Origin of the sequence: Massilia sp. Root418 (genome assembly GCF_001425265.1) — a bacterium.
In the GTDB taxonomy this organism is placed as follows: domain Bacteria; phylum Pseudomonadota; class Gammaproteobacteria; order Burkholderiales; family Burkholderiaceae_D; genus Rugamonas.
In genome coordinates, this window is the sequence record NZ_LMEC01000025.1 from 1 (window position 1) to 57,671 (window position 57,671).

Genomic DNA, 57,671 nt, shown 5'->3' on the forward strand with positions numbered 1-57,671 from the left:
GGAGCAAGCTCCCTGTTACCGTTCGACTTGCATGTGTAAAGCATGCCGCCAGCGTTCAATCTGAGCCAGGATCAAACTCTTCAGTTCAATCTCTGTTTAAAGTCCATAAATGGACTTGTCTGTGTTTCATGCCATTGGCATAAAACACCTCACTCAAAATACTGACGATTCCTTCTTGCGAAGGTCACGTTTAATATATTGTGCGAGCGTTTAATAATTTGAGCTAAGAGGCTTGCGCCTCCGGCATCATCATCAAACGCCCACACTTATCGACTGTTAATTTTTAAAGAATTCTGCGTTACTNAATATATTGTGCGAGCGTTTAATAATTTGAGCTAAGAGGCTTGCGCCTCCGGCATCATCATCAAACGCCCACACTTATCGACTGTTAATTTTTAAAGAACCTGCCGTTTCCAACGAAGCGTTTTGTTCGTCAGCAGCAGAGAAACGAGAGTATGGGGCTTCGCCTTCCTCTCGTCAACATCTATTTTCAGAGTCCGTCGAACTTTGCGGGACGCTTTTCCAGGAAGGCGTGCATGCCTTCTCGCTGGGCCGGAGTGCCGAACGCTGCCTGGAACAAGCGGCGCTCGTAATTCACGCCTTCGGTCAGCGTGGTTTCAAAGGCACGGTTGACCGCGTCCTTGATCTGCATGGCTACCGAGGTGGACATGGAGGCGATGGTGGTGGCCGCCGCCAGCGTTTCTTCGATCAGCTTATCCGCCGGCACCACGCGCGATACCAAGCCGATGCGCTCTGCCTCGGCCGCGTCGATCATGCGCGCGGTCAGCAGCAGGTCCATGGCCTTGGCTTTGCCGATGGCGCGCGGCAGGCGCTGGGTGCCGCCGGCGCCAGGCGTGACGCCGACCTTGATTTCCGGCTGGCCGAACTTGGCGCTATCGGCCGCAATCAGGAAGTCGCACATCATGGCCAGTTCGCAGCCGCCGCCGAGCGCAAAGCCGGCTACGGCGCCGATCACCGGCTTGCGCACCTTCAGAATATGTTCCCAGTTACGGGTGATGTAGTTGTCGCGATAGGTGTCCTGGTAGGTGTAATCAGCCATGGCCGCGATATCGGCGCCGGCCGCGAACGCTTTCTCGCTGCCGGTCAGGATGATGCAGCCGATTTCCGGGTCCGCATCGTAAATGCGGAATGCCTCGCCCAGCTCATTCATCATGCGGTCGTTCAAGGCGTTGAGCGCCTTCGGACGGTTCAGGCGGATCAGGGCTACCTTGCCATGCGTTTCAACGATCAGGTCTTCATATTGCATCGGGGTCTCCTATATATAGCGGGATATCGGACGATTGTAGCGGTTCTTGCAAGTGCGCTGGTATTATTTGCGCCGATGCCATTCTTCCCGTCCCACGATCCTCTGCTGCGCAATCCGGATTTCCGCCGCTACTGGTTCAGCAGTGTGCTGAACAGCTTCGGCGCCCAAATCAGCGCACTCGCCATCCCCCTCTGTTCCGCCCTGTTGCTGCACGCCACGCCCGGCCAGATGGGCATGGTCGCCGCCTGCCAGGCCCTGCCGTATGCGCTGTTCGCGCTGCCAGCCGGCGTGTGGCTGGACCGGCGGCGCAAGCTGCCCATCCTGCTGGTGAGCCGGTTGCTGCAGGGCGCGCTGCTGGCCAGCATTCCGCTGGGCTGGTGGCTGGGCCTGCTGTCCATGCCCTGGCTGTATGCCGTCACTTTTCTGTTCGCCAGCTGCGGGGTGCTGAGTGGCGCGGCCGAACAGATTTTCCTGACGCTGCTGGTGGGCCGGCAGCAGCTGATCGAGGCGCAGTCCAAATTCGCCGCCACCGACTCCGTGTCGCGCCTGCTGGCGCCGGGCTTGGCCGGCCTGCTTGTGCAATGGCTGACCGCGCCGTTTGCCGTGCTGTTCGACGCGCTGAGCTTCCTGGTATCGGCATGGAATCTGCGCAGGACGCAGCTGGTGGAACCGGCACCGGCCGCCTCGGACCGGCATCCGCTGCGCGACATTGCCTCCGGCTTCGCCTTCATCTGGCGCGAGCCGCTGCTGCGCACCCTGGCCTGGGGCGCGGCGTTATGGCACTTCTTCCTGTTCGGCTACAACGCGCTGCTGGTGCTGCTGGCCACGCGCGAACTGGGCATGACGCCCGGCATGCTGGGCGCGGCGCATATGCTGGGTGGGCTGGGGGTACTGCTGAGTGCGGTGCTGGTCAAGCGCCTGAACCGCCGCTATGGCGCGGGCCGGACCTTCCTGGTCGGCGCCTGCGGCACCGTAGCCGGCTTCGCGCTGATGCCGGCGATCCCGTCGGGGCTGTTCGGCAGCCCGCTCTACAGCGCGCTCGCCTTCGGGCTGGTGGTGCTGATGTACGACTGCGCGGTAATGCTGTTCTTCATTCCCTTCATGGCCTTGCGCATGAAGGCAACGCCGGACGCCTATATCGGCCGCGTGATTTCCACCATGCGCTTCCTGACCGGCGTGACCGGCCCGGCCGGCGCACTCGCCGCAGGCTACCTGGGCGACCGCTACGGCATCCGCGCCGGCATGGCCTGCGTGGCCGCTGGCGGTATCATGCTGGCAGCGGCGCTGCTCATGTCGCGGCCGCTGCGCAGCGTGGCGCCCGATCAGCCGTAAGGCGTGTACTCGAAGCCGTTGCCGATCACCTTCAGGATCTCGGTAGCGTTTTCTCCGCTCTCGCTGAACCCCATCAGCACATCGGCACGCGCAACTCCTTGCTCCAGCTTGCCGACCCAATGCGCCACGCCAGCCGCTTCCCCCGCGCGGTGCAACACATTCGTGTACAGGCTGTTGACGAAGGCCTCATTGCTGAGTGTGCCGTAACGGACCTGGAATTCGGTGCTCTCCAGGAAGGCCTGGGCTACCGATGACAACGTCATGTCGTTATCCAGGTGCGACATCCAGAAGCCGAGGCCAGCCTTGTCGGGTGCGCGGTTGAACGCTGCCTGGTACAGCCGGTAAGCCTGGCCGCCATGGCCGTCCACATCGAGCGCGACATTTCGGTCTGAAAACTGAAGGCGCTCGACGCCGCTCAAGACATCGCCCGTGCCAACGCTGCCACCGGAGCGGTACCACACTTTCGTCTCGGTGGCGCCGACACTGATCGTATAGCTGCCCCAGCTGCTGCCGTACACCACAGTGTCGATGCCGTCGCCACCGGCCAAGCGCACATTGGTGCCGATACCGGTGAGCAGATCATTGCCGCTGCCGCCTTGGGCGACCGTGTTGAGCGTGGTGAAGTTATAGACTGAGTCGGCCAGGAATTTGTTGCCCGCGTAGTCCAACAGCGACCCTGCCGGTATCTCCAGCGTATACTTGGTGCTCGCCTGCAAATTGGCGGTCGGGTTGATGGTTACTACGTTGCCGTTGATCTGGAGTCTGGCGTCAGAGCCATAGGAGTAGAACGATTCGACCACATTGCCTATTGAATCGATCAGGCGGATATTGCCATCGCCGATGCGCACCATCTCGTTAAATGTCAGCGTGATGTTGCCGGTCAGGCTGGCGCCAGTACTGCCGTTACCCGGCGCAAAGGACACCAGGGCAGGCAAGGCGGTGTCGCCGCTCAGGTTGTACGCGTTAAGCGCATACGTGCCCGTGCCCGCCGTGGTGGAGTAAGTGCCGGGAGATACTGCCAGATAATAGTCTCCACTGGTCTCCGCGGTAAAGGTGTATCCCTTACCCGCGATGCCGCTCATACTGTTCAAGCCGTAATAGTACCCGGTCGGCCCGGCGGCCATGGACAGGCCGACGTTTGCCAGATCCAGCGTACCTTGGCCATTTGCCTGCCCTTCCAGCACGAACGCGTATTTATTGCCCGCCGCAAGCTTGACTTTGATCCAGTCGACGTCGCCAATATAGTCCAGTGCGCCGAACAGTTTGGTGCCAGTGGACAGCAAGCGTGTGGTGCCGGTGCTGGCCGCCGCGTCATCCACGGCTGGGGTGCTGACGTTCAGGGTGTAGCCGGAGGTGCCATAGCTGTTGCTGTTGGCCACAGTAAGGTAGAAGTCGCCAGTGGCGTTGGCGGTGAAAACACGATACTCGGCCGCGCCCGCTTTGCTGTAGGAAACCAGGCTGCCGTAAGAGCCGCTGGCCGTCTGGCCCGACAGGCTGAGGTCAGGACTATTGACACTATTGTCAGCCGTCAGTTCGACAACATAGGTGCTGCCGGCCGTGACCGCGACCTTGAACATATCGGCGTCGTTGGACAGCTCCAGCTTGCCGCGAACCGCGGTGCCAACCGCGACCGACGCGGCAGTAGCCATGGTATTGCCGTAATCATCACGCTGGCCTATGGAAGCACTGGCCACATAATTGCCTGTCGTACCGTAGCCGTCGCCCACTTCGAAGTAATAGGTGCCGGCCTTGGTTGGAATAAACTGCAACACGGCCTGGTTGTTGGAGCCGTTAATGGAAGCCATCACCTGGCCCGCGCTGTCGAGCACCTTAAGTTGAGCGTTGCCAGAACTGTAGCCGGTACCGGTGCTGGCTGGATCGGCCTTGGCGGTGAACCAATAGACGGAGTCGGCCTTCAGTGTCACCGCGTACCAGTCCCGGTCGCCGCCCACCTCCAGGCGGCCCTTCGTGCTGCCGCCCACGACCAGCGCGCCGGCGCCGGCCACCGCTGCCTTGTAGTCGTCCGCAGCCGCTGCCGCCAGCAAGTTGTATTTCGGCGCCTCGCCGCTGTTGCTGCCGCCTCGCGTCGAGATATAGTAGACACCGCTGGCAGCAGCGCTGAAAGTGTAGCCGTCGCTCGAACCGCTACTGAGCGAAACGCTCTGGCCGCTTGCGTTAGTCACGTTGAGGCTGGTGTAGCTGCCGCCGGCCGTGACCCAGCTTTGTTTGACCGAATAGCTCACGCCTTGTTCCAGCGTCAGCTTGTACACATCGATGTCGGACGGCCCCTCGAACACGCCGCTCTGCTGTACACCCAGCACCATCGCCGACGCGGTCTGCATGGTGTCGCCCACTGCATCGGCAACACCCGCGCTGCTTTTGACCGTATAAGCTTGCGAGGCGGTACCGGAATAATAGGACATGCCGGCGGAAATATAGTAGTCGCCTGCAGCAACGGATTTGAAAGTGCTCGTGATGCCCGAACTGGTATAGCTGGAAGCGGCCGATGAAAAATAGCTGCCTTGCGACGAGTACAGGTCCAATGACAAGTAGGCGGGACTGACGGCAAGCCCGGTAGCCTCCAGCTGGAAGGTGTAATAGGTGTTGGCCGCCAGTGTGACTCGGAACCAGTCCGCGTCCCTGCTTTGTTCAAATGTGGCTGAAGTCTGGCCGCCGGCTTGAATGTAGCCGCTGGTGGTCTTGTCGGAAGCGTAGTCGTCGGTGAGGGCCATGGTGTTCTCAAAGTTGGGTAACTTGGGATTGTATAGGCAACACTGCCAAGCAATTATCACGAATTGTCACCAGGAAACATTTTTGGCTGTCGTGCGCCGCGCGCGATATCATCGCGCCTACACTGGACTCATCGCCGACCACGACCAGGAGGATGCCATGTTCAGCCACATCTTATTTCCCACCGACGGTTCCGAGCTGTCGGACAAAGTCGCCCCGCGCGTGATGGAACTGGCCCGCGTGCACGGGGGACGCGTGACCGCCATCAGCGTGGTCCAGCCCTTTCCTTTCATGACCCTGAGCGGGGATAGCGGCATCGTGGCGCCGGACGCGGAAGTGTTCGAAGGCCAGATGGAGCGCGCCGCGCGCGACAATGTGAACAAGGTGGCGGCGGCGGCCAGCGCGGCCGGCGTGCCGTTCGAGGGCGTGGTGGCGCTGTCGCCCAGCCCTTACCAGGAGATCGTGGCGGCGGCCGAGAAGCATGGCTGCGACGCCATCGTGATGGCGTCGCACGGCAGGAAGGGGCTCAACAAACTGTTCCTGGGCAGCGAGACGCAGAAGGTGCTGGCACATACCGAGTTGCCGGTGCTGGTGCTGCGCTAGCCGGGCTGGCGGCGCGGCGGCGCCGGCGGACTACGCGGGCGGGGCCCGCTAATCCGCCCTACAGCCCTGGCTCAGGATTTGCGGGGCGGCTTGGCTGATGCGGCGGGCGGAATTTGTTTGGGCATCAGCACCCATACGCTGCCGCGCTGCTTCATGCGACCGGCGTTTTCAGCCGCTTCGGTGCCGAAACCGAAGAAATAGTCGACCCGGATCGCGCCGCGGATGGCGCCGCCCGTGTCCTGCGCCATCACCAGGCGCTGCAGCGGTATGTCGCTGTTGGCCTGTGTGGTGGACAAAAACACCGGCGCGCCCAGCGGCAGCTGCGAGGCGTCGATGGCCACCGAGCGCTGCGGCGTGAGCGGCACGCCCAGCGCGCCCTTCGGGCCCACTTTCGGGTCCGGCAGCTTTTCTTCCTTGAAGAACACGTAGGACGGGTTGGCGTTGAACAGCTCGGCCTGGCGCGTGGGATGGCCGGCGATCCAGGCCTTGATGCCTTGCGCGGAGGCTTGGTCCATGGTCAGTTCGCCCTTGTCCACCAGGTAGCGGCCGATCGACTTGTAGGGATGGCCATTCTGGTCGGCATAGGCCACACGCACGGTTTCCTGGGTGTCGGTCAGCTGCACGCGGCCGGAACCCTGCACTTGCAGGAAGAACGCTTCCACCGCATCGTCCACCCACAGCAGCTCCTTGCCGGTGAAGCTGGCGCGCTCGATGTCGGCGCGGGTGGCGTAAGGCACCACTTTCTTGCCCTGCAGGCGGCCGCGCAAACGCATGCCTTTCAATTCCGGGTAGACCCCGGCCAGCTCCACGGTGAGCAGGTCCTCCGGCACTTTATACAGCGGGGTCTGGTAAGGGCCGCCCTTCTTGCGCGCGCCGCGCAGCAGCGGCTCGTAGTAGCCGGTGACCAGGCCGGTGTCCGCGCCGTCGGGCGCAATCACCTGCTGTGGCTCGAAGAAACTCTCGAAATACAGGCGGATCGCTTTCTCGTCGTCCGCATTGACCTGGCGCGCCACGCCGCACGGTTCCTTCCACTCGGCGCGCTTGGCCAGCACCGAGCAGGAAGCCATAAAAGCGGGCCAGGCGGCACGCAGGTCGTCCCGCTCCCAGCCCGGCAGCGCGGCAAAGGTGGAGGGCACGAAGCGGATGGCGGCCGGCGCGGCGGGCGTCTGCTGCGCTGCGGGCGGCACCGGCTGGGCCGGCGTCTCGGGCGGGCGCGGCTGGGCCGGCGGAACCGGCTGCAATGGCGGCGCAGGCTGGGCCGGCGCGGGCGGCATCGGGGAAGTACAGGCGGACAGCGCCAGCGCCACGGCGCTCAGGGAAACGATTAAACTACTGCGTGCAAATAACATGGGGGACTGGATATGTGGGTGTTGATGTTGGAAGCGTTTGTGGCGCTGTTCCTGCTGGTGTTCATCGTCTGGTGGACGCTGCCTTCGAAGAAGAAGCCGCCCGCCAGGCCGCTGCCCGGTCCCGACGCAGGCGGCAAGGAGGATGGCCAGCCGTAGCAGGGCGCTGGAAACCTAGTGCAGGGTACGCGGCAGCGACAGCACGAACTCGGGGATCTTGGCCTCGAACTGGTGGCCGTCCTCGGCCACACAGAAGTACTCGCCGACCATGGAGCCCTGCGGCGTGGCCAGCGCGGTGCCGCTGGTGTACTCGAACTGCTCGCCAGGCTGCAGCAGCGGCTGGTGGCCCACCACGCCCAGCCCGCGCACCTCTTCGGTGTGGTTGTTGGCGTCCGTGATGATCCAATGGCGCGAGATCAGCTGCGCGGCCACCGTTCCCGTGTTCTTGATCGTGATCGAATACGTGAACACGAAATTGGTGCGTTCGGGATCGGACTGCTCGGGCAGATACTGGGTTCTGACCGACACAGTGAATTCATAATTGGCCATCTGCAATCCTTAATAATTCTTGGGTAACTCTTCTTGCAAGCGTAACGAATTGTTATCGTCTATCTGACATTGCACCGCAAATCCGGCGCGGGCGCAAGGGTCAGCGTAAAATAGCGCATCTTTTTATCGCAGGCCCATCCATGACTACCTTCCGCATCGCCCCGTCCATCCTGTCCGCCGACTTCGCCCGCCTGGGCGAGGAAGTGCGCAATGTCGTCAGCGCCGGCGCCGACATCATCCACTTCGACGTGATGGACAACCACTACGTGCCCAACCTGACCATCGGCCCGCTGGTGTGCCAGGCCATCCGTCCGCACGTGGATGTGCCGATCGACGTGCACCTGATGGTCAAGCCGGTGGACCGCATCATTCCCGACTTCGCCAAGGCCGGCGCCAACATCATCACCTTTCACCCGGAAGCGTCCGACCACATCGACCGCTCCCTGCAGCTGATCCGCGACCACGGCTGCAAGGCCGGCCTGGTGTTCAACCCGGCCACCCCGCTGAGCTACCTGGAGCACGTGATGGACAAGATCGACATGATCCTGATCATGTCGGTCAACCCCGGCTTCGGCGGCCAATCCTTCATTCCGCAGGCACTCAAGAAGATTGCCGAAGCGCGCCGCATGATCGACGAATCCGGCCGCGACATCCTGCTGGAAGTGGACGGCGGCATCAAGATCGACAATATCGCCGCAGCCGCCAAGGCCGGCGCCGACACCTTTGTTGCCGGTTCCGCCATTTTCGGCCAGCCAGACTATAAGGCAGTGATCGACGCCATGCGCGCACAACTGGCGGGCGTGTAATGACGATGGCGGCTGCTGCACCTGGCGTGAACCCGCTGCGCGGCGTCAAGGCCGCCATCATCGACCTCGACGGCACGATGCTGCACACCATGCCGGACTTCCAGGTGGCCATCAACCGCATGCTGGCCGAGACCGGGCTGCAGCCGCTGTCCGTCGCGCAGATCGAGCTGATGGTGGGCAAAGGCTCGGAGCACCTGATCCGCTCCGTGCTGGCGGTGTACGCCGGCGCGGCCGAGGTGGAGCAGCGCTTCCCTGCCGCCATGAAGGCCTACCAGCGCCACTACCTGGACATCAACGGCGAGCACAGCACGCTGTATCCCGACGTGGCCGCCGGGCTGGACGCGCTCCGGGCGCACGGCCTGCGCCTGGCCTGCGTGACCAACAAACCCGTCTCGTTCGCCAGGCCGCTGCTGGAGCAGAAAGGCCTGGCCGGCTATTTCGAGGTGCTCTACGGCGGCGATTCGCTGGCCCAGAAGAAGCCGCATCCGCTGCCGCTGCTGCAGGTGTGCCGCGATTTTGCGCTGGACCCGGCCCAGGTGGTGGCCATCGGCGATTCCTCCAACGATGCGCAGGCCGCGCGCGCGGCCGGCTGCCCGGTCCTGACGGTCCCGTACGGCTACAATCACGGCGAGTCTATACACGACACAGATTCCGATGGTATAGTTGACACGCTGCTACACGCGGCAGACTTGATACGCTTGCACAACCAGATAGCAAACTGATCCTAAACACAGCATGTTTCTCAACAAAAGACACAATGTCACGCACCAGGGCTCGATTGAGGCCTGGCTATGGCGACGCTGGCAATCCTGGGCTAACTGACCCCCGCTGATTGCTGTCGCCCGCATTTCCGTGGCCGACAGGTTTTTTGAACGACTCCCGCCCGAACTCCACCTATCGCTTTGGGCGGCATGGAGAGAACATGACCGAACTCGAATTCAAATCGCTGGCCACGCAAGGCTACAACCGTATCCCCCTGATCGCGGAAGCGTTCGCCGATCTGGAAACCCCGCTCACGCTGTACCTGAAGCTGGCGCAAACCCAGAACCACGGCAAGAACACCTTCCTGCTCGAATCGGTGGTGGGCGGCGAGCGCTTCGGGCGCTACTCCTTCATCGGCCTGCCGGCCACCACGCTGCTGCGCACGCACGGCAACGTCACCGAAATCGTGAAGAACGGCGCCGTGATCGAAACCCACGAGGGCAACCCGCTCGACTTCATCGAGCAGTACCAGTCGCGCTTCAAGGTGGCCCTGCGCCCCGGCATGCCGCGCTTCTGCGGCGGCCTGGCCGGCTACTTCGGCTACGACACCGTGCGCCACATCGAAAAGAAGCTGGCTGGCAGCGCGCCCAGGGATGACCTGAACCTGCCGGACATCCAGCTGATGGTGACCGAAGAGCTGGCGGTGATCGACAATATCTCCGGCAAGCTCTACCTGATCGTCTACGCCGACACCAGCCAGCCGGAATCGTATTCCAAGGCGCGCCAGCGCCTGAAAGACCTGCGCGCCCTGCTGCGCCGCGGCGTCGACGCGCCGGTGACGAGCGCCTCGGTGCGCACCGAAACCATCCGCGACTTCGACAAGGAAGACTACCTGAAGGCAGTGGCCCGCGCCCATGAATACGTGATGGCCGGAGACCTGATGCAGGTGCAGATCGGCCAGCGCCTGCGCAAGCCTTACGTGGATTCGCCGTTGACCCTGTACCGCGCGCTGCGTTCGCTGAACCCGTCGCCGTATATGTATTTCTACAATTTCGGCGACATGCAGATCGTGGGCGCCTCGCCCGAGATCCTGGTGCGCAACGAGACCGCGGCCGACGGCCAGAAGAAAGTCACGCTGCGCCCCATCGCCGGCACCCGCCCGCGCGGCGGTACGCCGGAGCGCGACGCCGAGCTGGCCAAGGAACTTCTGGCCGACCCGAAAGAGATCGCCGAGCACGTGATGCTGATCGACCTGGCGCGCAATGACCTGGGCCGCATCTCCGAGATCGGCACCGTGAAGGTCACCGACCGCATGGTGATCGAGAAATACTCGCATGTGCAGCACATCGTCTCCAACGTGGAAGGCACGCTGAAGGAAGGCATGTCCAACCTGGACGTGCTGCGCGCCACCTTCCCGGCCGGCACCCTGACCGGCGCGCCGAAAGTGCGCGCCATGGAAGTGATCGACGAGCTGGAAATCACCAAGCGCGGTATCTACGGCGGCGCCTGCGGCTACCTGTCCTTCGGCGGCGAAATGGACGTGGCGATCGCCATCCGCACCGGCGTGATCAAGGACGGCATGCTGTACGTGCAGGCCGCGGCCGGCATCGTGGCCGACTCGATACCGGAAATGGAATGGCAGGAAACTGAAAACAAGGCGCGCGCCGTGCTGCGCGCCGCCGAACAAGTGCAAGATGGCCTGGATGGGGAGTTCTGAGATGCTGCTGATGATCGACAACTACGACTCCTTCACCTACAACATCGTGCAGTATTTCGGCGAGCTGGGCGAGGATGTCCGCACTTTCCGCAACGACGAAATCACGATCGCTGAAATTGAAGCGATGAACCCGGACCGCATCTGCATTTCGCCCGGCCCGAAAGACCCCGCGCAAGCGGGCATTTCCATCGACGTGCTCAAGCACTTCGCCGGCAAAAAGCCCATCCTGGGCGTATGCCTGGGCCACCAGGCCATCGGCGAAGCGTTCGGCGGCAAGGTAATCCGCGCCAAGCAGGTCATGCATGGCAAAACTTCCCTTATCGCGCACACCGGCGTGGGCGTCTTCAAAGACCTGCCCAGCCCCTTCACCGTGATCCGCTACCACTCGCTGGCGATCGAACGCGCCTCGCTGCCATCCTGCCTGGAAGTGACGGCGTGGACCGACGACGGCGAGATCATGGGCGTGCGCCACAAGGAATACGACATCGAGGGCGTGCAGTTCCACCCCGAGTCCATCCTGTCGGAACACGGCCACGCGCTGCTGAAGAACTTCCTGGAACGCTGACCTGCGCGCCGCGTGCGCTGCGCTGCTTTACGCTTCCGCGCGCGCCACGCCCGCAGTCCGTCCCGAGCTCAATACGATTGAAGAGGAATTGCCATGCCTACGCCTAAAAACACGCACCAGATCACCCATCAGGAAGCGCTGCTGCGCTGCATCGAGCACCGCGAGATCTTCCACGACGAAATGCTGCACCTGTTCCGCCAGATCATGTCCGGCGAAATGTCGCCCGTGATGGTCGCGGCCCTGACCATGGGCCTGCGCGTGAAGAAGGAAACCATCGGCGAAATCGCCGCCGCCGCGCAGGTGATGCGCGAGTTCTCCACCAAGGTGCCGATGGCCGACACCACCAATCTGCTCGACATCGTCGGCACCGGCGGCGACGGCGCGCACACCTTCAACATCTCCTCCACCGCCATGTTCGTGGCGGCGGCGGCTGGCGCGCGCGTGGCCAAGCACGGCGGACGCAGCGTGTCGTCCTCGTCCGGCTCGGCCGACGTGATCGAATCGCTGGGCGCCAACATCAACCTCAAGCCCGAGCAGATCGCGCAGTCCATCGCGCAGACCGGCATCGGCTTCATGTTCGCGCCCAACCACCACGCCGCCATGAAACACGTGGCGCCGGTGCGCCGCGAACTGGGCGTGCGCTCCATCTTCAATATCCTGGGGCCGCTGACCAATCCGGCCGGCGCACCGAACATCCTGATGGGTGTGTTCCACCAGGATCTGGTGGGTATCCAGGTGCGCGTGCTGCAGCGCCTGGGCGCCCAGCACGCGGTGGTGGTATACGGCAAAGACAATATGGATGAAGTGTCGCTGGGCGCCTCCACCATGGTGGGCGAACTGGTGAACGGCGAAATCCGCGAATACGAAATCCACCCGGAAGACTTCGGCATGCAGATGATCGCCAGCCGCAACCTGAAAGTGGCCGACGCCACCGAATCGAAAGCCAAGATGCTCGAAGCGCTGCGCGGCGAAACCGGCGCGGCCTACGACATCGTGGCGCTGAACGCGGGCACGGCGCTGTATGCGGCGGGCGTGGCCACCTCCATCGAGGACGGGCTGGCCAAGGCGCGCGCCGCCATCACGTCCGGCGCGGCGCTGGCCAAGGTGGAGCAATTCGTGTCGGTGACGCAGCAGCTTGGCGCGGCCAACTAAGGAGAAGACCATGTTCGGCATCCACGACCTGACGCTGTTTATCGTTTCCGGCCTGCTGCTCAACATCATGCCCGGCCCGGATTCGCTGCTGATCATGGCGCGCAGCGCCACGCAGGGCTGGCGCGCGGGCTGCGCCGCGGCGCTGGGCATCGGCGCCGGCACCATGGTGCACGTCACCGCCGCCGCCGTCGGCCTGTCCGCGCTGCTGTCCACCTCCGCCATGGCATTCAGCGTGGTGAAATGGGTGGGCGCAGCCTACATCGTCTACGTGGGCATCGGCATGCTGCGCGCCAGGCTGAAAGCGGGCGACGGCGACGCGGGCGAACCCGCCGCCGCCGCGCCGGCAGCGGCCTCCTATGGCAGGATTTTCGCCCAGGGTTTCCTGACCAATGTGCTGAACCCCAAGGTGGCGCTGTTCTTCCTGGCCTTCGTGCCGCAGTTTATTTCGGCCGACTCGCCCAACAAGGCGTTGGCCTTCCTCATCCTGGGCTGCATCTTCAACTTCAACAGCATGCTGTGGTGTAACGGGCTGGCAGTGTTCACCGCCTTCGCCAGCGCGCGCCTGAAGGTCAAACCGCTGGTGGCGCTGTGGCTGAACCGCATTACGGGCGGCCTGTTCCTGGCACTCGGCGTGCGCCTGGCGCTGTCCGAACAACATTGAAAGCACGACCATGTCCGACATCCTGAACAAGATCCTGGCCACCAAGGCCGACGAAGTGGCGGCCGCCAAGAAGCACCGCAGCCTGGCCAGCCTGCGCGCCGAAGCGGAAGGCGACGCCACACTGCGCGCCGGCCTGCGCGGTTTCGAAGCCAGCCTGCGCACCAACATCGCGGCAGGCAACGCGGCCGTGATCGCCGAAGTGAAGAAGGCCTCGCCGTCCAAGGGCGTGCTGCGCGCCGACTTCCGCCCGGCCGAGATTGCCGAGAGCTACGCCAGCCACGGCGCCGCCTGCCTGTCCGTGCTGACCGACGTGCATTACTTCCAGGGCGCGGACGACTACCTGAAGCAGGCGCGCGCCGCCTGCGCCATCCCGGTGCTGCGCAAGGACTTCATGATCGATATGTACCAGATCTACGAAGCGCGGGCGATGGGCGCCGACTGCATCCTGCTGATCGTGTCCGCGCTGGATCACGGCCTGATGGCCGAGATGGAAGCCTGCGCCCACGAACTGGGCATGGGCGTGCTGATCGAGTCGCACGACGGCGACGAACTGAGCGCCGCGCTCAAGCTGAAAAGCAATCTGATCGGCATCAACAACCGCAACCTGCGCACCTTCGAAACCTCGCTGGACACCACGCTGGACCTGCTCGGCCGCATCCCAGCCGAGCGCCTGGTGATCACGGAATCGGGTATCCTGAACAGTGACGACGTGCAGCGCATGCGCGATGCAAACGTCCACAGTTTCCTGGTGGGCGAAGCCTTCATGCGCGCGCCGGATCCGGGCGCGGAGCTGCGCCGCCTGTTCAGCTAATTCTTTTGGGGAGGCCCGCCATGGGCAGATTACAGCACAGCGCCGCCATCGGCCTCGCGGCGCTGTTGGGTGCATCCCTGCTGGCCTCCTGCGGCAAAGAACCTCCGCGGCGCGACATCTCGAACAGGCCTGCGGACATTCCGCGCACGCCGCTGCCGTCCGAGCAAGTGCCGGTGCCGCCGCTGCCGCCGCCCATCCACAATCTGGACGACTACAAGCGCGCCCTCGCCGCCAAGATCCTGGCCGCCACGCCGGATGCCGCCTTCAGCGGCGCGCTGCCGCCGCTGCTGACCTCCATCGTGGTGCTGGAAGCGAAGATCGGGCGCGACGGCGACATCGTCAACCTGCGCGTGGCGCGCTCGCGCGACCAGAAGGCCAGCAACTTGGCGCTGGCGGCCATGCGCGCGGCGGCGCCCTTCCCCAAGCCGGGCAAGCTGATGGCCGGCCATCACAAGACCTTCGATATCTCCGAGACGTTCCTGTTCAACAAAGACTACCGCTTCCAGATCCGGACGCTGGCGCCGGTCCAGTAATGCCGGCGACAACGGAGGTAGCCCGTAGGGCGGGTTAGCGCGGCAGCGCGTGAGCCACTAATGCGCCGCCAATGCGCCGCCGAAGCGCCGCCGTCAGGCCGGTTCGCTGGTGGCGGCCAGCTCCACCCGGTCGCGCCCATTTTCCTTGGCGCGGTACAGGGCCGCATCGGTGCGGCCCAGCAGGCTGTCCAGCGACTCTTCACGCGAGAGATGGGTGCCGATGCCGATGCTCACCGTGCACGGCGGCAGCTGGTCGTCCCAGCCGGTGCGCAGCGCGTCGCGGATGCGTTCAGCCACCATCATCGCGCGCGGCACTTCCGCGTCCGGCAGCAGCACCACGAATTCCTCGCCACCGAAGCGCGCCACGTAATCGCTCTCGCGCAACGCCTGGCCGATAACGTCGGCAACCTGTATCAGCACCCGGTCTCCCACCACGTGGCCATAGCGGTCGTTGACGGCCTTGAAATGGTCCAGGTCTATGCTCATCAGCGACAGCGGCCTGCCGTCGCGCCCCAGCTGCACGCGCTGCTTGGCGTAGAAGATGTCAAAGCCGCGCCGGTTCAGCACCCCGGTCAGCGGGTCATGCGTGGAGCGCTCTTCCAGGATGCACTGCAGGCGCCGCATGGCCATCATCAGGAAAGCCACCGCCAGCATCAGCGACATGAAGCTGGCCAGCGCCATGAACACATCCACCATCGGGCCGTCGCGCAAGTCCTCCATGTCGGCCGCGTCCACCGCCAGCGCCGTGGCGGCGCGCGCCAGCGCGGCCAGTGCCTGCACCGTCATCAGCACGCCGAAGAAGCAGTAGGAAAAATTGCGCATGCCGTGCCGCCACGCCAGCCAGCATTGCACCGCGTAGAAAACGAAGGCGGCCAGCGAAAACACCGCGATACGTGCGCCCAGGTGCGGCTGCGCCAGCAGCAGCCAGCCGCTGAACAGCATGCCCAGCAGCCAGACGCCGTGGAACAGCCACCAGCTGGGCCGCCGCGCGAAGAATTCCTGCGTGCCTATCATGGACAGGCCCACGCCCCAGAACATCAGCGCGCTCGCCGCCAGCACGGCGGCCTGCTGCAGCAGCGCGCCGTGCAGCGAGACCCCGACGCTGGCGCCGGCCACGCACAGCAGGCCGAGCGACCAGCGGTCCAGGCCGCGCACTTCGCCGCGGAAGCTGCGGTGCATCGCAAACATCACCATGCTCATGACACTGCTCATCACAGTCGTCATGAGCAGCAGGGTCCGCAGATCCAGCTGCAGGGCCGGTGCGGACCAGAAGTTCATCAGCGGACCGCGCTGGGCCGCAGCGGGCCGGCTGGCTTCTTGCCGCCTGCCTCCGGCACCAGCGCCAGGGTGACCGCGGGCACGCGGTCGCCCTGCAGCGTGACCTGGAAGCTGCGCAGTTCGTCGCGGCGGAAGGCATGCACCTCGACGGTGGCGCCCACCTGGTAGCGCGCCAGCAGCCCATCCAGGTTGCCGGGCACCACGCGCAGGCCGTCGACAGCCACCAGCAGGTCGCCCGCCGACAGGCCGGCCGCATGCGCCGCGCCGCCTTCATGCACGGCCGACAGCTTGGCGTCCGCGCCTTCGCGGCCCAGGTTGGCGTCCAGGCTGGGCTTGGCCAGCTTGCGCTCGTCGCCATACTTCACGCCGAACGGCGCCAGCATTTTCGCCAGCGGCAGGTCTTCGGTGCCGCGCACGTATTTGTCGAAGAAGGCTTTCAGCCTGGTGCCCGCGACCTCGTCGCACAGCGCTTCCACCTCGGCCGGCGTGACGCCCGTGCCGCGCGCCGCGCCCTCGTAGAAGTCGCGCCCGTAGCGCTGCCACAGCGCCTGCATCACGTCGTCCAGCGACTTCCTCCCGGCGGTCTTGGCGCGGATGGTCAGGTCCAGCGCCAGGCACACCAGCGAACCCTTGGTGTAATAGCTGACGATGGCATTGGCCGCGTTTTCGTCCTGGCGGTAGTACTTGCCCCAGGCGTCGAAGCTGGAGTCGGCCACGCTCTGCTTCAGGCGCCCGGCGCCGCGCAGCACACCCCCCACGGTTTTGCCCAGCAGTTTGTAGTAGGCCGCCTCGCTGATGATGCCGGCGCGGACCAGCATCAGGTCGTCGTAGTAGCTGGTGCCGCCCTCGAATAGCCACAGCAGCGGCGTGTAGCCTTCCGTGTTCAGGTCGTACGGCGCGAAGGCGGCCGGCTTGATGCGCTTGACGTTCCAGGTGTGGAAGTACTCATGGCTGCACAGGCCGAGGAATTTCAGGTAGCCCTCGCTGATGTCCGCGCCTTTCGGCGTGGCGGCGGTGGGCAGGTCGGCGCGCGAGCAGAACAGCGCGGTGGAGGCGCGGTGTTCCAGGCCGCCGTAGCCGTCGCCCACGGCCATGGTCATGAAGACGTAGCGCTCCATGGGCGCGCGTTTGGTCTTCGGCTCGAAGAAGGCGATCTGGGTTTCGCAGATGGCTTTGAGGTCGGCGCACAGGCGCGCCATGTCCAGGCCCGGCACGCGGCCGGTGATGACCACGTCGTGCGGAATGCCGTGCGCCTTGAACGTGGCCAGCGCGAAGTCGCCCATTTCCACCGGATGGTCGATCAGTTCATCATAATTGGCGGCGGCATACGTGCCGAAGCCGTAGCGCTTGGCCTTCAGTTCCGGCAGCGCGGTGGCCACGCGCCAGTTCCTGGCGGCCGGATCGGCCGGGCGCTGGATATCGACCACGTGCTGCCCGTCTTCCTGCCCCGCCACGCGCAGGAACACGCTGGTGCCGTTGAAGAAGGCGTGGGTCTGGTCCATGTGCGCGGCGCGCACCGACAGGTCCCAGGCATAGACTTCGTAGACCACCGTCAGCCTGCCGGCCACCGGCGCGGCCTGCCAGGTGTGCTTGTCCACTTTCGCCAGCTTGACGGCCTGGCCGTCCGACTCCGCGCGGATGCGCACGATGTTGCGCGAGAATTCGCGGATCATGTAGCTGCCCGGGATCCAGGCCGGCAGGGCCAGCAGCTGGCCCTCCGGTGCCGGCTGCTCGACCGTCAGCGTCACTTCGAACACATGGCCGGCCAGGTCCCTGCCGACAATGGCGTAGCTCACGCCCGGCTTATTCTTCGCGATGTTTTTTTTCATGTCTTGTCCTTGGATGGCAGGTCGGCCGGGATGTCGATGTCTTGCAGGATGCCGCTGTCGTCCACCTCCAGCTCCGTCACTGCCGAATGCTTCAAAATGCCGCGCGCGCCATGGTCGCCTTCCAGCGCCAGCAGCTGCGGCAGGTAGTGGCGGCTGAACCCAACCGGATTGCCGCGCCGGCCCCGGTACATGGGCGCGGCAATGCCTGCGCCGTGTTCGAGGGCGGTTTTCAGTGATTGTATTGTAGTTGGCTGCACATGGGGCATATCGCCCAGGGCGACGATCCAACCGTGCGCACTTTCGGCCTGCGCTCCGGCGTGCTGCTCAGCGTGCAGCAAGGCGTGCACCAGTGAGGCGGCCATGCCGTTATCGGCTTGCGGACAGGTAGTGACTTCGCAGCCCAGCGCCAGCAACTGCGCGGCCACGGCGTCCGCGCCGGGGCGCACCACCGCCACCACGCGCGGCAGCACCGCCAGCAAGTGGCGCGCGCTTGCCACCACCACCGGGGACGGTTCGGCCGGCGCCGGCTGGGCTGGAGATATGGGCTGCAGCAGCTTGTTGCGCAGGCCGGAGGGGTCGAACCGCCGGCCCCTCCCGGCCGCTAGCAGGATGCCGCAAATGCTCACTAGGCCTTGGCCGTCTTGGCCAAGTCGAACGGCAGCTTGCGCAGGCGCTTGCCGGTGAGCTTGAAGATGGCGTTGGCGTACGCCGGAGCCAGCGGCGGGAAGCCCGGCTCGCCCATGCCGGTTGGCGGTTCGGTCGACGGCACGATGTGCACGTCCACCACCGGCATGTCCGGCATGCGCGCCACCACGTAGTCGCCGAAGTTCTGCTGTTCCACCACGCCGTCCTTCAGCGTGATGGCGGCGCCGGGCAAGGTGGTACCCACCGCCATCAGCACGGCGCCCTGCACTTGCGCTTCGATGGTCATGGGATTGACCGCCGTGTTGCAGTGCACGCCGGCGGTGACCGTGTGCAGATGCGGCACGCCGCTCTTGACCGACGCAGTGACCACGTAAGCGACCACGGTGCCGAACGATTCATGCAGCGCCACGCCCCAGGCCTGGCCCTTCGGCAGCGCCTTCTTGCCGTAGCCGGACTTGGCCACCGCCAGGTCCAGCGCGGCGTGATGGCGGGCGTGCTTGGCGTCGATCACCTGCTTGCGGTAGGCCACCGGATCCATCTTCGCGGCGTGCGCGGCTTCGTCGATCAGGGTTTCCATCACGAAGGCGGTGTGGGTCGAGCCCACGGAACGCCACCACAGCACCGGCACGTTGGCCTTGGCGTTGTGCACGGACAGGTTCATCGGCAAATCGTAGGGCTCGCCCATGCCTTCGATCATGGTGGCGTCCACGCCCTCCTTCACCATCATCGGCTCGAACGGCGAACCGGTGATGATGGACTGGCCCACGATGCTGTGGTTCCAGGCCAGCAGCTTGCCCTTGGCGTCGAAGCCCAGTTCCGCGCGGTGCACGTGCGACGGGCGGTAGTAGCCGCCACGGATATCGTCCTCGCGGCTCCAGATGATTTTCAGCGGGCCGGACTTGCCGGAAGCCTTGTAGGCCAGCGCCACATTGGCCGCTTCCACCAGGTAGTCCGAACTCGGCACCGCGCGGCGGCCGAAACCGCCGCCCGCCATCATGGTGTGCAGGGTGACCTGTTCCGGTTTCAGTCCGGCCGTGCGCGCGATGGCCGCCTGGTCCAGGGTCTGGAATTGCGAGCCGGCCCACACTTCGCAGCGGTCCGCCTTCAGGTCGATCACGCAGTTCAGCGGTTCCATCGGCGCGTGCGCCAGGTAAGGGAACTCGTAGACAGCAGTGACCTTTTTCGCCGCCTTGGCCAGCGGCGCCATGTCCGCCTTCCTGACGGGCAGGCCGGGCTTTTGCGCCAGCGCCTTGAACTCGGCCATCTGCTTCGCGGTGCTGACTTTCTCCACCGCGCTGGTGTCCCATTCCAGCACCAGGGCTTCGCGGCCCTGCTTGGCCGGCCAGTAGCCATTGGCGATCACGGCCACACCGCGTCCGCCACGGTCGGTGGCCACTTCCAGCACGTCGATCACGCCCGGGATGGCCTTGGCCTTGCTGGCGTCCAGCTTGGCCACTTTCGCACCGAACACCGGCGGGCGCGCCACCACGGCAACCTTGCTGCCTTCAGGCTTGAAGTCCATGCCGAACTGCTGCTTGCCGGTGGACTTGGCTTGCGCGTCCAGGCGCTTCACCGGCTGGCCGATGATGACGAAGTCTTTCGGCTCTTTCAGCTTCACGGCGGCGGGCACCGGCTGCTTCATGGCCGCCTCGGCAAAGGCGCCGTAGCTGGCTTGCTGGCCGGCCGGGCCGATCAGCATGCCTTTCGACGTGCGCACCTGGTCCGGGCTCACTTTCCATTCGGCCGCAGCCGCCGCCACCAGCATGGCGCGCGCCTTGGCGCCGATTTCGCGGTACTGGAGGTAGGAGTGGGCGATGGTGCCGGAGCCGCCGGTCATCTGGATGCCGAAGGCGGGATCTTTATACTGCTCGCCCGCGTCGGCCAGTTCGCCGCGCATCTGCGCCCAATCGGCGTCCAGTTCCTCGGCGATCAGCATCGGCAGCGAGGTCTGCACGCCCTGGCCGAATTCCAGGCGGTTCACCTGCACCGTGATGGTGTTGTCCGGCGCGATGCGCAGGAAGGCGTTCGGTTCATACACCTTGGCCGGCGCCGCCGCTTCGGCCGCGCGCGCCATCTTGTTGCCGCCGCTGACGAAGAAGCCCAGCACCAGGCCGCTGCCGGCCACCGCGCTTGCTTTCATGAAGGAGCGGCGCGACACGCCGCCTTGCGGCGCAGCTGCTACCGTGCCCGCTGCCGCGCCGATATCCGCCATAGCGGTCCCTTGGTTCAACCATTCTTTGCGCATGGTGTTCTCCTCAGGCGATGGTTTTGGCAGCGTCTTTGATGGCGGCGCGGATGCGCTGATAGGTGCCGCATCGGCAGATATTGCCCGCCATGGCGCTATCGATGTCCGCATCGCTCGGAGCCTTGTTGGTGCGCAGCAGCGCCGTGGCGCTCATCACCTGGCCGCTTTGACAGTAGCCGCATTGCGGCACGTCGTGCTTCACCCACGCGTCCTGCACCGCCTTGCCCACCGCGTCGCCCGCCATCGCCTCGATGGTGGTGATCTTCTGGCCCGCCACCGCCGAAATCGGCGTGATGCAGGCACGGGTCGGGTTGCCGTCGATATGGATGGTGCAGGCGCCGCACAGCGCCATACCGCAGCCGAACTTGGTGCCGGTCATGTTCAGGTTGTCCCGCAGGGCCCACAGCACCGGGGTGGATGGGTCGGCGTCTACCTGCACGTCCTTGCCGTTGACATTCAAAGTGATCATCTGCCGCGCTCCTTTACTGTTTAATAGAGGACAACTTGGATTCCAGGGTCTTGATGTCGATGGCGCCCGGAACGCGGCTGCCATCGGCGAAGAAGATGTTCGGCGTGCCGTTGATGCGCAGCTTCTGGCCCAGCGCCAGCACCTGCTCGTTCGGCGTGGTGCACCCGGCCGGCGCGGCCGGCGCAGCTTTGCCGGATACCATCCAGTCGTCCCAGGCCTTGTTGCGGTCGGCCGAGCACCAGATGTTCTTGGACTTGACGAACGAATCCTCGGACAGGATGTTGTACATGAAGGTGTAGATGGTGACGTTGTCCACGTCCTTCAGCGCCTGCTGGCGGAAGCGCTTGCAGTAGCCGCAGTTCGGATCTTCGAACACGGCCATCACGCGCTTGCCGTTGCCCTTCACCGTTTTCAGCGCCATTTCCAGCGGCAGCTCGGAGAACTTGATCTTGTTGATGTCGTCGATACGGGCCTGGGTCAGGTCTTCGGACGTCTTCAGGTTGAACACGTGGCCGACGATCAGGTAGCTGCCGGTCTTGTCGGTGTAGCGGATTTCGTCGCCGATGCGGACTTCGTACAAGCCCGCGTAAGGCGTCTCTTTGACGGAATCGACTTTCACGTTGGTGCCGAGGCGCGGCTCGATGGCCTTCTTGATGTTCGCTTCGGTCGAATTCTCTGCGCCGACGCAGGATGCCATGAAGGCGGAGGCGAACAGTACTGCGGTCTTGCTGAATTTCATAAAGGCTCCGGTGATCACTTACCAAGTGCGTGGGAAATCAGCCGGCGCTTCAAGCCCGGCAATTTGTCCAGCAAGTTTAATCCGAAATTGCGCACCACGCGCAAAGGCTCAAGATCGGTCCCGAACAGACGGTCCAGGCCATCGGTGGCCAGCTGCATCAGCAGCACGTCTTCCTTGCGCGCGCGGCCATAGCGGGCCAGCACCCGCTCGTCGCCCAGGCCGCGGTGCGGCTCGCGCTCGTTCACCGTGCGCACCAGCTGCTCCACGTCGGCAAAGCCCAGGTTCATGCCGTGGCCGGCCAGCGGATGCACCACGTGGGCCGCGTCGCCCACCAGCGCCACACGCTGCGCCACCATGGCGTGCGGACGCATGAGCCGCAGCGGAAAGCCGCGCACCATTTCCGGCTGCACCGGCGTGAGCTTGCCCAGCTTTTCCTGCGCAAACACCGCCAGGCGCTCCGCCAGCTGTTGCGCGCCCTGCGCGCGCAGCGCATCGGCCAGCGGTTCCGGCGCCGACCACACCAGCGACACCAGGTCGCCCGGCAAAGGCAGCAGCGCCACCACGCCCTCGGCGCCGGTAAACCACTGCTGCGCCGCGCCGTGGTGCGGCTTCTCGCAATGGAAGTTGGCCACGATGGCGTGCTGCCCGTAGGAGCGGTAGTCCATGCCGATGTCGCACTGGCCGCGCACCCAGGAGTCGGCGCCGTCCGCGCCCACCACCAGTTCGGCGCGGATGGCCGAGCCGTCCTCCAGCCGCACGGTGACATCGTCCGCCGTGCGCAGCAGGCCGATGGCGCGCCCGCTGACGGTGGTGACGTTGCTGGCGAAGCGCAGCGCCGCGTCCAGCGCCTGGTTCAGGTTGCGGTCCTCGACGATCCACGCCAGCGTGCCGGTGTGGGCGCCGTATGCGTCGAACGCCAGGCCGCCGGGCTGGCCGCCGTCGCCGTTGACCAGCATGGCGTCCACCGGCGCAACCCGCGCGGCGTCAAGCGCGCCCCAGACCTTCAGGGACGACAGCAGGTTGTGCGCCGTGTGATTGAGCGCGTAGACGCGCACGTCCCAGCTGGCCTGCACGGGGGGCGAGGCTGGCGTGGCCGAAGCGGAGGGCGATGGAGGGCAGAGCAAGGTGACGCTCTGCCCGGCCTGGGCAAATCCGAGCGCCGCCGTTTTGGCGATGGCGCCGTTGCCAACGATGCAAATGTCGCTTTGAACGACGCGCTGCACGGAGGGGGAAGTTGGGCTGTTCATCCGGCCATTATAGCGGCGGCGGCCCTTGCGCGGGCGCCGGCGCCGGAGCGGATGCCGCGCTCAGTCCCACTGGGGCGCGACGCCGTCCGGGTTGGCGATGCGCTCGTTGCGATCCAGTGCGGCGAGCGCCGCCATCTCCGCGGCATCCAGCACCAGCCCGCGCGCAGCCAGGTTGCCGGCCAGGTTGGCACGGCTGGTGGACGACGGGATCACAGCAAAGCCCTGCTGCAGCGACCAGGCCAGCGCCACCTGCGCCGGCGTGGCATTGCGGCGGCGCGCGATATCCACGATCACCGGCTCCTGCATCACCTTGCCGTAGGCCAGCGGCATGTAGGCGGTCAGGTGGATGCCCTGGCTGCGGGCGTACTCCACCACCCTGCGGTTCTGCAGGAAGGGATGGATCTCGATCTGCTGCGTGGCGATCTGCCGCGCGCCCACCGCTGCCACCGCCTCCCGCAGGTGGGCGATGGTGAAGTTGGACACGCCGATCTGCCTGGTCAGGCCCTGCTCCCTGGCTTCCGCCAGCGCCGCCATGTATTCGGCAACCGGCACTGTACCGCCAGGCGACGGCCAGTGGATCAGCGCCAGGTCCAGCTGCTCCAGTCGCAGCTTGCGCAGGCTTTCCTTCAAGCTGGGAATCAGTTTGTCGCCCGCCAGGCTGTCGATCCAGACCTTGGTGGTGACGAACAGTTCGGCGCGCGGCACGCCGCTGCCGGCCATGGCCTGGCCCACCTCCGCCTCGTTACCATAGATTTGCGCCGTATCGATATGGCGGTAGCCCGCCGCCAGGCCGTTGCGCACGGAATCGATAGCGACCTGTCCTTGCAGGCGGAAGGTGCCCAGGCCGATGGCTGGGATGGTGCTGGTGTGTGTCATGGGGTTTTCCTGTCAGATGTTGGCCCACACTATGCCTCCAGCCCTGGTTGAGAAAAACCCCGCACACCTCAAATTACATTTGCGCCAGGATCAAGAACGGCTGTGAGGCTTGGTCCCCGGCTGCGATAACCATTTCGCCGCCTGCGATGAGAAATGGTGCAGCGTGGGAAAAAGCGCTTTCACGGCAAAAACAAAGCTGTTATCGTTATCATCCGTCCATTCAAGAGCCGATCATGCGCCACCTCCAACCGCTATCGATAGTCCTGGCCGCCGCGCTGTGCGCAACGGCAGCCCTGGCCGCGCAGCCTGAATGGCCCGACGATGCCTGGATCAGGCCGTCCGCCACTGCCGGCGGCGACGGCGTGCGCCTGGCCGCCAGCGCCGACGGCAAAACCTGGCGTGACCTCGGGCGGATATTCATCCAGCCTGCTGCCGGCAGCGGCCGGATGCGCAATCCCCGCCTGCAGCGCGGCGCGGACGGCATCTTCCGCCTGGTCTGGGACACCGGCCGCAAGGACAAGGCCATCGGCTACGCGTCCTCGACCGACCTCGTGAACTGGTCCGGACAGACCTTCGTCCACCGCCAGGACGACGTACCGGGCGCCGCAAGAGACGCTGCAAACGGCGCCGGCGCGGCCCTGTGGGTAGCGCCCTGGCTGGTGAAGGAAGCGGAAGCGGCGCAGCCAGGCGCAGCCGCCCAGCCCATCCCCGTCCCGCCGCCCGCGCTGGAAGGCTACACCGCCGACCCATCGATCCGCGTGTTCGGCGACACCTACTACCTCTACCCCACTTCCGACAAGCCGCACTGGCAGACCACCGACTTCTCGGTCTGGTCATCCAAAAACCTGGTGGACTGGAAAAAGGAGCGCATGGTGCTGGACGTCACGCGCGACATCAAGTGGGCCAACATCGAAGCCTGGGCGCCGGATGCCATCGAGCGCTACGGCACCTACTACTTTTACTTCTGCGCCAAGGGCGAAATCGGCGTCGCCACCGCCAGCAGCCCGCTGGGCCCCTTCACCGACGCGCTGGGCGCGCCGCTGCTGCGCAAAGGCAGCGGCATCCAGACCAACACCATCGACCCCTATCCTTTCATCGACAGCGACGGCCAGGCCTACCTCTACTACGGCAACGGCAAGCTGGCCAATGTGTACAAGCTCAAGCCCGACATGGTCACCCTGGACGGTCCCCCGGCCAGCATCGACCTGAAGGACTTCCGCGAAGGCATCGTGGTCTTCAAGCGCGGCGCCAAGTACTACTTCATGTGGTCCATCGACGACGCGCGCAGCCCCAACTACCGGGTCGGCTGGGGCGTGGCGGACTCGCCGCTCGGCCCCGTCACCTCCACAGCAGACCGGTTCATCGTGCTGCAACGTTCGGGCGCCGCCGTCGGCACCGCGCACCACAGCGTGGTCAATGTGCCCGGCACGGACCGCTGGTACGTGGCCTACCACCGCCACGCCCTGCCGCAAGGCGGCGGCTACCAGCGCCAGACCGTGCTGGCGCGCATGGAGTTCGACAGCGCCGGCAATATCCTTCCCATGGATCCGCTCAAGGCCGCCTTCCAGCCCGGCGCTACCGGCGAACCCCTCGTCAACGGCAAAGGCCATGTTCCGCAATAAGAGGCGTCCGCGACTTTACTGTTGCGGGGCACAGTGTTGGCGGCAGGCTAAAAAAATGCCCCGAAGGCCCTTGCATCTGCGAAATGATCTGCTATAATTCTGCTCCTTGGCCTGGTAGCTCAGTTGGTAGAGCAGAGGATTGAAAATCCTTGTGTCGGTGGTTCGATTCCGCCCCGGGCCACCAAGAATGCAAAAAAACGCCACCTTCGGGTGGCGTTTTTGTTTCCGGGACAGGAAGTCTTCGTGTCCGGCCTAGTCTTTGTGTCCAGCCCATCTCCGGCTCGCCGTTCTCCCGCTTTCGCATTCTCAGGCGCATACCGCTCGTGTTCTGCTGTAGCGCCGCTCACGGAGCGGCACGATCTCTTGCCTGCCTACGCTGCCCCGCAATAAAGAAGTCCTTGCCACAATCATTGGTTCCCGAGGGGCACCAGGGTATGTACTCTTGCGTGCCTACCGTCCCGTAGCAGTCCACGATAAGGTGCTTCGCATGCGTTATGCATGGCTCGGCGACATGGACGCTCTTGTTACCAGGATCGCCGGTATTGAGGTTTTATCTGACAAGGGGAGTTAAACATGTGCTTATGCCACGGATCACTTTACCCAGATCACGATCTGATCCCGTCTCGCTACTTGACGCGGGTTGGCGATATCGAGGTCATGGTTATTAGCGATGGGGCGGTAGGAGTACCAGCCGAGGGCTTGGGAATCAACGTCGATCCAGCCGAACGGGATGCCACACTGCGCAGCAAATTCTTGCCGGAGGTGGTCGATTGGGGGATGAACGTCATCGTCATCCGCAGCGGCGGCCGTACCATACTCGTCGACGCCGGAACCGGATCGGAAATGCCGCAATCGACGCGGACCGGGCGCCTGGCCCTGCGGCTGAAGGCAGCCGGCATCGAGCCAGGGTCAGTGACCGATGTTATCGCGACCCACCTGCACATGGACCATATCGGCGGCTTGCTGGACGAGCGGCTGAGGAGCCACATGCGTCCGGACCTGCGGATCCACGCGTCGGCGATCGATCTGGAATTCTTCAAGTCGCCCGATTTCTCACACAACACATTCGGCGGGCTTCAGGACATCATCCGGTCGAGCTCCCAGAAGTTCCTGGACGCGTACCAGAGCGAGTTGCGGCCGTTCACCAAGGAGTTCCAGGTAGCCCCCGGCGTGGTCGTCACGCACACCGGCGGGCACACTCCCGGACACAGCGTGGTGCGCGTCTCGTCCCGCGGCGAGCGGCTGACGTTTGCAGGCGACGCCCTGGTCCCGCTCGGGATCGAGTGCCCCGAATGGCAAAACGGCTTCGATCACGAACCCGAGGAAGCCACGCGCGTCCGGGTCGGTCTGTTGCGCGAGGCGGCGGAGAGCGGCGAGCTGTTCATGGCCAGCCATTTATCGTTCCCGGCACTCGGCCGCGTTGCGGTCGACGGGAATGCCTACCGGTATGTGCCGGCGACCTGGGCATACTGACGCTGCAAATCCGGATACAGAAACGCCAGCCCTTGTTTCGGCTGGCGTTTTTTGTTCCCTGAGCGGATCACATGGTTGTGGCGGATGGGCGGCGGCAACTCCGCCGGGCGCAAAAGTTAGCGTACAATCAAGCGCACCCAACCCACGCCGGAGCCTGTTATGCGCATGCCTTTCCCTCGCGGTCTGCTGTCTGCCCTTTCCCTCTCGCTCGCGGCGCTGCTCTTGCCGTGCCAGGCCCAGGCGGGCAAACCTTACGATTATGCGGTGGTCGGCAATCCGGCCAACGTGGTGCTGCCGGCGCCGGCCCAGCCCTCGCTGGTGCTGATGGGCGGCGGGCCGGACGTGGACGACGCCTTCAAGTGGATGATCGCCAAGTCCGGCGGTGGCAACTTCGTCATCCTGCGCTCGCGCGGCACCGACGCCTACAACCCCTACGTGTACGACATGGGCGGCGTGGCGTCGGTGGAAACCATCATCATCCCCAGCCGCGAGGCGGCCAGCGATCCCTTCGTGATCGCCCGCATCCAGGGCGCCGAGGCGCTGTTCATTGCCGGCGGCGACCAGAGCGACTATGTGAAATTCTGGAAAGGTACACCGGTGCAAACGGCCATCGAAGCGCTGGCCGCGAAGAACATTCCCATCGGCGGCACCAGCGCCGGTCTGGCCGTCATGAGCAAGTTCTCGTTTACGGCGCTGAACGGCACCATCACTTCTGCCGCCGCGCTGGCCAACCCCTACGACAAGTCGCTGACCCTGGGGCGCGATTTCCTGACCCTGCCCGACATGGGCGGCCTGATCGCCGATCCGCACCTGGACGCGCGGGACCGCATGGGCCGCCTGATCACCTTCATGGCGCGCATCGTCGCCGACGGCTGGAGCAGCAGCGTGCACGGCGTCGGCGTGGACGTGGAAACCGCGCTGCTGGTCGAAGGCGGCAAGGCTACGCGCGTGGGACTCGGGTCGGCCTACTTCCTGCGTACCGTGGGCCTGCCCGAAGTGTGCAAACCCAAAACGCCGCTCACCTACCGCAACGTGGCCACCCAACGCCTCTCGGGCAACGGCAGCTTTGACATGCGCAACTGGGCAAGCTATGACGGCGGCACCGTCAACTACAGCATCTCCGCCGTCAACGGCGTGCTCAGTTCTACGCAGGCGGGCGGCGCCATCTACTAGGCCGCAGCCGGTGGTAACATGGCTGGATGACAACATTTAATTTTGCACTCGCAGCGCTGCTGCTGCCTGGCCTGGCGCTCGCCAACGACGGTATCGGCGGCGTCAGCGCCGGCGGCATCGTGTTCCGCAAGACCGGCGCCATCGCCATGAAAAAAGAGGTCCTTACCGTCAGCCATGCGCTGATCAGCGTGGACTACGAATTCGTGAACGAGTCCCCGGCGGACGTGGAAGAAACCATCATCTTCCCCCTGCCCGCCTACCCAGCCTCCGAGCAGCCCAGCGACACCTACTTCGGCCGCCCCGGCGGCTTTTCCATCAAGGTGGACGGCAGGAACGTCAGCTACAGCACCGTGGTGCAAGCATCGCTGGACGGCGTGGACGTGACCGCGCAGCTCAGGAAGCTGGGCTTGACCGACGCGCAGATAGCCTTCCACCCCAGCTTCGCCCCTGCTGCCAACGTGGCGCCGTTCACCGCGCAGCAGCGCCAGCAGCTGACCAGGCTGAAGCTGATCGGCGAAGGGGCAATCGGCTCCGTCGGCCCGATGTGGGACATCCAGGTGAACTACGTGTGGAAGCAAAAGTTCCCGACCAATAAGGTCGTGCGCGTGCACCATGAATACCGGCCCTTCGTGTCGGCCGGGCCGGGCGAGTCCGGCATGGACGACGACACCGCGCGCCAATACTGCGCCGACGCGGCTTTCCTGAAATCGTGGAGAAAGCTGGCGGCGCACAATGGCGGTCCGGAAGCCGCTTATTTGAACGCGGCCAAAGTGTCCTACATCCTCAAGACAGGCAACACCTGGAAAAACGGCATCGAGGATTTCACGCTCAACGTCGTCAAGAGCGATCCGTCCGAACTGGTGAGCCTGTGCTTCCCCGGCACCTTCAAGAAAACGGATCCGAAAACCTACCAGGTCCGCCTGCGCAACTTTAAACCGGAGCGTGACCTGGAGGTCTATTTCGGCAATATCGAGGCCGGCGCCGGCGGCAATGACGGCGACATGCCTGTCCCATCCAGGTGAAGCCGCTCACGCAGGCTGCGTCCTGGCCTGGCGCGCCATGCGCCAGATGGTGAGCGTATTGACGGCGGCGATCACCACTTCCAGCGCCGTGCCGCCGATGGATCCGGCAATGACATTGTTCGCGATCCACAGCCCGGTCCCGCACAGCATCACCAGCCGCATGGGCACGCCCTGCAGCTGGAACAGCGCATAGGTGCCCAGGCAGGAGGCGGCCAGCGGCAGCCAGTCGCTGGGCTGCTTCGCCAGCAACAGCCCCAGTGCCAGGTTGGCGGCGATCACGCCCACCATCACCCACCTGGAGCGGGTGCGCAGCGCCAGCAGGGAGCGCAGCAGCGACATGGTGGAACTGGCCACCGCAGTCGGGTTGCCCAGCAAGGCGAAGTGCAGCACGTAGGCCAGGCACTCGCCAGCCATGAACAGCTTGAAGCGCCTGTCGTCCGTCTGCAGGAAGGACCCGACACCCAGCACGAAAGCGGCGTAGCCCACGCACTGCGCAGGCGAGAACCAGTCTATCGCCATCATGATGCCGCCTTGTTCTCCGCGATCCACTGGTCGACGATCCCGGTCAGCACGTCCATCGGCACCGAGCCGGCGCGCAGTACGACGTCGTGGAAGGCCGGCAGCGTGAAGCGGGGGCCCAGCGCGCCGCGCGCCTTTTCGCGCAACTCCAGGATGCGCAGCATGCCGAGCAGATAGGCGCAGGCCTGGCCGGGGTTGGCAACGTAGCGGTCCACTTCCGATGCCGGCATGCCGTAGTCGATGGCTTGCTGGCGGGTCCAGCCCTTGGTGTGCAGGCCGGTATCGACCACCAGCCTGCGCGCGCGGAACAGCTGTTCGGAAAGCCCGCCCAGCATGCCCACCGTGTCGCCGTCGTACCAGCCCTGCTCCATGGCCAGCTGCTCCACGTACAGGGCCCAGCCTTCGCTGTTGGCGCTGCCGCCGCTGAAGATGCGGCGCGCGCGGTATTTCGGCAGGTCCGTCATTTCCTGCTGCAGCGCGATCTGGAAGTGGTGGCCCGGCACGCCTTCGTGGTAGGCCAGCGTGCGCATCACCACCATTTCGTACTCGGGGCCGGGCAACGGCATCCAGAACACGCCGGGACGGCTGCCGTCCGGCGCCGGCGGGCTGTAGCGCGCGGAGCCGGTGGCTTCGGTCAGCGCCGGCTCGCGCCGCACTTCGATCGGCGCGCGCGGCTTCAGGTTGAACAGGGTCGTGCTGCGCTGCCCGGCATCGCGCACCAGGTCCGCGTAGCGCGCCAGGATGGCCGGGCGCGGGTCCGGATCGGCCGGCGGCTGCAGTGCCTTGTCCAGTTTCACCATGCGCTGCTGGATGGTGCCTTCGGCGTAGCCAAGCTGGCGCAGGTACTTGTCCATTTCCGCTTCGATGCGCGCCACCTCGCGCAGGCCGATGGCGTGCACCGCGTCCGCCTTCAGGCTGGTGCCGGCGTTACGCGCCAGCAGATAGTCGTAAGCCGCTGCCCCGCCGGGCAGGCGCGAGATGCCCGCTTCGCTGCCGGTGCGCGGGTGCAGCTCCGCCAGCACTGCCTGCACCCGCGCGTAGGCAGGGCGTATGCGTTCGCCGACAATGCGGGTGGCGCGCGCGATGGCGGCGCTGCGCGCTTGCGGCGCCAGGTCCGCCAGGCCGGCGCTGCGTTCGGCCAGCGACGTCACCAGCACGTTCTGTTCGGGCGCGGGCTTTAGGAAAGCGTCCACCTGGCCTTGCGCCTTCTCCAGGATGAAGCGCGGCGGCAGCAGCGAGCGGGCGGCTGCGGCGCGCGCCATGGCCACCGCTTCGTCCATCCGGGCCGGAATTTGCTCCAGGCGCGCCAGGTAGCTGTCCACGTCGGCTGCGCGGCGCACAGGATGCAGCTGCGTCATCAGGCGCGGCAGGCCCACCTGCGGGCCGCCCAGCTGAGAGAAGACGAACAGGTGGTCCTGGAAGGGACGGCCGGCCAGCTCGTTGGACAGGGTCCAGCGCATGGTCTCGGCTGAGGCGCGCTGGGTGGCGCCGAGCGGGCCGGCCAGGAAGGCGTCCAGCCTGGCGACGCCTTTGCGGGCCAGCGCCGCCTGCTTGTCGCGGTTGGCCTGCGTGATGGGCGAGAGCCGCGCATCCAGCGCGTCCTGCTCCGCGCCGGTGAAGTACTGGCTGCCGGTGGCCTGCTCGGGATTCAGGCGCATGTAGTCCGCAGCGAACGCTTTCGACCATTGATCGAACGCGGCGCTCGCCGGTGCCGTGCGTGCCGGCGCAGCCTCGGCGGCGGCCAAAGCGGGGACCTCGGCTGTGAAGAGGGCAAGCGGCAGCAGCGCGAGGGCGAAACGGGGAAACATGGTGGCCTTTCAAGTGAACTCAGCCCGCTATTTTGCCTTGCCTTTGCGCCGCGCGCACCTAAACTCTATAGGTCCAACCCGAAAAAGAGGAGGCAGCATGCTCTGCTCTCGCACCCTCACGGCCACCGCCCTGCTGTCCCTGTGCCCGGTGGCGCTCACGCAGGCGGAACGCCCCAGCACGGGATTCGATCCGCTATTCGACCAAACCATGTGCAGCGCCGGCCAGGCAGGACGGCCGCCCCTGCTGCTGGCCATGCTGGCAGCGCAGACCGAAACGGCGCCCTTCCGCGCCACCCAGCAGGACCGCAAGCCCGCCGCCGACAGCGACCCGCCCCTGTACACCAACCTGGGCACGCTGCACCTGCAGGTCAGCACCGGCAACTCCAAGGCCCAGGCCTATTTCGACCAGGGCCTGCGCCTGGTCTTCGCCTTCAACCACGCCGAAGCGGCGCGCGCCTTCCGCGCGGCGCAGCGCCACGATCCGGACTGCGCCATGTGCTATTGGGGCGAAGCCCTGGTGCTGGGGCCCAACATCAATGCGCCCATGTTCCCGGAAGCGGTGGCGCCTGCCGCTGCGGCGGCCGCCAACGCACAAAGCCGCGCGGCGCGCGCCACGCCGCCCGAGCAGGCGCTGATACGGGCGGTCGTGCAGCGCTACCAGGCCGCGCCGCCGGCCGACCGGGCGCCGCTGGACCAGGCCTACGCCGCCGCCATGACGGAAGCCGCGCGCGCCTTCCCCAACCACGACACCATCCAGGTGCTGTTCGCCGAGTCGCTAATGGACCTGTCGCCGTGGGACTACTGGGAGGCGGCCGGCACGCGCGGCAAGGGCCGCACGCCGGAACTGGTGGATGCGCTGGAGCGGGTGCTGGAGCGCAATCCCACCCACCCCGGCGCGGTGCACTACTACATCCATGCGGTGGAAGCGTCCAGCCATCCGGACAAGGCCCTGCCCTACGCGCGCACGCTGGCGCGCCAGATCCCGGGCGCCGGCCACATTGTCCACATGCCGTCGCACATCTACTACCGCACCGGCTTGTACAAGGAAGCGCTGCAGTCCAACCTGGACGCCATCGCCATCGACGAGAAGTATTTCAGCCAGGCCGGCAGCGACGCCGTCTACAAGGGCGCCTATTATCCGCACAACATCCACTTCGCCATGGTGTCCGCGCTGATGGGCGGGGACGGTCCGAGCGCGCTGGCCGCTGCCGCCAAACTGGACAAGTCCATCCCGGCGGAAGCGCTGCCCAGCTTCGGCATGCTGCAGCCCGTGAAGGCGGCGCCCTACTTCTCGCACGTGCAGTTCAGCAGTCCCGACGAACTGATCGCCCTGCCCGCGCCCGGCCCGCAGCATGTGCTGGTGCGCGCCATGTGGCACTACGCGCGCGCGGTGGGCTATGCCCGCAAGGGCCGGCACGCCGAGAGCCAGAAGGAGATCGATGCGCTGGCGGGCATCGAACGGGGCGCCGACTTCCGCTCCATCACCAGTTGGGGCGTGCCGGCGCCGGACATCGTGCACACCGCGCGTGCCGTGGCAACCGGCCGCCTGGCCGAGGCACGCGGCGACCTGCCGGCCGCCATCAAGGCGTACGAAGAAGGCGTGTCGGTGCAGGACGGCATGCCCTATACCGAACCGCCTTACTGGTACTACCCGGTGCGCCAGTCGCTGGGCGCGGTGCTGCTGCGCGTGGGGCGGCTGGACGAGGCCGAAGCGGCGTTCCGCAACTCCTTCGCGCGCACGCCCAGCAACGGCTGGGCGTTGCGCGGCCTGATGGAGGTCTACCGCCAGCGCGGCGACCAGGCAGCCCTGGCTGCCGCGCAGAAGCGCTTCGACGCCACCTGGCTGGGGCGCCGCAGCGGGCCTGAGCTGTCGCGCCTGTGAGGCAGGCAATTATTCTTGACTGATCAATCCAAAACAAACTACACTCGGGGCAATTCTTGACAATCCAGTCCAGAATGACCCCGGAGGTAGTCATGCAACAAGCAAAAGCAGCATTGGTCACGGGCTGTTCGCGCGGCATAGGCGCGGCCATTGTGGAACGGCTGGCGCGCGACGGCGCGGCCGTGGCGTTCACCTATGCAGCGTCCGAGGCGGCGGCGCAGGCGCTGGCGGCCAAGGTGGAAGCCAGCGGCGGCCGCGTGCTGGCCATCCGCGCGGACAGCGCCGACGAAGCACAGTTGCGCGCGGCAGTGAACCGCACCGTGGAAGCCTTCGGATCGCTCGATATCCTGGTCAACAGCGCCGGCGTGCTGGAAATGGGGCCGGTGGAAAGCTTCCCGGTCGCGCAGCTGGACCGCAGCTTTAACATCAATGTGCGCGGCGCCTTCATCGCCATCCAGGAAGCGCTGCGCCACATGCAGCCGGGCGGCCGCATCGTCACCATCGGCAGCATGGCGGCCGTGCGCGCCGGCTTCGCCAACAGCAGCGTGTATGCGATGACCAAGGGCGCGCTGGCCTCGATGGTGCGCGGCATCGCCATCGACATCGGGCGGCGCGGCATCACCATCAACAACGTGCAGCCCGGCCCCACCCAGACCGACATCGTGCCCGCCGGGTACATCGACACCCTGGTGAACATGCTGCCGGTGGGCCGCATGGGCAAGCCGGAGGAAATCGCCGGCATGGTGGCTTACTTGGCATCGGAGGAAGCGGCTTATGTAACCGGCTCCAGCTTCACCATCGACGGCGGCCTGATCGCCTGAACGTATGCCGGACCGCTGCGCCTGGCCGCTATAATGACGGCCTCCCCAGGCACCGACTGCATCCCATGGCCCGACCCAAGGCATTTGACCGAGACACCGCGCTGCTGCGCGCCATCGCCCTGTTCCGCGACAAGGGTTACGCGGGCGCGTCCACGGACGACCTGCTCGGCGCCATGGCCATCGGCCGCCAGAGCATGTACGACACCTTTGGCGGAAAACGCGGCCTGTATCTGGCGGCACTGGAACGCTACAACACCGACAGCGTGGCGCAATTCGTGCATGACATGGAAACGGGCGGCACGCCGCTGCGCGGGCTGGAAGCGGCGCTGCAAGGCTTCGCCCGGCGCGCGGGAGCGGGCGGCGAAGGCTGCATGGGCATAGGCGCCGTGCTGGAATTCGGGCGCTCCGACGCGGAAGTGGCTGCGCTGGGGGACGCCAGCGCGCGCGCGCAGCTTGCGGTGCTGGAGCAGCAGCTGCGCAGTGCGGCGGCTGCCGGCGAAGTGCCGGAGGAGCTGGACGTGCGCGCTGCCGCCGCCTTCATCGCCGCCACCCTCGCCGGCTTGCGGGTGGCCGCGCGCGCCGGCGCTGGCGTCGCGGCGCTGGAACAGATCGCCAGGTTTACGGCGCTGGCTTGCCGGCAGGCTTGAGCACCGCGTCCACGCGTGCCTTGTCCTGCGCCGTGAGCTGCGGCGCCACCGCTTTGAGCGCCGCGCCGGCGTCGGCGTAGCCGGCCGACTTGGCCAGGCTGAACCAGATGTAGGCCAGCGCCAGGTCCTTGTTGCCGCCCTGGCCTTCCATCGTCATCACGGCCAGGTTGAACATGGCGTCCGCCTGGCCCTGCTTGGCCGCCTCGTTGAACAGCTTGCGCGCGGTGGGATAGTCCTGCGGCACCAGCTTGCCTTCGTAGAAATAGGTGCCCAGCGCGCCCTCGGCGGCCGGATGGCCTTTGACGGCAGCCTGCTTGTACAGCGCGATGGCGCGCTGCTGGTCCGGCGCCACGCCCTGGCCCAGGTCGTACATGCGCGCGGCGGCGTAGATCGACTCCACGTGGCCGGCCTTGGCCGCGCTGCTGAAATAGGCGCCCGCCATCTTGTAATCCTGCGGCAGGCCGTCGTCGCCGTTGTAGTACAGGCGGCCCAGCTCATACAGCGCCGGCACATAGCCTTCTTCGCCTGCTTCCAGCAAGCGGGTGCGCGCCTGCGCCACGTCCTTGCGGCCGCCGAAACCGGTCAGGTGGGCCACGCCCAGCATGCTGGCAGCGGGCGCGTAGCCCACCTCGGCCGCCTTGGCGTACCACTTGCGCACCTCGGCCGCGTCCTTCGGCACGCCGATGCCGAGCAGGTTCATTTTCGCCAGCAGCATGATGGCTTCCACCCGCTCGTTGATCAGTTCAGGGTTGGCGGGGTCGAACTTCAGCCGGTCGAAAGTGGGATGGTAGCGCGTGTCCACCACCTGCTGCAGCCAGTAGACCGCCTGCTTGGCGTCGCGCGGGGTGCCCATGCCGTACAGGTGCATCTTCCCCAGCATCAGCGCGGCGGCATCGTAGCCGATCTTGTCGTAGGCAGCCTTGAACTGCGCCATGGCGGTGGCGTAGTCCTGCCGGTCCATTGCGGCGAAGGCGTTGGTCAAGGTTTTGTCCTTGCGCAGGATGCGGTTGCGCGCCGCGGCGAAGCGCCGGTCCGCCTGGCCGCAGGAACTGCTGTTGCCGTAGGCGTCGGGCGGCGCGGCGAAATCGGCCGACGGGCCGCTGTCGGCGCCTTTTGAGACATCGCCGTCGGGACTGTTCTCGTGGAAGTACTCGGCCGGGTCGCCCAGGGTGGCCGTTTGATTGAAGTCGCTCATGTAGCGCAGCATGGTTTCATCGTCGCTGCTGCTGTAGCCGCTCATGAAGGCGCAGGACGAGCTGCGGTCGCGCGACAGCACCTTGCTCTTCGCCGCGACCACGTCGCGCGGATCGCCGGCGGCGCCGCGCTGGCCTTTGACGACCACGCTGGAACCGGCGGCTTGTTGGGCATGTCCGGACAGTGGCAGCACCAACAACATTGCCAAAGTCAGACAGGGCTTGCGGAAAGGGATCATCGTCAACCTTCATATCCAGGTACGGCCACGGGGCCTTTGATGTTACCCTGCTATTGCCGGGGCGGGTAATCAACCCGCTGAGCGATCCTGGCTGCTTTCCGCATTTAAGCCTAGAATAGGTCGCTATGAATCCGCTAGTCAGCGCCCCCGTCGCCAGCTTCGCCGATCTCCTGCTCGACGCCATTTGCATGGTCGACACCAGCGGGCGCTTTGTCTTTGTGAGCGCGGCCTGCGAGCGTATCTTCGGCTACCGGCCCGATGAGATGGTGGGCCTGGCCATGATAGACCTGGTCTATCCGGCCGACCGCGAACGCACCCTGGCGGCGGCGCGCGCCATCATGGACGGCCAGCCCAACATGCGCTTCGAGAACCGCTACGTGCGCAAGGACGGCAGCATCGTCCACATCATGTGGTCGGCGCGCTGGTCCGAAGCGGACCAGCTGCGGATCGCGGTGGCGCGCGACATCACCGCCAGCAAGCAGGCGGAGGCGATGCAGGCCGCCCTGTACGCCATTTCCGAGTCCGCCCACGCCGCCGAAGACCTGCCCGCGCTATACCAGCGCATGCACGACATCATCGCCAGCCTGCTGCCGGTGCAGTCCTTTGCCGTTGTGCTGCGCGACGCGCCGGGCGAACCCCTGTATTTTGCCTATCATGCCGATGCCAGCGGCCCGGAGTCGGATGCGCAACTGGCGGTGCTGTTGTGCGAGGAAGCACTGCGGCGCAATCTGCCGCTGCGGGTGGCGCCGGATACGCTGTCCGCGCTGCCGCCTGCGCTGATGGCGGCGGCGCGTCCGCACGAAGAATGCTGGATGGGCGTGCCGCTCAACACGCCGCAGGGCACCATCGGCGCGCTCGTGCTGCGCGATGCATCGTCCGCCGGCTGCGGCGCAGGCTATACGGACCAGCACCAGGACCTGCTGTCCTACGTTTCAACCCAGGTGGCCACCGCCATCCAGCGCAAGCAGCTGCAATCGCGCCTGCACTTCCTGGCCGAGCACGACGAGCTGACCCACCTGCCGAACCGGCGCCTGTTCCACGACCGGCTCCATACCGCCATCGCGCGCGCGCAGCGCCACCAGGATTCGCTCTCGCTGCTGTTCATCGACCTGAACAAGTTCAAGCAGGTCAACGACCTGCATGGGCACACGGCCGGCGACCAGCTGCTGCAGGTCGTGGCGCGCCGCATCAAGGACTGCGTGCGCGAGGCGGACACGGTGGCGCGCCTGGGCGGCGACGAGTTCGTGGTAGTGCTGGAGGAGGCGGCGCGGCACGAAGCGGCCACGCTGGTGAGGGAAAAGATCCACCAGGCGCTGGCGGTCCCGGTCCATATGGGCGACGGCCGCACCCTGCAGACCAGCGCCAGCATCGGTATTGCCCGCTTCCCGGAAGACGGCGCCGACATGCAGCAGTTGCTGCGCCATGCGGACCAGGCCATGTATGCGGCCAAGCAGCAGCCAGGGGAAGCGGTAGCCTGAGCCGCGCTTTACGGCTGCGGATCCCAGCCGCTGCCGCCGCCGAAACCGGCAAAGACCGACGCGCGGCTGCCGAACTGCGCCGCCGCTTCCGCTGCGCTCAGCAGGCGCACGTGGCGGCGCGCGCTCAGGTCCAGCGGCTTGCCGTTCAGGTCCATGGTGCCGTATTCGCGCCAGCCCGCAGCGGCTGTGGCCTGGGCCGGATTCGGCGCCGGCTGCCGGCCCACGCCCTTGCCGGCCCAGCCGGCCGGTGCGATGTGCGCGTCCATCCTGCAGCGGATGAAGGCCACATGGTCCCAACTGGTTTCATAGCCTGCACTGCGCGCCAGCCAGGTGGCGCCGTCCGGCACCTGGTTGCCTGTGGGGCCGCGTCCGCGCGTCAGGCGGCTGTTCAGGAACACAAAGCCCTTGTCCTGCGCCCCAACCGTGCGCGCCTGCAGCACGTAGCCGCCGCCATTCGGATTGCCGCTGTCGCCCACCGTGCGCAACTCGCTGTCCTCGAACAGCGCCGCGTGGTTGTTGCCCCACACGTAGTCCACATTGCCGGCGATGAGCGAACGGTAGAACCAGGCGTAGCCCTTGACCTGCACCGTATCCTGCTCGCTGTACAGGCTGGCGTTCTTTACCGTCAGCCGGCCTTCGCTGCTGAAGAACAGCGCCTCGGCCTGGCCGCCGGTGGGCGAAGCGCGCAGCGCGCTGTTGCGCAGCGTGAGCGTATCCAGCGCCAGCAGGTCTGCGTCCTCCACCAGGAACAGGGCGCGGCCGCCATTGATGGCGGGCGAATCGGCGGCCTGCGCCGCGCCGGAGCCTGGATTGACGCCGTCGCTGTTTACCGCGTCGATCACCACGCCGTCGCGGCTCTGGCCGCGCAGCGTGACCGCATTCCTGCCGCGCAGGTACAGCAGCTCCCGGTAGCGGCCGTCGCGGATGGCGATGGTGACCGGCCGCGCGCTTTGCGGCTGCCGCATCACGTGGTTCAGCGCGCCCTGCACGGTGCGGAAGTCCGCCGCGCCGTCGTCGTCCACGGTGATGGCCGTCCGCATCGGCACGGCGGGACGGGTGCGGAAGGTCCAGCCCTGCTCCCTGGCGATGCCCCGGAAAGCGCGGCCGTTCAGCGTGCCCGTGAACACGCCGTCGTCGATGGTGACAATATATTCCTCGCCCGGCTCCAGGCGCGCGCTGTGCAGCTGGATGACGGCGTTGCGGCCTTCAATGGCGATCGGCCGGCGGCGCACGGCGCGCCGGTACTCCTGCCCTTCATAGCCCAGCAGGTCGTACTCGTCGGCCACGCGGATGGTATCGGCCAGCGCGTTGTCGCGCTTGCGCAGTACGCGAATGGCGCCGGCCGTTCCCAGCACCGGCGGCTGGTCGAAACGCAGCCGCAAAGGCGTATCGTAGGGGACGCGGCGCGCACCCGGCTCGGGCGACGCGGCACCGCCCAGCGCCGCAGCCCTGCCTGTGCCTGCGCCTGCGCCGGGCCCGGGCGGCGCCATCGCCGCCTGCGGTGGCGGCTCGATCAGCACCTGCACCACATTGAAGACATTCGGGTCCTCTTCGCTAGCCAGCGTGAGCGTGGTGGCGCCCGGCGCCAGCGGGGACAGCACCACGTCTCCGTCCCGCGATTCCACCCGCAGCAGCGCAGCGTCGCCGGCGCGCGCGGCGAACGGCAGCGGCGCGGCGGCGCCGGGGCGCAGCGCGCTCACACGCAGCCGCTGCGGCGCCTCGCCTGCCTGCATGCGCAAGCGCTGCGGCGCGCGTGCCAGCGCGATACGCGCCGGCTTGTCGGCAGCGCTGCCCGTCACCGGCGCGCTTGCCTCGAACGCCGCGCCACTGGCGACCACGCCGCTGGCCCCAGCCTCGGGCAACGCCGGATCCGACACGCTGGTGATCTTCTCGCCGTTCAGGTAGACGGACAACAGGGTGCCCGCTATCTCCAGCCGCACCGCATACAGACGCCCGTCGCCCGCCGCTTCGCGGCCGAACTGCTTCAGCCGCGTCAGGACGCCGTCCTGCATACGCACGATTTCCACCTGCATGCGCTTGCCACCTGGCGCAAAGGACAGGCCTGCGCCATACCAGTTGCCCTCGTCGCGGTAGCGTCCCACGACGTAGAACTGGCCAGCCGCCGGCTCCACTGGGCGGAAGCGGCTTTCGACGTAACTGTCTGCGGCCGGCGCGGCGGTGGGCGCGGCGGCGTGCGCCAGGAGCACCTTGCCGCCGGCCTGCACCGGCACCAGGCCCTGTAGCGTCTCCTGGGCGGCAGCCTGACCGATGGAGAACATGAATAAAAGTGGCAAAAGACGGCTTGGCATCTCGGAATCCTGGTGATTGGCGACCTGAATACTTTAACTGGCCTGACCAATCGACGCCAGCAACATTCATAGCGCAAACATGGTTTTGTACGCGCAATGTAGTGATTTTTCGACAAATTTACAAAATATTGTTTGCGCAATCATGGCTTCTCACGCATGCTCTGAAAAATCTGGTCAGGCCAATAAAACTGCGGCCTGACCAGCAATAACTATATAGGAGACCATATGATCCGCAGCAAGCACACGCAGTGCCGCCTGGCGCTGTCCGCCATCGCCATGGCAGTCCTCACCCTGGCCAACAGCGCCGCCGCGCAGAGCGCCGCCGACAGCATGGCCCGGGTTGAAATCACCGGTTCCTCGATCCGCAAGGTGGCCGCCGAAAACGCCCTGCCGCTCACCACCATCAACGCCGAAGAACTGGTTGCGCGTGGGCTGACCACCATGTCCGAAGTGGCCACCTCGCTCACCGTGGGCGCCACCAACGAGCCGGTGGGTGGCGGCGGCGGCGGCACGCAGATCAACCTGCGCGGGCTGAACACCAACCGCTCGCTGGTGCTGCTCAATGGCCGCCGCCTGCCCAACGAAGCCATCGGCGACAGCTCGATCAACGTGGACGTGATGCCGATGAGTGCCGTCGAGCGGGTGGAAGTGCTGCGCGACGGCGCCTCCTCCATCTACGGCACCGACGCCATCGCGGGTGTGGTCAACTTCATCACCAAGCGCAGCTTCAAGAACACCACCATCAGCGGCGGCCTGGTACAGCCGGAGCGCCACGGCGGCGGCGACCAGCGCCGCGTGAGCATCATCGCCGGCTGGGGCGATTTGCAGGAACAGGGCTGGAATGTGTACGCCGCGCTGGACGTGCAGAAGCGCGACTCGCTGCTGCAGAAGGACCGCCCCAACATCAGCGATCCCGCGCTGATCGCGCAGCTGGGCGGCAATCCCTTCAGCACCAACACGTCCGGTTCCTCGTCCGCGCCGGCCAACTTCACCGTGTACCAGAACGGCAAAGCCACCACCACCACTGGCAACCCCTACTTCGCGGCCGGCTGCAAGGGCCCATACGATGCGCAATATTCGCTGGCCTCCACCAAGGCATCCGGGGCAGGCAGCAAGACCTGCATCCTGGACCCGGACCTGTACCCCCAGCTGCTGGCCGACGCCATGCAGGCCACGCTGTTTACCAAGGCCTCGCTGCGCCACGGCGGCGACAAGCTGCTGACCATGGAGCTGCTGGCCACAGAGTCCTACATCGACGCGCTCAATCCGCCGCAGCCTTTCGGCGCGCAGACCGACTACGACAAGTACAACCCAGGCCTGCGCAAGCCGCTGTTCATCACCAAGTCCAGCAAGTGGTATCCGGGCGGCAGCGGCGGCGTGCCCGCCGTGGCGGGCGTGACCGGCCAGGACCTGGCGCTGACCTGGAGCCTGGACGAAGCCGGCCCCGCCATCACCGACGACCGCCAGCACACCACCCGCATCATCGTGGCGGACGAGGGTGAAGTGATGGGCTGGGACTACCGCGTGGGCATGAACGCCTCGCGCAGCCGGCGCGACGTGAGCTGGAAGAGCGGTTTCTTCAGCACCGCAGGCATCTACAAGGGCGTGGCGGACGGCGTGCTCAATCCCTTCGGCAAGCAGGACGCGGCCGGCCAGTCCTACCTGGACAGCATCCGCGCCGACGGTACTACCTACCGCCGCGCCACCGTGGAATACTTCGGGCCCGACTTCAACCTCACGCGCAACCTGATGCCGCTCGCCGGCGGTTCGCTCGCGCTGGCGGTGGGGGGCGACTGGCACAAGGAAATCTACAACGACGGCACCGATCCGATCGCCAACGAAGTGGTGTACAAAGTGTCCGGCACGCCCAACACCTACCCCAGCGCTTCGCGCACGGTGGCCGGGCTGTACATGGAAATGGACGCGCCGCTGACCAAGACGCTGGACATCACGGCCGCCGTGCGCGCCGACCATTTCAGCGACTTCGGCAACACCGTCAACCCCAAGCTGAGCGTACGCTGGCAGCCGGCCGCCGAAGTGATGCTGCGCGGGACCGCCAGCACCGGCTTCCGCGCGCCGACGCTGCCGGAACTGTACGGCACGCCGCGCACCCGCACCAGCTCCACCGGCAAATGGGACGACCCGCTGCTGTGCCCAAGCGCCACGCCGTCCATCCCCGGCACCGGCTCGGTGACCAAGGACCCGAAATACGCGGGCCTGAACCTGGACCCGACTAAAGTCTGCAACACCACGCTGGTCACCCTGACCGGCGCCAACCCGGACCTGGACCCGGAAAAGGCGCGCACCGTCACCGCCGGCATCGTGCTGGCGCCGGTGAAGAACATGATGGTGTCGTTCGACCTGTGGTCGATCAAGATGAAGGGCACCATCGCGCAGATCGGCGAAGACACCATCTTCAACAACGTCACCGGCTACAACAACCTGTTCGTACGCAATGCGGACGGCACGCTGGACTACATCGTCAAAACGCGCCTGAACATGGGCGGCCTGCGCACGCGCGGCATCGACACCAGCATGAGCTACAGCTGGCCGAAAACCGACTGGGGCAAGTTCGGCCTGAGCCTGGATGGCACCTATGTGGACCGCTACGAAGGCCAGAACGAAGCGGGCGGCGCCTGGATCGACAGCGTCGGCAAGCCGGGTTCGCTGTCCACCGGCGCCACCTCGGCCAACACCTATGTCTACCGCTGGCGCCACAACCTTCGCGCCTCCTGGGCCTACCAGGGCTTCGGCCTGCAGCTGACCCAGGCCTACACCTCGCACTACGAGGACACCAACGCCCTGCCGACGCAGAAGGAAGGCCAGCCCTACTTCAACGTGATCGAGCCCTATATCCTGTACAACCTGACCAGCAGCTACACCATCAAGGAAAAGCTGAAGATCACCTTCGGCATCAACAACCTGCTGGACAAGGATCCGCCGCTGTCCAACCAGCGCCTGGGCTCGCGCGTGGTGTTTGCGCAAAACGTTTCGAAACCGATCGGCCGCGCCTACAACGTGCGCGTGAACTACACTTTCTGACATGATGAAACCTATCCTGACCTGTGCGCTGCTCGCAGCGCTGAACGCCGCCGGCACGCCCGCCTGCGCAGCCGAGCCCTGGGTGCCCGACCTGGGCAACGGCAGCTACCAGAACCCGGTGCTGAACGCCGACTATTCGGACCCGGACGCGGTGCGCGTCGGCGACACCTATTACATGACCTCCTCCAGCTTCAACAGCGCGCCCGGCCTGCCGCTGCTGCAGTCGAAAGACCTGGTGAACTGGGAGCTGGTGGGCCACGCGCTGCCGAAGCAGGTGCCGGCCGACCACTTCGCCGTGCCGCGTTTCGGCGCCGGCGTGTGGGCGCCATGCCTGCGCTACCACGACGGCAAATTCTGGATCTTCTACCCGGACCCGGACTTCGGCATCTACGTCATGACCGCCAAAAGCTTCAGCGGCCCGTGGAGCGAACCGCACCTGCTGATGCCGGGACGCGGCCTGATCGACCCCACGCCGCTGTGGGACGAGGACGGCAAGGCATGGCTGCTGCATGGCTGGGCCAAGAGCCGGGCCGGCTTCAACAACGTGCTCACGCTGCACGCCATGTCGCCGGACGGCAGGCGCGTGCTGGACCCGCAGGGCAAGGTCGTCATCGACGGCAACAAGCTGCCGGGCTACCGCACCCTGGAAGGCCCCAAGTTCTACAAGCAGGACGGCTGGTACTACGTGTTCGCGCCGGCCGGCGGGGTGGAGGAAGGCTGGCAGGCCGTGTTCCGTTCGCGCAGCATCGAGGGGCCGTACGAGGACCGCGTGGTGATGGACCAGGGAGGCTCGCCGGTCAACGGCCCGCACCAGGGCGCCTGGGTGCGCGCGCAGGACGGCAAGGACTGGTTCCTGCACTTCCAGGACCGCAAGGCCTACGGCCGCGTGGTGCACCTGCAGCCGATGGCGTGGAGCGACGGCTGGCCGCTGATCGGCCAGCCGGGGGCCAGGCCGGGCGTCGGCAATCCGGTGGCAACCTACCGCAAGCCGGTGGCCGGACAGGCAGTGAAAGTGCCGGCCACGAGCGATGAATTCGGCGGCAAGGCGCTGGGCCTGCAGTGGCAGTGGAATGCCAATCCGCAGGAAGGCTGGTATTCGCTGGCGGCGCGTCCGGGCCATCTGCGCCTGCCGGTGCTGGCCGCGCCGCAGGCGGACGGCTATGTGCGGGCGGCGCCCAACATCCTGGGCCAGAAGCTGCCGGCCAGCGCGTTCACGGTGGACACGCGCATCGAGCTGCACGGCGCCGCCGACGGCGACCGCGCAGGGCTGATCCTGAACGGCATGAGCTACGCGTGGCTGGGACTGCGCAGGCAAGGCGCAGACACGCAGCTGGTCTACACCACCTGCACGCCGTTCGCGCCGCGCTGCAAGGAGCAAAGCACGGTGCTGCTGGCGCAGGCGCCGTCCGCGCTGTCGCTGCGCATGGTGATGGCCGACGGTGCGCAGGCGCAGTTCCACTACAGCGTGGACGGCAAGGAGTACAGCGCCGCCGGCGCGCCGTTCGCCGCCACCAAGGGGCACTGGGTGGGCGCGCAGGTGGGCCTGTTCAGCGTGGGGCCGGGAGCCTCGGCGGAGCCGGGCTACCTCGACGTCGACTATTTCCGCTTCAACCGTTAAAGACAGGGAGACAGCGAGCATGAACAAGACTGTCATCAACCAGCGGCGCCGCGCGCTCCTGAAGGGCGCGTCCGCCGCCGCCGCGCTGGCGGCCAGCGCACCGGCCATGCCGGCAGGTCTGGCCGGCCCCGCGTCCGCCGGCCAGCCCGGGACCGGCGCCAGCGTTGCCGGCAGCGGGGGCAGCCCCGCAGCGCGCAGCGCGGCCGAATCAGCGGGGGCAATGGATGCCATAGCCGATCCGTGGGCGCGCGCCGACCGCATCATCGCAGCCTTCGCCAAACCGCTGTCCTTCCCGGCGCGGGACTTCGTCATCACGGCCTACGGCGCCAGGCCCTGCGCCATGGCCGACGCAGTGCCGGTGGCCGGTGCGCACGGCACGCCGCCGGCCACGCAGGCCGCGCCGGCGCCGGGCTCGCCGGACAGCCACCCCGCCATCCGCGCGGCCATTGCCGCAGCCAGCAAGGCCGGCGGCGGACGGGTGCTGATCCCGGCCGGCGACTGGTACTGCAAAGGCCCCATCGTGCTGCTGTCCAATGTGAACGTGCACCTGGCGGCAGGCGCGCGCGTGCACTTCAGCGCCAACCCGGCCGACTATGCGCGCGACGGCGACTTCGACTGCGGCGCGAACGGCAAGCTGGTGCTGTCGCGCTGGCAGGGCAACGACTGCCTGAACTACTCGCCCATGGTGTATGCCCGCAACCAGGCCAACATCGCCATCACCGGCGAAGACTGGACCAGCATCCTGAACGGCCAGGGCAACGTGCCCTTCGAAGACACCGGCATGGGCAGCGGCGGCTGGTGGGGCTGGGCCGCGCGCAAGCCGGCCGGCGTGACCGCGCGCCAGAACGTCAACAACGACGCCAACCCCGCCTCGCTGTCCGCGCTCGCACCGCAGCTGAGCCCCGCCGGGCTTGCGCTCATCAAGGGTGCCCACGCGGATTGGCGCAGCGACGAAAAATACCTGCCTGCGCTGTCGGAAGCGCGCGTGCCGCCCGAACGCCGCGTGTTCGGCATCGGCCACTACCTGCGGCCCTGCATGGTGGAATTCATCGGCTGCACCGATGTGCTGATGCAGGGCTACCAGGTGGTCAACACGCCGTTCTGGCAGCACCACCCGGTCAACTGCCGCAATGTGCACATCAGGAAGGTGCGCATGGAAAGCATGGGACCGAACTCGGACGGCTTCGACCCGGAATCCTGCGACACCATCCTGGTGGACGGCTGCCTGTTCAACACCGGCGACGACTGCATCGCCATCAAGGCCGGCAAGAACACCGACGTGCAGTACGGCCCCACGCGCAACATGGTGGTCCAGAACAGCGTCATGAATACCGGCCATGGCGCCATCACGCTGGGCAGCGAAATGGCGGCCGGCATAGAGCACATCTATGCGCAGAACCTAGACGTGCGCAATATGCACTGGGCCACCGATCCGCTCGGCACCGCCATCCGCATGAAAACCAATATGAACCGGGGCGGCTTCCTGCGCCACTTCTACGTGCGCCAGCTGACCCTGGCCAACGGCGTGCGCACCAAGGCGGGCTTCTACACGCCCATCCCGGGCGGCGCGGTCGCACCGAAGACCGTGGCCACCGGCGGCGGCGCCGTCATCACCATCGACTGCGACTACACGCCGGCATTCGACAGCGTGCGCACCCGGCCGCCGGAAGTATCGGACATCCATATTTCGGACGTGCGCGTGTCCAACGTGCAGACGGAAGACGGCGCCTACTCCTGCTACCAGGCCTTCGTGCTGCTGGGCCCCGTGGCGCACAGCTACAACGGCCCGGCCGGGGTGCCGCTGCTGCCGCTGTCCAACGTCAGCATCAGCCGTTGCAATTTCGGCACGCCGCGCGCCGCTGAGCCCTGGTTTGTGCACAACGCGCGCAACGTGGTATTGCGCGACGTGACCATCGCCGGCAAGCGCTACGACACGCGGCTGTAGTCTCGGCGGGTTACGCGCAAGCGCTAACCCGCCCTACGGTCCGGCCGCGGTACGTAGGGCGGGTTAGCGCCGCAGGCGCGTAACCCGCCGGGCAGCCGTTGACCTGCGCAATGTTTAGGCCGATACTTGCAGCGTTTTTGCCTATCCATTACCCAAGGAGGTTCACAGTGAAAAACGCCATGCTAGCCACCCTGCTGCTATCCGCAGCTGCGGCGCAGGCCAACGAAACGCCCAAATTCGATCCGCAGCGCCTGTCGCAGGACGTCAAGGTTTTATCATCGGACGAATTCGAAGGCCGTGGGCCGAACACCGCTGGCGAAACCAAAACCGTGGACTACCTGATCGAGCAGTTCAAGGCCGCCGGCATGCAGCCGGGCGGCGACCTGGTCAAGAGCAAGCGCAGCTGGACCCAGGAAGTGCCCCTGGGCCGCTTTGAAATCCAGGGCCCGGTCACCCTGACGCTGAACGACGCCAAGGGCAGCCAGCCCTTCCTGCAGGGCGACCAGATGGCCGTGCGCGCCGCCATGAACGGCGCCAAGCGCGTGGACTTCGACAAGGCGCCGCTGGTGTTCGTGGGCTACGGCGTGAACGCGCCCGAACGCAAGTGGGATGACTTCAAGGGCCTGGACCTGAAGGGCAAGCTGGCCGTGGTGCTGATCAACGACCCGGACTTCGAAACCGGTGAAGGCGATTTCGGCGGCAAGGCCATGACCTACTACGGCCGCTGGACCTACAAGTATGAAGAGATGGCGCGCCGCGGCGCGCTGGGCACCATCATCGTGCACGAAACCGCGCCTGCCTCCTACGGCTGGCCGACGGTGAAGAACTCCAACACCAACACCATGTACGACATCGTGCGCAAGCAGCCGGGCAAGGCGCACGCGCCGATGGAAGCCTGGATCCAGCGCGACGTGGCGGTGGACCTGTTCAAGCGCGCCGGCCTGGATTTCGAGGCGGCCAAGAAGCAGGCGCAAACGCGCGCCTTCAAGCCGCTGCCGCTCACCGGCCTGACCCTGTCCGCGCACTACGCGGTGGACACGCAGGTGATCAAGTCCAAGAACGTGGCCGCCCTGCTGCCTGGCAGCGAGCGTCCCAACCAGACCGTGATCTACAGTGGCCACTGGGACCACCTGGGCGTCGGCCTGCCGGACGCCAAGGGCGACAAGATCTACAACGGCGCAGTGGACAACGCCACCGGCATCGCCGCCCTGCTGGAACTGGCGCGCGTGTACGGCAAGCAGCCGGCGCCCAAGCGCAGCGTGGTGTTCCTGGCCGTGACGGCCGAGGAAAAAGGCCTGCTGGGTTCCGAATACTACGGCGCCTATCCCCTGTATCCGCTGGACCAGACCGCAGGCGTGATCAATATGGACGCCCTGAGCCCCATGGGCCCTGCGCGCAACTTCACCATTTCCGGCAGCGCCAAGCTGGAACTGATCGACCAGACCATCGAAAAAGCCAAGCAGTGGAACATGGCCTACACGCCTGATCCGAAGCCGGAAGCGGGCCACTTCTTCCGCTCCGACCACTTCTCCATGGCCAAGCGCGGCGTGCCGGCGTTCTCCATCGGTTCCGGCGAAGACTGGATCGACGGCGGCCTGGCGGCAGGCAAGGCGGCCGAGGAAGCCTACAACACCAACAACTACCACCAGCCGTCCGACGAATGGAGCGCACAGTGGCCGTTCACCGGCATGGCGCGCGACCTGGAATTGCTGTACACGGTGGGCCGCGACCTGGCCGACTCCAAGGCCTGGCCGAACTGGGGCAAGGACTCCGAGTTCCGCGCCATCCGCGACCAGAGCGCCGCCAAGCGCAAATAAGCACAGCCCTCAAGCTGAAAGCCCGCTCAATGATGAGCGGGCTTTTTTTTGCGGCGGCTAGCCGCGCAGATACGCTTCCAGCTGATCGAACGTGCCGCCGTAACCTTGCTGCAAGGAAGGGCGCAGTTCGTCGAAGAACTGATACTCGGGAGCGGTTTCGCCGAAGGGGATAGCGCTCAGGGCCACCGTGGTGACGCCGTCCCGTTCGCTGAACACCACCGTGTTTTCAATCTCCAGCGGACAGGCAGGGCTGAACGGCGCGCGCTCGATGCCGCAGCGCTCGTTGGCGAAGGAGTTCAGCCACACGATGCGCTCCTGCGGCGCGATCTCGCGGTAGTTGAAGCGGCCGAACATGGGCGGTGCGCCGTCGAACAGCATGGCGTAATGGAAAAAGCCGCCGGGACGGAACTCCAGCCGCTTCACTTCCACCTTGCAGCCCTGCGGTCCCCACCATTGCCGCAGGCGCTCCGCTTCGGTCCAGGCTTGCCAGACCGTGGCGAGCGGCTGCGAATAATGGCGCGTGATCGTGAATGCTTGTTTCATGTGGTTTTCCCTTCCTTGTTGAGATAGTCGCCCAGCCGGTCGAAGCGGTCCTCCCACAGGATGCGGTAGGTGTCCAGCCAGTCCGACACTTCTTTTAGCCGCGCCGCCTCCAGCTTGCAAGGCCGGGTCTGTGCCAGGCGGCTGCGCGACACCAGGCCGGCCTGCTCCAGCACCTTGATGTGCTTGGAAATGGCCGGTTGCGTCATGGCGAACGGCTCCGCCAATTCGTTGACGGTGGCCTCGCCGGACGCCAGCCGGTCCAGGATGGCGCGCCGCGTCGGATCGGCCAGCGCGGCGAAGGCGCGGTTCAGTGCTTCCTGCTGCATGAAAGGCCTCTTTCTTACATAACCAGTTGGTAATATAGGATGGATAGCGGGTAGGGTCAAGCATTGCTTTTCCGCCCGGCACGCTAGCGCCGCCGCCGCTGGCGCACTCCTATAATCGGCCAACAACTCAAGCAAAGGAGGTTCCCATGACGCAAGCACAAACCGGACAGGAACAGGCTGGAACCCTGGCAGGCAAGAAGGTGGCGGTGCTGATGACGGACGGCGTGGAGCAGGTTGAGTACCTGGAGCCGCGCCGCTTCCTGGAGCAGCACGGCGCGCAGGTGACGCTGATCTCCCCCAAGGCCAAGGGTGAGCAGGTGCAGGGCTTCAACCACATGACGCCTGGCGATAAATTCGAAGTGGAAATGGACGTGCGCGACGCGCGCCCGACCGAGTTCGACGCGCTGGTGCTGCCGGGCGGCGTAGCCAACCCGGACCAGCTGCGGCTGAGCACGGAGTCCATCTCCTTCATCCGCGAATTCGGCCGCGAGGACAAACCCATCGCGGCGATCTGCCACGGCCCGTGGACCCTGATCGACGCCGGCCTGGCCAAGGCCAGGCACGTGACCAGCTGGCCCAGCTTGCAGCAAGACCTGCGCAACGCGGGCGCCGACTGGACCGATGATGAGGTGGTGGTGGACGGCAAGCTGGTCACCAGCCGCAAGCCGGACGACCTGCCGGCCTTCAACGACGCGCTGCTGCGCGAACTGCAGACGTCCGCGCAGGCGGCCAGCACCGGGCCGTCGTCATAAACGAAAAAGCCGCCCGGCTTGCACCGGGCGGCTTGGGGGGGCGTAGCCCCGTGGGACTGCGTTGGTATCAGGTTGGTACGGCTACTATCAGAAGCGGTAGTTCAGCGACGCCGCGAAGGTGCGGCCCAGCTGGCTGAACTGCGAACCGTCATAGGTTACCATCGAGTAGCGCCCATTGAAAGTGATCAGATTACGCTGCACTTCGGCCGGCGTCATGCCGTAGGCATCGACGGTTTTCGCGTCCAGCAGTTGCTGGCCTGCCGAGTTCAGCGCACGGATGCGCCACTTCGGCGTCACGTTGAACATATTGTTCACGTTAAACGACAAGGTGGTGGACTTGGTCAGGTTGTAGTTCAGCGCGAAGTCCGTCAGGGTCTTGGTCTTGAACGCCGTTTCCAGGTTCGCATCCAGGCCGGCCTGGCGGAAGTAGGTCGGGCCGAACACCGTGTTGTTCAGGGACAGGTTCAAGTCCTTGTAGTCCCAGTCCGCACCGATGATGGTCTTGAACTTCGGACGCGAAGTAAACATCAGCGCTTCCTGCGTAGCGTCCAGCACCGACTGGTTGGCCGTGGCCACCGGGCCCGGATTGTTGACCGCACCGTCGCGCTCGTTTTTCAGCGAGTAGTTGCCGGACAGGTTGAGCGTCAGCTTGCCGCCGCCCAGCGGGATGTTCTTACGCGAAAGCACGTAGTCGATGCCCGAGGTTACGCTGTCGAGGGCGTTGACGAAGAAGCTGACGGAGACAATGCCGTTGGCTTTCAGGATCTGGTCCAGCGCCTGCTTGGGATCGCCGCTCGGCTTGATTTCCTTGCCCAGGATAATGCGGTCCTTCACGCGGATGTGGTAGAAGTCCACCGTCACGCTGGTGTCGGCGTCAGGCTTCAGGCCCAGGCCGACAGTGATATTGTTCGACTTCTCCGCCTTCAGCTTGGGCACGCCCAGCGCCACGGCCTGCGCCGAGACGTTGTTCACCAGGCCGGACACCTGGATGCCCGAACCCGGCACGAAGGAGTACTGGGCCTTCTGGGTGAAGGTCTGCGCCAATGACGGCGCGCGGAAGCCGGTGGAGGCCGAGCCGCGCAGCGTGACCTGTTCGTTCACCTTGTAGCGGGTCGATGCTTTCCACACAAAGGCGCTGCCGAAGTCGGTGTATTTCTCGAAGCGGCCGGTGCCGTCGATCAGCAGCGCGTCGCTGATGTCCCAGGTGGCGCCGCCGTACACGCCGTAGTTCGAGCGCGACGAGGGGAAGGAATTTTCCGGCGAGTTGCCGGCGTACGAGTCCGCACCGCCCAGGATGTAGGACGCTTCTTCGCCCGCGATCACCGAATATTTTTCGTGGCGCAGCTCGGTGCCCGCGTAGGCGTTCACGGTAGGCGTGATCTGCTTGGAGATGTCGCCGTTGAACACGAAGTGCTCGAACTTCACGCCGCCGGCGTTGAAGCTGGTTGGCGAGTGCACCTTGCTGGTGCCGGCCAGGAAGGCGTCTTCCATGCCGCGGTTCACCGAATTGGCCACGCCGTATTCCTGCTCATTGCCGCCGTAGGTCAGGCTCACGTCGGCGTTCCAGCCTGCCAGCGGGAACTTCACGCCGCCGGTGGCGTTGTAGTCGTCCAGCTTGCCGATGAAGCTGGGCACGTAGCCGAGGTAAGGCGTGCCGGCCGGGTGCAGCAGGCCGTAGTCGGTGGGGCGCCAGTACGGGGTACGGTAGTTGGCGAAGGAATCGATTTTCTTGTGGATGTAAGCGGCGTTGCCGTACACCGACACGCCGTCGCTCAGCTCGTAGCGGCTGTTGACCAGGCCCTTGAAAGCTTCGGTGGCGGGCGAACCATTGATGTTGCCGGCGTCCGGCTTGACGGCCAGGAAGTTCTGCACTTCCTTGATGGTGGCGCCGAAGTCGCTCGCGTCGCCGCGCGCATCGACCAGGCCGGGACGGTTGGACAGCTTGGTCTTGGACACGTCCAGGGTGAAGTTAATGAAACCCTGGTCGCCCAGCGCGATGCCCTTGTTCAGGCTCAGGCCGCCCATCTCGCCGTCGCTCTCGTGGGTGATGCCGGCGCGCGCGGTCAGCGAGCCGCCTTCGGCCGCGTCCTTCAGGATGATGTTGACCACGCCGGCAATGGCGTCCGAGCCGTACTGGGCGGACGCGCCGTCGCGCAGCACTTCGATGCGCTTGATGGCGTCGGCGGGAATGGCGGAAATGTCGGCGCCGCTTTCGCCGCGGCCGGGGGAAGTCTGGGTGTAGATCAGCGAACTGGAGTTCTTGCGTTTGCCGTTAATCAGGATCAGCACGCGGCTCGGACCCATGTTGCGGATTTCGTAGGGGTCCAGCAGGGAAGTGGCATCGTTGACCGGCGTCTGCACGGTGTTGAAGGAAGGCACGCGGAACTGCAGCGATTTGTCCAGCGTGTTCTGGCCGGTCTTGGTCAGCTCGCGCGAACTGAGAATATCGATCGGCACCGGCGTGTCGACCAGGGTGCGCTGCGCGCCGCGGCTACCGGTCGAAACAATCACCACCTTCTGGATGTCTTCCGCCGCAGCTTCGGCGGCGGCCGGCGCGGTGGCGGCGGGCTTTACTTCCTGGGCCAGAATGTAGGGGCTGGCGGACAACATCAACACGGCAAACGGAAAACTTTTCTTCACGGATCTTCTCTCTTGTAACGGTGTTTTCTAGGTATGGATGCGCTTGTGGCGGTGTTACGAAGATTGAATGTATATGTAACATTGCTATGCGTCCATTCAATACGGTTATGGAAGCAGGAATACAACGTTCCGCAATGTTTCCAAAGAAGTCTTGTGATACTTGGTACGTTTCTTGTGTAAGATGAGACGCGGGCCGTCCGCGCGGCGAACGATACCACTTTATTTTTGGTGCTTGACTACGGGGCGGAAATCGGGCCGCGCGAACGGCGGCCCGGCGGGTCAGCGGCGCGGCTTGCCGGGCGCCTTGGGGACTGCGGAGGCCGATGTGTACAGGGTTTTCGCATCCTTGTGCGCCTGGTCGATATTGCGCAAGGCGGGATCGTCGTCATGCTTGACGAAGAACTCCGCGTCCTGCGCCGCCACTACCAGTTTGATGGCGGCCGCATCGGCCAGGTTGTATTTTTCGACGATCAGTGTGGTTACTTCGTCGAGATACTCTTCGTATGTCATTGCACTTGCCATTTTATTTCCTGAATGTGTCGCCGAAGAAGTCGCCTTTGTTCCAGGTGGGCTTGTCAGCCGCATTGGCGATCTCCAGCGCGATGTTGTAGTTGAGCTGCGCGAAGCGCGCAGCGGCGTCGAAATTGAAGGGCAGCTTCAGGTCGTCCGTGGGCTGGTGGTAGTTCGTGCTCAGGAAATGTTCCCATTGCTTGGCGCCGTCCTCGCCCTTCTGGAAGGACGCCATGCCGGTGGCCAGGAAGATCGACGGTATGCCCTGGCGCACGAACATATAGTGGTCGGAACGGGTGAACAAGCCCTGCTCCGGCCACGGGTCGGAAATCAGCTCCAGGTTCATCGGCTTGAGCGCGCGCGTGAGGTTGCCCTTCAGGCTGGAATGCTCGGCGCCGAAGGCCATCACGTTCTTGAAGTCGAAGGTCAGCAGCGGCATGTCGAGGTTGACGTTGGCCACGATGGCGCCGGCCGGCACGGTGGGGTTGGTGGCAAAATAGTCCGCGCCCAACAGGCCCTTTTCCTCGCCGGTGACGGCCACGAACAGGATTGAGCGCCTGGGCTTGACCTTGCCCTGGCTGAACAGGCGCGCCGTTTCGATCAGCGTGGCCACGCCGGACGCGTTGTCCATCGCGCCGTTGAAAATGTTGTCGCCGCTCTTTTCCTTGACCTGGCCCAAGTGGTCGAGGTGGGCGCTGAACACCACGTATTCATTCTTCAGCCCGGGGTCGCTACCCTCAATCATGCCAACCACGTTGCTGCTTTTCAGGTCGCTGCGCGTGCTCTGCGACGCCATGCGGGCGGACACGCCCAGGTCGCCGCGCGGCACCGGCTTGTCGGCCGCCACCTGCTCGTAGATGCTGTCCAGTTTCATGCCGGACTGCGCGAACAGCTTGCGCGCGGCAGGCATGCTGAGGGTATAACGGTTTTGCAGCGTGGGCTGCTGGTGCGCCGCCACGCCGTTCTTGTCCACCCAGCTCATGCTGGGTATGTAGCGGTATTCCTTCAGCTTGGCGAAGGGGACGGCTTTCTCCGAACCCGGCGTGGGGATGGTGATCATGCCCACTGCGCCATGGCGGGCCGCCACTTCGCGCTTTTGCTCGCCGCTGGCGAAGTGCGCGCCTTCCTCGGTGGGGAAGCTGCGCGGCTTGCCGGACAAGACCACGACGATCTTGCCCTTCACGTCCACGCCCGCGTAGTCGTGGTGCTGGAGGCGGTCCGCCTCGATGCCGTAGCCGACAAACACCAGCGGCGCGGCGGCGGCTGAGCGGTCTTCCAGCAGGCTGCCGGAGGTCATGTACTCGTCCAGGTAGGCCAGCTTTTCAGTGCCGGCCTTGCTGCTCAGCTCCAGCAGCGGGGACTCCTGCACCAGGCGCGTGGCGCGCAGCGGCACCTGCTGCAGGAAGCTGCCCTGGTCGCCCTTGGGCGCCAGGCCGTATTGCAGGAACTGCGTGGTCACATAGTGCGCTGCGATGTCGTAGCCGCGGCTGCCGGTTTCGCGGCCTTCCAGCAAATCGTCGGCCAGGAAGGTCAGGTGGGCCCTGATCATGTTTTTGTCGGCGCGCACGGGGTCTGTGTCTTGTCCCTGCGCGCCGGCCGCCAGGGCCAGCAGGCCCGCCGCCAGTATCGAGCGATGTTTCAGCACTATGTCTTCCTTTTCGTTTTGTTCGTCAGTTTTGGGGGCGCTTCGGGATCTCCAGGCCGCGCTGCACGGCGGGTCGCGCCAGGCAGCGTTCCAGCCAGGCCGGCACGCGCGAAAGGCTGGCGTAGTCCACCAGCTCGCCCGCGCCGTAGAAGCCGATCAGGTTGCGCACCCAGCCTAACATGGAGATGTCCGCGATGGAATAGCCGTGGTCCATGATGTAGTCGCGGCCTTCCAGGCGCGTCTCCAGCACCGCCAGCAGGCGCTTGGTCTCGTTCACGTAGCGCTGCAGCGGGCGCTTGTCCTCGTATTCGCGGCCGGCGAACTTGTGGAAGAAGCCCACCTGGCCGAACATGGGGCCGATGGCGGCCATCTGGAAGAACACCCACTGGATGGTTTCGTAGCGGGCGGCCGGATCGGCAGGCAGGAACTGGCCGGTTTTCTCGGCCAGGTAGAGCAGGATGGCGCCGGACTCGAACAGCGCCAGCGGCTTGCCGCCCGGGCCGTTGGGGTCGACGATGGCCGGGATCTTGCCGTTCGGGTTGAGCGACCTGAACTCGGGTGTGTTGTTTTCGTCCTTCATGATGTCGACCAGGTGCGGCTCGTAGGCCAGGCCGGTCTCTTCCAGCATGATGGATACTTTCACGCCGTTTGGCGTGGGCAGCGAATACAGCTGGATGCGTTCAGGGTGCTGGGCGGGCCAGCGTTGGGCGATGCTAATGTCGGACATGGGGATCTCCATCTTCAGTGAGAGATGGGAGTGTAGCGCTTGTGCGCGGCACGTGCTGGCGGCGCGTTGGCGGCGCGTTGGCGGCGCGTTGGCGGCGCGTTGGCGGCGCATTGGCGGCGCATTGGCGGGTTACGCGCTGCGCGCTAACCCGCCCTACAGGACAAGGGAGACCGTTGGGCGGATTAGCATTGGCGGGTCACGCGGCCGGATGGGAGACCGTAGGGCGGGTTAGCGGGAACCGCGTAACCCGCCGCGCTCCGCCTGCGGCCCTAAACCTGCCACGCCTGCGCCAGCACCGCCCCGCAATCGACGCCCGCGTCCAGCGCCCCGAACACCCTGCCCCACTCGCCGTCGTACCGCGTGGCCAGGAACGCCTCCGCCCCAGCCTGCGAGCCCGACTCGCGCATCAGCACCGCCTGCGCCGCCAGCATCAGCCTCTGCGTATAGCGCCGCGCCCCCGCCTCCAACTGCTCCGGCGGCTGGCGCAGCGCGTCGCGCAGGCCCGCGATCTCCGCCCGCAGGCGCGGCTCATCCCCCGCGCGTCTCTGCAAGTCGTCCAGCAGCAGCTGCATGCTGTCAGGATGCCGCGCGATCGCGCGCAGCACGTCCAGGCACATCACATTGCCCGATCCTTCCCAGATCGAATTGACCGGCGCCTCGCGGAACAGGCGCGCCATCGGCCCGTCCTCCACGTAGCCGTTGCCGCCAAAGACCTCCATCGCCTCGCCCGCCAACTCCACCGCGCGCTTGCAGATCCAGAACTTGGCCGCCGGCGTGACGATGCGCTTCCACGCCTGCGCAACCTCGCCCTGCTGGCCGAACGCGTCCGCCAGCTGCATCGACACGCGCAGCGCCGCCTCGCTCTCCAGCGCCATGTCCGCCAGCACGGAGCGCATCAGCGGCTGCTCGATCAGCGTGCGGCCGAAGGCCTTGCGCTGGCGGGTATGGTTCAGCGCCTGCACCAGCGCCTGGCGCATGAAGGCCGCGCTGGAAATGCTGTTGTGCAGCCGTGTATTGGTCGCCATCTCGATGATGGTGGGGATGCCGCGTCCCTCCTCGCCCACCATCACGCCCCAGGCGCCGTGGAATTCCACTTCGCTGCTGGAGTTGGAACGGTTGCCCAGCTTGTCCTTCAGGCGCTGGATGTGGATGGGATTCTTGCTGCCGTCCGGCCGCCAGCGCGGCACGTAGAAGCAGGACAGGCCGGCATCCGTGCGCGCCAGCACCAGGTGCGCGTCGCACATGGGCGCCGAGAAGAACCACTTGTGCCCGACGATGCTGTACTCGCCGCCGCGCCCCGCCGCGCCGCCCGTGTGCGTGGCGCGGGTGGTGTTGGAGCGCACGTCGGTGCCGCCCTGCTTTTCCGTCATGCCCATGCCGACCATGATGGACTTCTTGCCGGCCGCAGGCAGGTCGCGCGCGTCATGCTCGTTGGAGAACAGAAGCGGCTGCAGTTGCGCGAACAGCGCGGGTTCCTGCTGCAGCACCGGGATGCAGGCGAAGGTCATGCTGACCGGGCAGAACGATCCGGCTTCGATCTGGTTGTGCAGGTACTGGCTGGCGGCATAGGCGGTCCATGCGCCGGGACGCTGCTCGGTGAAGGGCTGCGACACCAGGCCGTGGCGGCGCGTGATGGCCAGGAACGCGTGCCAGCTTGGGTGGAATTCCACCACGTCGATGCGCGCGCCGGTGCGGCTGTGGGTGTGCAGCTCGGGCGGATGGCGGTTGGCCAGTTCGCCCATGCGGATCACCGCCTCACTGCCGAGCAGCGCCCCCTGCCCGGCCAGCGCATCGGCATGCCAGCCTGCGCCGCCGCGC

47 protein-coding genes, 1 tRNA gene and 1 rRNA gene (1 of these 49 running past the window's edge) are annotated in these 57,671 nt (G+C 65.8%); 25 read left to right on the forward strand and 24 right to left on the reverse strand.

Translation table 11 applies throughout. The features are described 5' to 3' along the window. Window positions 1-87 (reverse strand): 16S ribosomal RNA (locus ASC94_RS26835); the annotation flags it as partial. A 403-nt stretch (window positions 88-490) separates the two neighbouring features. Then, a complete protein-coding gene (locus tag ASC94_RS26840; protein WP_056403575.1) occupies window positions 491-1,267 on the reverse strand; it encodes an enoyl-CoA hydratase in 777 nt (258 codons plus the stop codon). Window positions 1,268-1,342: 75 nt separating this feature from the next. On the opposite strand from ASC94_RS26840, the gene ASC94_RS26845 reads away from it, so the two are divergent. Further along, a complete protein-coding gene (locus tag ASC94_RS26845; protein ID WP_082616870.1) occupies window positions 1,343-2,599 on the forward strand; it encodes an MFS transporter in 1,257 nt (418 codons plus the stop codon). Here the strand turns inward: ASC94_RS26845 and ASC94_RS26850 are convergent. Further along, window positions 2,590-5,331, reverse strand: a complete 2,742-nt coding sequence (locus tag ASC94_RS26850; protein ID WP_056403578.1) for a DUF4214 domain-containing protein — start codon at window positions 5,329-5,331, stop codon at window positions 2,590-2,592. The genes ASC94_RS26845 and ASC94_RS26850 overlap by 10 nt on opposite strands. Before the next feature lie 157 nt (window positions 5,332-5,488). Here ASC94_RS26850 and ASC94_RS26855 point away from each other — a divergent pair, with 157 nt between their 5' ends. Further along, window positions 5,489-5,932 carry a universal stress protein gene (locus ASC94_RS26855; RefSeq protein WP_056403580.1) on the forward strand — a complete coding sequence of 148 codons (444 nt, stop codon included), beginning with the start codon at window positions 5,489-5,491 and terminating at the stop codon, window positions 5,930-5,932. 71 nt (window positions 5,933-6,003) lie between these two features. Here ASC94_RS26855 and ASC94_RS26860 read toward each other — a convergent pair whose 3' ends face one another. Beyond that, window positions 6,004-7,281, reverse strand: coding sequence for a murein transglycosylase A (locus ASC94_RS26860; RefSeq protein ID WP_056403584.1), 1,278 nt, complete (start codon window positions 7,279-7,281; stop codon window positions 6,004-6,006). A 24-nt stretch (window positions 7,282-7,305) separates the two neighbouring features. Here ASC94_RS26860 and ASC94_RS34085 point away from each other — a divergent pair, with 24 nt between their 5' ends. Next, a complete protein-coding gene (locus ASC94_RS34085) occupies window positions 7,306-7,437 on the forward strand; it encodes a hypothetical protein (RefSeq protein ID WP_267875134.1) in 132 nt (43 codons plus the stop codon). A 15-nt stretch (window positions 7,438-7,452) separates the two neighbouring features. On the opposite strand, the gene apaG is transcribed toward ASC94_RS34085, so the two are convergent. Further along, window positions 7,453-7,827 carry a Co2+/Mg2+ efflux protein ApaG gene (gene apaG, locus ASC94_RS26865; protein WP_056403587.1) on the reverse strand — a complete coding sequence of 125 codons (375 nt, stop codon included), beginning with the start codon at window positions 7,825-7,827 and terminating at the stop codon, window positions 7,453-7,455. A 140-nt stretch (window positions 7,828-7,967) separates the two neighbouring features. On the opposite strand from apaG, the gene rpe reads away from it, so the two are divergent. From rpe to ASC94_RS26905, 8 genes are all read left to right on the forward strand, one after another. Further along, a complete protein-coding gene (gene rpe, locus ASC94_RS26870) occupies window positions 7,968-8,633 on the forward strand; it encodes a ribulose-phosphate 3-epimerase (protein WP_056403590.1) in 666 nt (221 codons plus the stop codon). A gap of 5 nt (window positions 8,634-8,638) precedes the next feature. Next, complete coding sequence (locus ASC94_RS26875; protein WP_200955842.1) at window positions 8,639-9,355, forward strand: phosphoglycolate phosphatase; 717 nt, start codon at window positions 8,639-8,641, stop codon at window positions 9,353-9,355. 200 nt (window positions 9,356-9,555) lie between these two features. Further along, window positions 9,556-11,052, forward strand: a complete 1,497-nt coding sequence (gene trpE, locus ASC94_RS26880; protein WP_056403593.1) for an anthranilate synthase component I — start codon at window positions 9,556-9,558, stop codon at window positions 11,050-11,052. 1 nt (window position 11,053) lies between these two features. Next, the gene (locus ASC94_RS26885) at window positions 11,054-11,617 is read left to right on the forward strand and encodes an aminodeoxychorismate/anthranilate synthase component II (RefSeq protein WP_056403596.1); all 564 of its coding nucleotides are present in this window, start codon (window positions 11,054-11,056) and stop codon (window positions 11,615-11,617) included. Between the two features lie 93 nt (window positions 11,618-11,710). Beyond that, the gene (trpD, locus tag ASC94_RS26890; protein ID WP_056403600.1) at window positions 11,711-12,769 is read left to right on the forward strand and encodes an anthranilate phosphoribosyltransferase; all 1,059 of its coding nucleotides are present in this window, start codon (window positions 11,711-11,713) and stop codon (window positions 12,767-12,769) included. A 10-nt stretch (window positions 12,770-12,779) separates the two neighbouring features. Beyond that, window positions 12,780-13,430 carry a LysE family translocator gene (locus ASC94_RS26895; protein ID WP_056403603.1) on the forward strand — a complete coding sequence of 217 codons (651 nt, stop codon included), beginning with the start codon at window positions 12,780-12,782 and terminating at the stop codon, window positions 13,428-13,430. A gap of 10 nt (window positions 13,431-13,440) precedes the next feature. Further along, window positions 13,441-14,241 (forward strand): indole-3-glycerol phosphate synthase TrpC, encoded by an 801-nt coding sequence (gene trpC, locus ASC94_RS26900; protein WP_056403606.1) that lies wholly within the window; start codon window positions 13,441-13,443, stop codon window positions 14,239-14,241. Window positions 14,242-14,261: 20 nt separating this feature from the next. Beyond that, window positions 14,262-14,774, forward strand: a complete 513-nt coding sequence (locus tag ASC94_RS26905) for a hypothetical protein (RefSeq protein WP_056403609.1) — start codon at window positions 14,262-14,264, stop codon at window positions 14,772-14,774. Between the two features lie 93 nt (window positions 14,775-14,867). On the opposite strand, the gene ASC94_RS26910 is transcribed toward ASC94_RS26905, so the two are convergent. Genes ASC94_RS26910 through dkgB form a run of 8 tightly spaced genes read right to left on the reverse strand, consistent with a single transcriptional unit; the run spans window position 14,868 to window position 24,102 of the window. Next, the gene (locus ASC94_RS26910; RefSeq protein ID WP_229417424.1) at window positions 14,868-16,052 is read right to left on the reverse strand and encodes a GGDEF domain-containing protein; all 1,185 of its coding nucleotides are present in this window, start codon (window positions 16,050-16,052) and stop codon (window positions 14,868-14,870) included. Continuing rightward, entirely contained in the window at window positions 16,052-17,881 is a 1,830-nt protein-coding gene (locus tag ASC94_RS26915; RefSeq protein ID WP_056403611.1) for a M61 family metallopeptidase, read from the reverse strand. Before ASC94_RS26915 ends, ASC94_RS26910 begins: the two co-directional genes overlap by 1 nt. Beyond that, complete coding sequence (locus ASC94_RS26920; protein WP_056403613.1) at window positions 17,878-18,507, reverse strand: NTP transferase domain-containing protein; 630 nt, start codon at window positions 18,505-18,507, stop codon at window positions 17,878-17,880. The genes ASC94_RS26915 and ASC94_RS26920 overlap by 4 nt, the downstream gene beginning before the upstream one ends. Further along, window positions 18,507-20,771, reverse strand: coding sequence for a xanthine dehydrogenase family protein molybdopterin-binding subunit (locus ASC94_RS26925; RefSeq protein WP_056403616.1), 2,265 nt, complete (start codon window positions 20,769-20,771; stop codon window positions 18,507-18,509). Before ASC94_RS26925 ends, ASC94_RS26920 begins: the two co-directional genes overlap by 1 nt. A gap of 10 nt (window positions 20,772-20,781) precedes the next feature. Further along, the gene (locus ASC94_RS26930) at window positions 20,782-21,240 is read right to left on the reverse strand and encodes a (2Fe-2S)-binding protein (RefSeq protein ID WP_056403620.1); all 459 of its coding nucleotides are present in this window, start codon (window positions 21,238-21,240) and stop codon (window positions 20,782-20,784) included. 13 nt (window positions 21,241-21,253) lie between these two features. Continuing rightward, window positions 21,254-21,979 carry a DsbC family protein gene (locus tag ASC94_RS26935; RefSeq protein WP_056404320.1) on the reverse strand — a complete coding sequence of 242 codons (726 nt, stop codon included), beginning with the start codon at window positions 21,977-21,979 and terminating at the stop codon, window positions 21,254-21,256. 14 nt (window positions 21,980-21,993) lie between these two features. Beyond that, a complete protein-coding gene (locus ASC94_RS26940) occupies window positions 21,994-23,226 on the reverse strand; it encodes an FAD-dependent monooxygenase (protein WP_056403623.1) in 1,233 nt (410 codons plus the stop codon). 60 nt (window positions 23,227-23,286) lie between these two features. Beyond that, window positions 23,287-24,102, reverse strand: a complete 816-nt coding sequence (gene dkgB, locus ASC94_RS26945) for a 2,5-didehydrogluconate reductase DkgB (protein ID WP_056403625.1) — start codon at window positions 24,100-24,102, stop codon at window positions 23,287-23,289. A 233-nt stretch (window positions 24,103-24,335) separates the two neighbouring features. Between dkgB and ASC94_RS26950 the strand changes: the two genes are divergently transcribed. The 5 genes from ASC94_RS26950 (at window position 24,336) to ASC94_RS26970 (ending at window position 29,392) form a co-directional block, all read left to right on the forward strand. Then, window positions 24,336-25,724 carry a family 43 glycosylhydrolase gene (locus ASC94_RS26950; protein ID WP_056403629.1) on the forward strand — a complete coding sequence of 463 codons (1,389 nt, stop codon included), beginning with the start codon at window positions 24,336-24,338 and terminating at the stop codon, window positions 25,722-25,724. A gap of 108 nt (window positions 25,725-25,832) precedes the next feature. Continuing rightward, a tRNA-Phe gene (locus tag ASC94_RS26955) sits at window positions 25,833-25,908 on the forward strand. A gap of 515 nt (window positions 25,909-26,423) precedes the next feature. Next, window positions 26,424-27,197: an MBL fold metallo-hydrolase gene (locus ASC94_RS26960; RefSeq protein WP_229417425.1), complete on the forward strand. Its 774-nt coding sequence runs from the start codon at window positions 26,424-26,426 to the stop codon at window positions 27,195-27,197. 159 nt (window positions 27,198-27,356) lie between these two features. After that, window positions 27,357-28,370 carry a cyanophycinase gene (locus ASC94_RS26965; RefSeq protein ID WP_082616872.1) on the forward strand — a complete coding sequence of 338 codons (1,014 nt, stop codon included), beginning with the start codon at window positions 27,357-27,359 and terminating at the stop codon, window positions 28,368-28,370. 26 nt (window positions 28,371-28,396) lie between these two features. Further along, window positions 28,397-29,392 (forward strand): DUF4424 family protein, encoded by a 996-nt coding sequence (locus ASC94_RS26970; RefSeq protein ID WP_056403638.1) that lies wholly within the window; start codon window positions 28,397-28,399, stop codon window positions 29,390-29,392. Between the two features lie 6 nt (window positions 29,393-29,398). On the opposite strand, the gene ASC94_RS26975 is transcribed toward ASC94_RS26970, so the two are convergent. Next, the gene (locus ASC94_RS26975; protein ID WP_200955834.1) at window positions 29,399-29,914 is read right to left on the reverse strand and encodes a YgjV family protein; all 516 of its coding nucleotides are present in this window, start codon (window positions 29,912-29,914) and stop codon (window positions 29,399-29,401) included. Next, entirely contained in the window at window positions 29,911-31,719 is a 1,809-nt protein-coding gene (locus ASC94_RS26980) for a DUF885 family protein (protein WP_056403640.1), read from the reverse strand. The genes ASC94_RS26975 and ASC94_RS26980 overlap by 4 nt, the downstream gene beginning before the upstream one ends. Window positions 31,720-31,816: 97 nt before the next feature. Here ASC94_RS26980 and ASC94_RS26985 point away from each other — a divergent pair, with 97 nt between their 5' ends. The 3 genes from ASC94_RS26985 to ASC94_RS26995 all read left to right on the forward strand — a co-directional run bounded on the left by ASC94_RS26985 (window position 31,817) and on the right by ASC94_RS26995 (window position 35,069). Then, window positions 31,817-33,601 carry a lipopolysaccharide assembly protein LapB gene (locus ASC94_RS26985; protein ID WP_056403643.1) on the forward strand — a complete coding sequence of 595 codons (1,785 nt, stop codon included), beginning with the start codon at window positions 31,817-31,819 and terminating at the stop codon, window positions 33,599-33,601. A gap of 92 nt (window positions 33,602-33,693) precedes the next feature. Continuing rightward, window positions 33,694-34,422 carry an SDR family NAD(P)-dependent oxidoreductase gene (locus ASC94_RS26990; RefSeq protein WP_056403645.1) on the forward strand — a complete coding sequence of 243 codons (729 nt, stop codon included), beginning with the start codon at window positions 33,694-33,696 and terminating at the stop codon, window positions 34,420-34,422. 65 nt (window positions 34,423-34,487) lie between these two features. Further along, a complete protein-coding gene (locus ASC94_RS26995) occupies window positions 34,488-35,069 on the forward strand; it encodes a TetR/AcrR family transcriptional regulator (RefSeq protein ID WP_056403648.1) in 582 nt (193 codons plus the stop codon). On the opposite strand, the gene ASC94_RS27000 is transcribed toward ASC94_RS26995, so the two are convergent. Further along, window positions 35,041-36,456: an SEL1-like repeat protein gene (locus ASC94_RS27000; protein WP_162251457.1), complete on the reverse strand. Its 1,416-nt coding sequence runs from the start codon at window positions 36,454-36,456 to the stop codon at window positions 35,041-35,043. The two genes, ASC94_RS26995 and ASC94_RS27000, sit on opposite strands and share 29 nt — an antisense overlap. Before the next feature lie 170 nt (window positions 36,457-36,626). Here ASC94_RS27000 and ASC94_RS27005 point away from each other — a divergent pair, with 170 nt between their 5' ends. Continuing rightward, entirely contained in the window at window positions 36,627-37,979 is a 1,353-nt protein-coding gene (locus tag ASC94_RS27005) for a GGDEF domain-containing protein (protein WP_056403656.1), read from the forward strand. 8 nt (window positions 37,980-37,987) lie between these two features. Here ASC94_RS27005 and ASC94_RS27010 read toward each other — a convergent pair whose 3' ends face one another. Continuing rightward, window positions 37,988-40,258, reverse strand: coding sequence for a pectinesterase family protein (locus ASC94_RS27010; RefSeq protein ID WP_056403659.1), 2,271 nt, complete (start codon window positions 40,256-40,258; stop codon window positions 37,988-37,990). 255 nt (window positions 40,259-40,513) lie between these two features. On the opposite strand from ASC94_RS27010, the gene ASC94_RS27015 reads away from it, so the two are divergent. The 4 genes from ASC94_RS27015 to ASC94_RS27030 all read left to right on the forward strand — a co-directional run bounded on the left by ASC94_RS27015 (window position 40,514) and on the right by ASC94_RS27030 (window position 48,710). Further along, on the forward strand, window positions 40,514-43,330 hold the full coding sequence (locus ASC94_RS27015) for a TonB-dependent receptor domain-containing protein (RefSeq protein ID WP_056403662.1): 2,817 nt from the start codon (window positions 40,514-40,516) through the stop codon (window positions 43,328-43,330). Between the two features lies 1 nt (window position 43,331). Beyond that, window positions 43,332-44,948 (forward strand): glycoside hydrolase 43 family protein, encoded by a 1,617-nt coding sequence (locus ASC94_RS27020; protein ID WP_157201608.1) that lies wholly within the window; start codon window positions 43,332-43,334, stop codon window positions 44,946-44,948. A 19-nt stretch (window positions 44,949-44,967) separates the two neighbouring features. After that, entirely contained in the window at window positions 44,968-46,893 is a 1,926-nt protein-coding gene (locus tag ASC94_RS27025) for a glycoside hydrolase family 28 protein (protein WP_229417426.1), read from the forward strand. Window positions 46,894-47,072: 179 nt separating this feature from the next. Beyond that, entirely contained in the window at window positions 47,073-48,710 is a 1,638-nt protein-coding gene (locus ASC94_RS27030) for a M28 family metallopeptidase (protein ID WP_200955835.1), read from the forward strand. Between the two features lie 57 nt (window positions 48,711-48,767). On the opposite strand, the gene ASC94_RS27035 is transcribed toward ASC94_RS27030, so the two are convergent. Next, complete coding sequence (locus ASC94_RS27035) at window positions 48,768-49,253, reverse strand: SRPBCC domain-containing protein (protein WP_056403667.1); 486 nt, start codon at window positions 49,251-49,253, stop codon at window positions 48,768-48,770. Then, window positions 49,250-49,579, reverse strand: a complete 330-nt coding sequence (locus ASC94_RS27040) for a helix-turn-helix transcriptional regulator (RefSeq protein ID WP_056403670.1) — start codon at window positions 49,577-49,579, stop codon at window positions 49,250-49,252. Before ASC94_RS27040 ends, ASC94_RS27035 begins: the two co-directional genes overlap by 4 nt. Window positions 49,580-49,725: 146 nt before the next feature. Between ASC94_RS27040 and ASC94_RS27045 the strand changes: the two genes are divergently transcribed. Then, on the forward strand, window positions 49,726-50,331 hold the full coding sequence (locus ASC94_RS27045) for a type 1 glutamine amidotransferase domain-containing protein (protein WP_056403673.1): 606 nt from the start codon (window positions 49,726-49,728) through the stop codon (window positions 50,329-50,331). Window positions 50,332-50,418: 87 nt separating this feature from the next. On the opposite strand, the gene ASC94_RS27050 is transcribed toward ASC94_RS27045, so the two are convergent. The 5 genes from ASC94_RS27050 to ASC94_RS27070 all read right to left on the reverse strand — a co-directional run. Further along, window positions 50,419-52,971, reverse strand: a complete 2,553-nt coding sequence (locus ASC94_RS27050; protein WP_229417427.1) for a TonB-dependent siderophore receptor — start codon at window positions 52,969-52,971, stop codon at window positions 50,419-50,421. Window positions 52,972-53,250: 279 nt separating this feature from the next. Further along, window positions 53,251-53,481 carry a hypothetical protein gene (locus ASC94_RS27055; protein WP_056403676.1) on the reverse strand — a complete coding sequence of 77 codons (231 nt, stop codon included), beginning with the start codon at window positions 53,479-53,481 and terminating at the stop codon, window positions 53,251-53,253. 13 nt (window positions 53,482-53,494) lie between these two features. Then, window positions 53,495-55,126: a M28 family metallopeptidase gene (locus ASC94_RS27060; protein ID WP_157201609.1), complete on the reverse strand. Its 1,632-nt coding sequence runs from the start codon at window positions 55,124-55,126 to the stop codon at window positions 53,495-53,497. 25 nt (window positions 55,127-55,151) lie between these two features. Then, the gene (locus tag ASC94_RS27065; protein WP_056403680.1) at window positions 55,152-55,853 is read right to left on the reverse strand and encodes a glutathione S-transferase N-terminal domain-containing protein; all 702 of its coding nucleotides are present in this window, start codon (window positions 55,851-55,853) and stop codon (window positions 55,152-55,154) included. 269 nt (window positions 55,854-56,122) lie between these two features. Then, on the reverse strand, window positions 56,123-57,671 hold the 3' portion of the coding sequence (locus ASC94_RS27070) for an isovaleryl-CoA dehydrogenase (protein ID WP_056403685.1). It continues 113 nt past the right edge of the window; the window shows 1,549 of its 1,662 coding nt (coding positions 114-1,662); the start codon falls outside the window, past its right edge — the gene reads right to left on this strand; the stop codon is at window positions 56,123-56,125.

Bases quoted from the DNA above. Each gene is read 5' to 3' on its own strand.
- ASC94_RS26840 (WP_056403575.1), bottom strand. From the start codon at position 1,267: ATGCAATATGAAGACCTGATCGTTGAAACGCATGGCAAGGTAGCCCTG.
- ASC94_RS26845 (WP_082616870.1), top strand. From the start codon at position 1,343: ATGCCATTCTTCCCGTCCCACGATCCTCTGCTGCGCAATCCGGATTTC.
- ASC94_RS26850 (WP_056403578.1), bottom strand. From the start codon at position 5,331: ATGGCCCTCACCGACGACTACGCTTCCGACAAGACCACCAGCGGCTAC.
- ASC94_RS26855 (WP_056403580.1), top strand. From the start codon at position 5,489: ATGTTCAGCCACATCTTATTTCCCACCGACGGTTCCGAGCTGTCGGAC.
- ASC94_RS26860 (WP_056403584.1), bottom strand. From the start codon at position 7,281: ATGTTATTTGCACGCAGTAGTTTAATCGTTTCCCTGAGCGCCGTGGCG.
- ASC94_RS34085 (WP_267875134.1), top strand. From the start codon at position 7,306: ATGTTGGAAGCGTTTGTGGCGCTGTTCCTGCTGGTGTTCATCGTCTGG.
- apaG (WP_056403587.1), bottom strand. From the start codon at position 7,827: ATGGCCAATTATGAATTCACTGTGTCGGTCAGAACCCAGTATCTGCCC.
- rpe (WP_056403590.1), top strand. From the start codon at position 7,968: ATGACTACCTTCCGCATCGCCCCGTCCATCCTGTCCGCCGACTTCGCC.
- ASC94_RS26875 (WP_200955842.1), top strand. From the start codon at position 8,639: ATGGCGGCTGCTGCACCTGGCGTGAACCCGCTGCGCGGCGTCAAGGCC.
- trpE (WP_056403593.1), top strand. From the start codon at position 9,556: ATGACCGAACTCGAATTCAAATCGCTGGCCACGCAAGGCTACAACCGT.
- ASC94_RS26885 (WP_056403596.1), top strand. From the start codon at position 11,054: ATGCTGCTGATGATCGACAACTACGACTCCTTCACCTACAACATCGTG.
- trpD (WP_056403600.1), top strand. From the start codon at position 11,711: ATGCCTACGCCTAAAAACACGCACCAGATCACCCATCAGGAAGCGCTG.
- ASC94_RS26895 (WP_056403603.1), top strand. From the start codon at position 12,780: ATGTTCGGCATCCACGACCTGACGCTGTTTATCGTTTCCGGCCTGCTG.
- trpC (WP_056403606.1), top strand. From the start codon at position 13,441: ATGTCCGACATCCTGAACAAGATCCTGGCCACCAAGGCCGACGAAGTG.
- ASC94_RS26905 (WP_056403609.1), top strand. From the start codon at position 14,262: ATGGGCAGATTACAGCACAGCGCCGCCATCGGCCTCGCGGCGCTGTTG.
- ASC94_RS26910 (WP_229417424.1), bottom strand. From the start codon at position 16,052: ATGAACTTCTGGTCCGCACCGGCCCTGCAGCTGGATCTGCGGACCCTG.
- ASC94_RS26915 (WP_056403611.1), bottom strand. From the start codon at position 17,881: ATGAAAAAAAACATCGCGAAGAATAAGCCGGGCGTGAGCTACGCCATT.
- ASC94_RS26925 (WP_056403616.1), bottom strand. From the start codon at position 20,771: ATGCGCAAAGAATGGTTGAACCAAGGGACCGCTATGGCGGATATCGGC.
- ASC94_RS26930 (WP_056403620.1), bottom strand. From the start codon at position 21,240: ATGATCACTTTGAATGTCAACGGCAAGGACGTGCAGGTAGACGCCGAC.
- ASC94_RS26935 (WP_056404320.1), bottom strand. From the start codon at position 21,979: ATGAAATTCAGCAAGACCGCAGTACTGTTCGCCTCCGCCTTCATGGCA.
- ASC94_RS26940 (WP_056403623.1), bottom strand. From the start codon at position 23,226: ATGAACAGCCCAACTTCCCCCTCCGTGCAGCGCGTCGTTCAAAGCGAC.
- dkgB (WP_056403625.1), bottom strand. From the start codon at position 24,102: ATGACACACACCAGCACCATCCCAGCCATCGGCCTGGGCACCTTCCGC.
- ASC94_RS26950 (WP_056403629.1), top strand. From the start codon at position 24,336: ATGCGCCACCTCCAACCGCTATCGATAGTCCTGGCCGCCGCGCTGTGC.
- ASC94_RS26965 (WP_082616872.1), top strand. From the start codon at position 27,357: ATGCGCATGCCTTTCCCTCGCGGTCTGCTGTCTGCCCTTTCCCTCTCG.
- ASC94_RS26970 (WP_056403638.1), top strand. From the start codon at position 28,397: ATGACAACATTTAATTTTGCACTCGCAGCGCTGCTGCTGCCTGGCCTG.
- ASC94_RS26975 (WP_200955834.1), bottom strand. From the start codon at position 29,914: ATGATGGCGATAGACTGGTTCTCGCCTGCGCAGTGCGTGGGCTACGCC.
- ASC94_RS26980 (WP_056403640.1), bottom strand. From the start codon at position 31,719: ATGTTTCCCCGTTTCGCCCTCGCGCTGCTGCCGCTTGCCCTCTTCACA.
- ASC94_RS26985 (WP_056403643.1), top strand. From the start codon at position 31,817: ATGCTCTGCTCTCGCACCCTCACGGCCACCGCCCTGCTGTCCCTGTGC.
- ASC94_RS26990 (WP_056403645.1), top strand. From the start codon at position 33,694: ATGCAACAAGCAAAAGCAGCATTGGTCACGGGCTGTTCGCGCGGCATA.
- ASC94_RS26995 (WP_056403648.1), top strand. From the start codon at position 34,488: ATGGCCCGACCCAAGGCATTTGACCGAGACACCGCGCTGCTGCGCGCC.
- ASC94_RS27005 (WP_056403656.1), top strand. From the start codon at position 36,627: ATGAATCCGCTAGTCAGCGCCCCCGTCGCCAGCTTCGCCGATCTCCTG.
- ASC94_RS27010 (WP_056403659.1), bottom strand. From the start codon at position 40,258: ATGTTCTCCATCGGTCAGGCTGCCGCCCAGGAGACGCTACAGGGCCTG.
- ASC94_RS27015 (WP_056403662.1), top strand. From the start codon at position 40,514: ATGATCCGCAGCAAGCACACGCAGTGCCGCCTGGCGCTGTCCGCCATC.
- ASC94_RS27020 (WP_157201608.1), top strand. From the start codon at position 43,332: ATGATGAAACCTATCCTGACCTGTGCGCTGCTCGCAGCGCTGAACGCC.
- ASC94_RS27025 (WP_229417426.1), top strand. From the start codon at position 44,968: ATGAACAAGACTGTCATCAACCAGCGGCGCCGCGCGCTCCTGAAGGGC.
- ASC94_RS27030 (WP_200955835.1), top strand. From the start codon at position 47,073: ATGCTAGCCACCCTGCTGCTATCCGCAGCTGCGGCGCAGGCCAACGAA.
- ASC94_RS27035 (WP_056403667.1), bottom strand. From the start codon at position 49,253: ATGAAACAAGCATTCACGATCACGCGCCATTATTCGCAGCCGCTCGCC.
- ASC94_RS27040 (WP_056403670.1), bottom strand. From the start codon at position 49,579: ATGCAGCAGGAAGCACTGAACCGCGCCTTCGCCGCGCTGGCCGATCCG.
- ASC94_RS27045 (WP_056403673.1), top strand. From the start codon at position 49,726: ATGACGCAAGCACAAACCGGACAGGAACAGGCTGGAACCCTGGCAGGC.
- ASC94_RS27055 (WP_056403676.1), bottom strand. From the start codon at position 53,481: ATGACATACGAAGAGTATCTCGACGAAGTAACCACACTGATCGTCGAA.
- ASC94_RS27065 (WP_056403680.1), bottom strand. From the start codon at position 55,853: ATGTCCGACATTAGCATCGCCCAACGCTGGCCCGCCCAGCACCCTGAA.